The 57671-nt window shown below is 45.3% G+C and carries 54 protein-coding genes and 1 pseudogene (2 of these 55 only partly in view); 42 read left to right on the top strand and 13 right to left on the bottom strand.

Features of this window, described 5'->3' with window-relative positions:
• Both KCTCHS21_RS08375 and KCTCHS21_RS08380 read right to left on the bottom strand, forming a co-directional pair.
• On the bottom strand, positions 1–357 hold the start of the coding sequence (locus KCTCHS21_RS08375; RefSeq protein ID WP_130606720.1) for an SDR family NAD(P)-dependent oxidoreductase. Its footprint begins 402 nt before the window's first position; only the first 357 of its 759 coding nucleotides appear in the window; the start codon lies at positions 355–357; the stop codon falls past the left edge of the window.
• A gap of 19 nt (positions 358–376) precedes the next feature.
• Positions 377–1750, bottom strand: a complete 1374-nt coding sequence (locus KCTCHS21_RS08380; protein ID WP_232058120.1) for an APC family permease — start codon at positions 1748–1750, stop codon at positions 377–379.
• 239 nt (positions 1751–1989) lie between these two features.
• On the opposite strand from KCTCHS21_RS08380, the gene KCTCHS21_RS08385 reads away from it, so the two are divergent.
• Both KCTCHS21_RS08385 and KCTCHS21_RS08390 read left to right on the top strand, forming a co-directional pair.
• Entirely contained in the window at positions 1990–5049 is a 3060-nt protein-coding gene (locus tag KCTCHS21_RS08385) for an efflux RND transporter permease subunit (protein WP_130606724.1), read from the top strand.
• Positions 5050–5273: 224 nt separating this feature from the next.
• Positions 5274–6284, top strand: a complete 1011-nt coding sequence (locus tag KCTCHS21_RS08390; RefSeq protein ID WP_130606726.1) for an acyltransferase family protein — start codon at positions 5274–5276, stop codon at positions 6282–6284.
• 57 nt (positions 6285–6341) lie between these two features.
• Here the strand turns inward: KCTCHS21_RS08390 and yyaC are convergent, their stop codons facing one another.
• Entirely contained in the window at positions 6342–6926 is a 585-nt protein-coding gene (gene yyaC / locus KCTCHS21_RS08395; protein WP_130606728.1) for a spore protease YyaC, read from the bottom strand.
• Between the two features lie 282 nt (positions 6927–7208).
• Here yyaC and KCTCHS21_RS08400 point away from each other — a divergent pair, with 282 nt between their 5' ends.
• The 4 genes from KCTCHS21_RS08400 (at position 7209) to KCTCHS21_RS08415 (ending at position 11422) form a co-directional block, all read left to right on the top strand.
• Positions 7209–8090, top strand: a complete 882-nt coding sequence (locus KCTCHS21_RS08400) for a TolB family protein (protein ID WP_232058121.1) — start codon at positions 7209–7211, stop codon at positions 8088–8090.
• Positions 8091–8521: 431 nt separating this feature from the next.
• Positions 8522–8992: a hypothetical protein gene (locus KCTCHS21_RS08405; protein WP_130606732.1), complete on the top strand. Its 471-nt coding sequence runs from the start codon at positions 8522–8524 to the stop codon at positions 8990–8992.
• A 230-nt stretch (positions 8993–9222) separates the two neighbouring features.
• Positions 9223–10428: an MFS transporter gene (locus KCTCHS21_RS08410; protein WP_130606734.1), complete on the top strand. Its 1206-nt coding sequence runs from the start codon at positions 9223–9225 to the stop codon at positions 10426–10428.
• Between the two features lie 52 nt (positions 10429–10480).
• Positions 10481–11422 (top strand): aldose epimerase family protein, encoded by a 942-nt coding sequence (locus KCTCHS21_RS08415; RefSeq protein WP_130606736.1) that lies wholly within the window; start codon positions 10481–10483, stop codon positions 11420–11422.
• Positions 11423–11475: 53 nt separating this feature from the next.
• Here KCTCHS21_RS08415 and yhbH read toward each other — a convergent pair whose 3' ends face one another.
• A complete protein-coding gene (gene yhbH / locus KCTCHS21_RS08420; protein ID WP_130606738.1) occupies positions 11476–12621 on the bottom strand; it encodes a sporulation protein YhbH in 1146 nt (381 codons plus the stop codon).
• Between the two features lie 236 nt (positions 12622–12857).
• Between yhbH and KCTCHS21_RS08425 the strand changes: the two genes are divergently transcribed.
• The 5 genes from KCTCHS21_RS08425 (at position 12858) to cysK (ending at position 19223) form a co-directional block, all read left to right on the top strand.
• Entirely contained in the window at positions 12858–13157 is a 300-nt protein-coding gene (locus KCTCHS21_RS08425) for a hypothetical protein (RefSeq protein WP_197726514.1), read from the top strand.
• Positions 13158–13164: 7 nt separating this feature from the next.
• Entirely contained in the window at positions 13165–14331 is a 1167-nt protein-coding gene (locus KCTCHS21_RS08430; protein WP_130606740.1) for an exonuclease SbcCD subunit D, read from the top strand.
• Positions 14328–17420 carry an AAA family ATPase gene (locus tag KCTCHS21_RS08435; protein WP_130606742.1) on the top strand — a complete coding sequence of 1031 codons (3093 nt, stop codon included), beginning with the start codon at positions 14328–14330 and terminating at the stop codon, positions 17418–17420. Before KCTCHS21_RS08430 ends, KCTCHS21_RS08435 begins: the two co-directional genes overlap by 4 nt.
• Before the next feature lie 226 nt (positions 17421–17646).
• Positions 17647–18159: a hypothetical protein gene (locus KCTCHS21_RS08440; RefSeq protein ID WP_331871959.1), complete on the top strand. Its 513-nt coding sequence runs from the start codon at positions 17647–17649 to the stop codon at positions 18157–18159.
• A gap of 125 nt (positions 18160–18284) precedes the next feature.
• Positions 18285–19223, top strand: coding sequence for a cysteine synthase A (gene cysK / locus KCTCHS21_RS08445; RefSeq protein ID WP_130606746.1), 939 nt, complete (start codon positions 18285–18287; stop codon positions 19221–19223).
• 186 nt (positions 19224–19409) lie between these two features.
• On the opposite strand, the gene KCTCHS21_RS30705 is transcribed toward cysK, so the two are convergent.
• The 3 genes from KCTCHS21_RS30705 to KCTCHS21_RS08460 form a co-directional block, all read right to left on the bottom strand.
• Positions 19410–20243 carry a hypothetical protein gene (locus KCTCHS21_RS30705; protein ID WP_145988929.1) on the bottom strand — a complete coding sequence of 278 codons (834 nt, stop codon included), beginning with the start codon at positions 20241–20243 and terminating at the stop codon, positions 19410–19412.
• Complete coding sequence (locus KCTCHS21_RS08455; RefSeq protein WP_130606750.1) at positions 20200–21747, bottom strand: HD domain-containing phosphohydrolase; 1548 nt, start codon at positions 21745–21747, stop codon at positions 20200–20202. Before KCTCHS21_RS08455 ends, KCTCHS21_RS30705 begins: the two co-directional genes overlap by 44 nt.
• A gap of 162 nt (positions 21748–21909) precedes the next feature.
• On the bottom strand, positions 21910–22368 hold the full coding sequence (locus tag KCTCHS21_RS08460; RefSeq protein WP_130606752.1) for a hypothetical protein: 459 nt from the start codon (positions 22366–22368) through the stop codon (positions 21910–21912).
• Between the two features lie 71 nt (positions 22369–22439).
• On the opposite strand from KCTCHS21_RS08460, the gene KCTCHS21_RS08465 reads away from it, so the two are divergent.
• From KCTCHS21_RS08465 to KCTCHS21_RS08490, 6 genes are all read left to right on the top strand, one after another.
• Complete coding sequence (locus tag KCTCHS21_RS08465) at positions 22440–22817, top strand: DUF423 domain-containing protein (protein WP_130606753.1); 378 nt, start codon at positions 22440–22442, stop codon at positions 22815–22817.
• Positions 22818–22945: 128 nt separating this feature from the next.
• The gene (locus KCTCHS21_RS08470; protein WP_170211421.1) at positions 22946–24793 is read left to right on the top strand and encodes a putative bifunctional diguanylate cyclase/phosphodiesterase; all 1848 of its coding nucleotides are present in this window, start codon (positions 22946–22948) and stop codon (positions 24791–24793) included.
• Positions 24794–24981: 188 nt separating this feature from the next.
• A complete protein-coding gene (gene nrdI / locus KCTCHS21_RS08475) occupies positions 24982–25341 on the top strand; it encodes a class Ib ribonucleoside-diphosphate reductase assembly flavoprotein NrdI (RefSeq protein WP_130606755.1) in 360 nt (119 codons plus the stop codon).
• The gene (gene nrdE, locus KCTCHS21_RS08480; RefSeq protein WP_130606757.1) at positions 25328–27412 is read left to right on the top strand and encodes a class 1b ribonucleoside-diphosphate reductase subunit alpha; all 2085 of its coding nucleotides are present in this window, start codon (positions 25328–25330) and stop codon (positions 27410–27412) included. Before nrdI ends, nrdE begins: the two co-directional genes overlap by 14 nt.
• Positions 27413–27434: 22 nt before the next feature.
• On the top strand, positions 27435–28406 hold the full coding sequence (gene nrdF / locus KCTCHS21_RS08485) for a class 1b ribonucleoside-diphosphate reductase subunit beta (protein WP_130606759.1): 972 nt from the start codon (positions 27435–27437) through the stop codon (positions 28404–28406).
• A gap of 476 nt (positions 28407–28882) precedes the next feature.
• Positions 28883–35008, top strand: coding sequence for an S-layer homology domain-containing protein (locus tag KCTCHS21_RS08490; protein WP_130606761.1), 6126 nt, complete (start codon positions 28883–28885; stop codon positions 35006–35008).
• 208 nt (positions 35009–35216) lie between these two features.
• On the opposite strand, the gene KCTCHS21_RS08495 is transcribed toward KCTCHS21_RS08490, so the two are convergent.
• Entirely contained in the window at positions 35217–35657 is a 441-nt protein-coding gene (locus KCTCHS21_RS08495) for a hypothetical protein (protein ID WP_130606763.1), read from the bottom strand.
• Between the two features lie 186 nt (positions 35658–35843).
• Here KCTCHS21_RS08495 and KCTCHS21_RS08500 point away from each other — a divergent pair, with 186 nt between their 5' ends.
• Positions 35844–36158 (top strand): YunC family protein, encoded by a 315-nt coding sequence (locus tag KCTCHS21_RS08500; protein ID WP_130606765.1) that lies wholly within the window; start codon positions 35844–35846, stop codon positions 36156–36158.
• A gap of 26 nt (positions 36159–36184) precedes the next feature.
• Here the strand turns inward: KCTCHS21_RS08500 and mtnA are convergent.
• A pseudogene (mtnA, locus tag KCTCHS21_RS08505) lies at positions 36185–36361 on the bottom strand (S-methyl-5-thioribose-1-phosphate isomerase); the annotation flags it as partial.
• 215 nt (positions 36362–36576) lie between these two features.
• Here mtnA and KCTCHS21_RS08510 point away from each other — a divergent pair.
• The 8 genes from KCTCHS21_RS08510 to sufB all read left to right on the top strand — a co-directional run bounded on the left by KCTCHS21_RS08510 (position 36577) and on the right by sufB (position 44452).
• Positions 36577–37116, top strand: coding sequence for a sigma-70 family RNA polymerase sigma factor (locus KCTCHS21_RS08510; protein WP_232058122.1), 540 nt, complete (start codon positions 36577–36579; stop codon positions 37114–37116).
• Positions 37103–38467: a DUF4179 domain-containing protein gene (locus KCTCHS21_RS08515; RefSeq protein WP_130606767.1), complete on the top strand. Its 1365-nt coding sequence runs from the start codon at positions 37103–37105 to the stop codon at positions 38465–38467. The genes KCTCHS21_RS08510 and KCTCHS21_RS08515 overlap by 14 nt, the downstream gene beginning before the upstream one ends.
• A 52-nt stretch (positions 38468–38519) precedes the next feature.
• Positions 38520–39104: a DUF1802 family protein gene (locus KCTCHS21_RS08520; RefSeq protein WP_130606769.1), complete on the top strand. Its 585-nt coding sequence runs from the start codon at positions 38520–38522 to the stop codon at positions 39102–39104.
• 162 nt (positions 39105–39266) lie between these two features.
• On the top strand, positions 39267–40046 hold the full coding sequence (sufC, locus tag KCTCHS21_RS08525; protein WP_130606771.1) for a Fe-S cluster assembly ATPase SufC: 780 nt from the start codon (positions 39267–39269) through the stop codon (positions 40044–40046).
• 18 nt (positions 40047–40064) lie between these two features.
• On the top strand, positions 40065–41369 hold the full coding sequence (sufD, locus tag KCTCHS21_RS08530; protein ID WP_130606773.1) for a Fe-S cluster assembly protein SufD: 1305 nt from the start codon (positions 40065–40067) through the stop codon (positions 41367–41369).
• Positions 41370–41371: 2 nt separating this feature from the next.
• Positions 41372–42601 (top strand): cysteine desulfurase, encoded by a 1230-nt coding sequence (locus tag KCTCHS21_RS08535; RefSeq protein ID WP_130606775.1) that lies wholly within the window; start codon positions 41372–41374, stop codon positions 42599–42601.
• The gene (gene sufU, locus KCTCHS21_RS08540) at positions 42585–43034 is read left to right on the top strand and encodes a Fe-S cluster assembly sulfur transfer protein SufU (RefSeq protein WP_130606777.1); all 450 of its coding nucleotides are present in this window, start codon (positions 42585–42587) and stop codon (positions 43032–43034) included. The genes KCTCHS21_RS08535 and sufU overlap by 17 nt, the downstream gene beginning before the upstream one ends.
• Before the next feature lie 20 nt (positions 43035–43054).
• Complete coding sequence (gene sufB, locus KCTCHS21_RS08545) at positions 43055–44452, top strand: Fe-S cluster assembly protein SufB (RefSeq protein ID WP_130606779.1); 1398 nt, start codon at positions 43055–43057, stop codon at positions 44450–44452.
• An 81-nt stretch (positions 44453–44533) separates the two neighbouring features.
• On the opposite strand, the gene KCTCHS21_RS08550 is transcribed toward sufB, so the two are convergent.
• The 3 genes from KCTCHS21_RS08550 to KCTCHS21_RS08560 all read right to left on the bottom strand — a co-directional run bounded on the left by KCTCHS21_RS08550 (position 44534) and on the right by KCTCHS21_RS08560 (position 46628).
• Positions 44534–45532: a tyrosine-type recombinase/integrase gene (locus tag KCTCHS21_RS08550; protein WP_232058123.1), complete on the bottom strand. Its 999-nt coding sequence runs from the start codon at positions 45530–45532 to the stop codon at positions 44534–44536.
• 247 nt (positions 45533–45779) lie between these two features.
• A complete protein-coding gene (locus tag KCTCHS21_RS08555; protein ID WP_130606783.1) occupies positions 45780–46214 on the bottom strand; it encodes an ImmA/IrrE family metallo-endopeptidase in 435 nt (144 codons plus the stop codon).
• 12 nt (positions 46215–46226) lie between these two features.
• Positions 46227–46628, bottom strand: coding sequence for a helix-turn-helix domain-containing protein (locus tag KCTCHS21_RS08560; RefSeq protein ID WP_232058124.1), 402 nt, complete (start codon positions 46626–46628; stop codon positions 46227–46229).
• A gap of 195 nt (positions 46629–46823) precedes the next feature.
• Here KCTCHS21_RS08560 and KCTCHS21_RS08565 point away from each other — a divergent pair, with 195 nt between their 5' ends.
• The 15 genes from KCTCHS21_RS08565 (at position 46824) to KCTCHS21_RS08630 (ending at position 55900) form a co-directional block, all read left to right on the top strand.
• Positions 46824–47039 carry an XRE family transcriptional regulator gene (locus tag KCTCHS21_RS08565; RefSeq protein WP_130606785.1) on the top strand — a complete coding sequence of 72 codons (216 nt, stop codon included), beginning with the start codon at positions 46824–46826 and terminating at the stop codon, positions 47037–47039.
• Between the two features lie 30 nt (positions 47040–47069).
• The gene (locus KCTCHS21_RS08570) at positions 47070–47336 is read left to right on the top strand and encodes a group-specific protein (protein WP_130606787.1); all 267 of its coding nucleotides are present in this window, start codon (positions 47070–47072) and stop codon (positions 47334–47336) included.
• Positions 47337–47352: 16 nt separating this feature from the next.
• Entirely contained in the window at positions 47353–47622 is a 270-nt protein-coding gene (locus tag KCTCHS21_RS08575; RefSeq protein WP_130606789.1) for a hypothetical protein, read from the top strand.
• 144 nt (positions 47623–47766) lie between these two features.
• Positions 47767–48513: a phosphoadenosine phosphosulfate reductase domain-containing protein gene (locus KCTCHS21_RS08580; RefSeq protein WP_197726515.1), complete on the top strand. Its 747-nt coding sequence runs from the start codon at positions 47767–47769 to the stop codon at positions 48511–48513.
• A 32-nt stretch (positions 48514–48545) separates the two neighbouring features.
• A complete protein-coding gene (locus tag KCTCHS21_RS30855) occupies positions 48546–48692 on the top strand; it encodes a hypothetical protein (protein ID WP_157993989.1) in 147 nt (48 codons plus the stop codon).
• Positions 48693–48796: 104 nt separating this feature from the next.
• Positions 48797–49054 carry an AbrB/MazE/SpoVT family DNA-binding domain-containing protein gene (locus KCTCHS21_RS08585; RefSeq protein ID WP_130606793.1) on the top strand — a complete coding sequence of 86 codons (258 nt, stop codon included), beginning with the start codon at positions 48797–48799 and terminating at the stop codon, positions 49052–49054.
• The gene (locus tag KCTCHS21_RS08590; RefSeq protein WP_130606795.1) at positions 49051–49251 is read left to right on the top strand and encodes a hypothetical protein; all 201 of its coding nucleotides are present in this window, start codon (positions 49051–49053) and stop codon (positions 49249–49251) included. Before KCTCHS21_RS08585 ends, KCTCHS21_RS08590 begins: the two co-directional genes overlap by 4 nt.
• Complete coding sequence (locus tag KCTCHS21_RS08595) at positions 49235–49549, top strand: hypothetical protein (protein ID WP_130606797.1); 315 nt, start codon at positions 49235–49237, stop codon at positions 49547–49549. Before KCTCHS21_RS08590 ends, KCTCHS21_RS08595 begins: the two co-directional genes overlap by 17 nt.
• Before the next feature lie 199 nt (positions 49550–49748).
• On the top strand, positions 49749–50465 hold the full coding sequence (locus KCTCHS21_RS08600) for a hypothetical protein (protein ID WP_130606799.1): 717 nt from the start codon (positions 49749–49751) through the stop codon (positions 50463–50465).
• The gene (locus KCTCHS21_RS08605; protein ID WP_130606801.1) at positions 50462–50980 is read left to right on the top strand and encodes a hypothetical protein; all 519 of its coding nucleotides are present in this window, start codon (positions 50462–50464) and stop codon (positions 50978–50980) included. The genes KCTCHS21_RS08600 and KCTCHS21_RS08605 overlap by 4 nt, the downstream gene beginning before the upstream one ends.
• Positions 50981–51003: 23 nt before the next feature.
• The gene (locus KCTCHS21_RS08610) at positions 51004–52314 is read left to right on the top strand and encodes an AAA family ATPase (protein ID WP_130606803.1); all 1311 of its coding nucleotides are present in this window, start codon (positions 51004–51006) and stop codon (positions 52312–52314) included.
• Complete coding sequence (locus KCTCHS21_RS08615) at positions 52314–53390, top strand: ATP-binding protein (RefSeq protein ID WP_130606805.1); 1077 nt, start codon at positions 52314–52316, stop codon at positions 53388–53390. Before KCTCHS21_RS08610 ends, KCTCHS21_RS08615 begins: the two co-directional genes overlap by 1 nt.
• Positions 53391–53411: 21 nt before the next feature.
• Positions 53412–54002, top strand: coding sequence for a hypothetical protein (locus tag KCTCHS21_RS08620; RefSeq protein WP_130606807.1), 591 nt, complete (start codon positions 53412–53414; stop codon positions 54000–54002).
• A gap of 9 nt (positions 54003–54011) precedes the next feature.
• The gene (locus KCTCHS21_RS08625) at positions 54012–55592 is read left to right on the top strand and encodes a DEAD/DEAH box helicase (RefSeq protein WP_130606809.1); all 1581 of its coding nucleotides are present in this window, start codon (positions 54012–54014) and stop codon (positions 55590–55592) included.
• Between the two features lie 38 nt (positions 55593–55630).
• Complete coding sequence (locus tag KCTCHS21_RS08630) at positions 55631–55900, top strand: hypothetical protein (RefSeq protein ID WP_130606811.1); 270 nt, start codon at positions 55631–55633, stop codon at positions 55898–55900.
• Between the two features lie 279 nt (positions 55901–56179).
• On the opposite strand, the gene KCTCHS21_RS08635 is transcribed toward KCTCHS21_RS08630, so the two are convergent.
• Positions 56180–56404, bottom strand: coding sequence for a hypothetical protein (locus KCTCHS21_RS08635; protein ID WP_130606813.1), 225 nt, complete (start codon positions 56402–56404; stop codon positions 56180–56182).
• Between the two features lie 81 nt (positions 56405–56485).
• Between KCTCHS21_RS08635 and KCTCHS21_RS08640 the strand changes: the two genes are divergently transcribed.
• On the top strand, positions 56486–57671 hold the 5' portion of the coding sequence (locus tag KCTCHS21_RS08640; protein ID WP_130606815.1) for an AAA family ATPase. It continues 1076 nt past the right edge of the window; the window shows 1186 of its 2262 coding nt (coding positions 1–1186); its start codon is at positions 56486–56488; the stop codon falls past the right edge of the window.

The raw sequence follows: 57671 nt of genomic DNA on the forward strand, positions 1-57671 counted from the left end.
CAGCAGGAATTGCGATTTGACATTAACGGCAAAGGTCTTATCCCATATTTCTTCAGACACTTCCAGAATGGAGCCCGGGATGTTAATTGCCGCATTGTTCACTAGCAGGTCGATACGTCCATATTGTGTTACGGTAAAGGCAACCAGCGCCTCTACCGATTCGTTGCTTGCGACATCTGTGCGGAAAAAAGCCACATCATATCCAGTATTGTTGAGTATTTCGGCGGACTCAGTCCCAGCTTCAAGAATATCGGCAAGCACGACCTTGGCTCCCTCTTCAGCAAACCGTCTTGCAATTTCAAAACCAATTCCACGCGCCGAGCCTGTCACGATAGCCACTTTATTGTTTAATCTCATCTGAGATGTCCTCCTTTAATTAGATACCTTTAAGTGCGGGAGGTACTTCCTTGAAGCCCTTTGATTTAAATAAAATAATGATAAAGCCGATAAACAGCCAGCTGAACCCGATACCATATGTCAATGCATCAAAGCCTGTCCAGATGAACCCGATTACGGAAAAACCGATAAGCGGGAATACAAGATAGCCGAAAATATGCTTCACACTGCTGCGGTTCTTCTTTCTAAAGAAGAAATAGGTAACGACCGAAAGATTAAGCAGCATATAAGTGGACATTGCGCCAAAGTTGACGAGTCGGGTCAATGTATCAAGCGAGATGAAAAGACCGACAAAGACCGATAATACCCCTACGAAAAGTGAAGCGTTAGCAGGGGTTTTATACTTGGGATGTATTTTGCCTAAGAAGCTTGAAAATGGAATGACCTTGTCACGGCCCATGGAGAACAGAACGCGGGAAATCGCCGATTGTACCGTCAGCGCATTGGCAACTCCAACAAAGATAACACCGGCTATAATAAAGGTATAGTAAAGAACGTCACCGCCTACCTCACGAATAATGTCAAAGTACCCCATATCAGCATCCAGATTCGTATAATCCGGATGAGCAAGTGAAGCCATATAGCCTTGTCCCATAAAGAGCAGTCCGATCAAAACAAGACTTGCTACTACGGATTTGCCTACGGTTCGGGTCGGGTCCTTCGTCTCCTCGGACAAGGTGCTAATCGCATCAAAGCCGATAAAACCGAGCATGGCAATGGAAGCGGCGTTCGCAATGAACTTGAAATCGATTATGTCCGACTGCCAGAACGGAGTCAAAGAGAAGCCTCCGGCACCATGACCATCGATAAACACAAATTTAATGGCACAAATCAAGAAAATCAGAATCAAGGTTAATTGGCCGAATAAGAAAAATTGATTTACCCGTTTGCCAATCTCAATGCCTCTCACATTGACAAAGGTCATCACGGCAACGAACAGCACAATGAGAAGCCATGAAGGAAAGTCTGGAACGACAACAGACAACCATAAGGTAGAGAAGGAAACGAGCAGACCAGGCACGATAACGTAGTCCATTACGATTAACCAGCCTGTCAGAAAGCCGATGTGTGGATTCATCCCCCGCTGAACAAAAGAGTAGGCAGACCCTGCGATGGGGAACGCCTGGCTCATTTTACTATAGCTTAAAGCAGTGAAGAACATGGCGATCATACCGATCAAGTAAACTAGCGGGGCCATACCGAAGCTCTCAATCGAAGCGCTTGCATAAACCTGGGTCGGCGCGATTGGCAGCATAGTAATTAATCCGAAGATAACCAGGTCTTTCGTAGTCAGGGTTCTGTTTAATTCCTGGGAGTACCCTGTCGATGGTGAGGCGGTGCCGTTCTGTTGCAAACAATGTTCCTCTCTTCCTTCTATGAATTTTTTGGGATGCACAGGACCGCTTATGTAATTGGTTTTATATCCCATATTAATACATAGTAGCACTTACTGTGAATTCATCAAGCGAATTCGATAAAAAAAGACAAAATATGATATTTGAAAACGATCAGCTCGATTGTAATGTTCAGTTCATATAGAGTACATATTCACTATCTATAATAAACGGAGATAGAGAGAGGAGAGAAATAGATATGAGTTGGTTAAGTAAAATTAGTTTGAAGAATGGGGCAGCCGTCATTATTTTATGCGCGGTTGTAATGGGGTACGGTTTGTTCTCTGCGACCCAGATTAAGCAGCAGACATTCCCTGACCTTGAATTTCCGGCTGTATTTATACAAGCTGTTTATCCTGGTGCATCCACTGAAGAGGTGGAAGGCGAGGTAACAACACCTGTAGAGAGCAGCTTGATGGGAATGAAGGGATACGATTCGCTCACGAGTACTTCATTCGAGAATGGGGCTAGCATCTTTCTTCAGTATCCTTTCGGATCGAACATGGATGAAATTAATACGAATGTGCAAGCAGCGATTGCAAAGCTAAAGCTACCAAGTCGAGCGGAAGTATCGGTGCAGAGGCTTTCCATTAATTCGCAGCCGATCTACGTTGCAGCCATTTCCTCCAACAAGGACAATGCGAAGGCGATGCAGTCTAAGCTAGAAAATGATGTCGCTCCTAAGCTTCGCAAGCTAGAGGGAGTTAACTCCGTCATGCTAGGCGGCACGGATTTAGAAGAAATACAGATTCACGTGGATAAAGAAAAAGCGAGCCAGCATGGTATTTCCTTAAATGCCATTCAAACTGCTATTCAATCACTTGATTACGCGTTACCGTTAGGTGCCGTAACACAGGATGAAACAGCAATTCCAATTCGTTTAGTCGGAAGCATTAATTCCTTGCAGAAAATTGAAGAGTTGAAGCTAAGCTCTGGTATTCCTGCGGATCCTGCTGTATCCAATCAAGTAAAGCTGTCCGATATAGCTGAAATTTCAACAATGGCCTCGCAGAAAGAAATAACACGTTTCAATGGAAAACAAAGCTTCACGATATCTGTCATGAAGGATCAAGACGCCAATACAGCAGACGTAGCCAACTTGGTTAAAGATACGCTTTCCAAATACGTGGAAGCTGGAGAAATAGACATTCGCGTTATTGCGGATCATGGTGCGGAGATTGAGCACTCGGTATCTTCCTTAGTGAAGGAAGGATTATTCGGTACTTTATTCTGTGTCATTATTATTTTCCTATTCCTTCGTAACATAAGAGCAACAGTAATCTCCATTCTTTCATTACCGATTTCAATATTTGTAACTATCGCATTATTAAATCAAATGGGCTATACGCTCAACATTATGACTTTAGGTGGAATTGCAGTATCTATCGGTAGAATCGTCGATGATAGTATTGTGGTCATAGAGAACATATATAGATGGAGACAAGAAAAGGGCAAGGAGATGAAGGGCAAAGAGCTTGCCTACAAAGCAACGAAAGAGGTCATTGGAGCCATTGCCTCATCTACAATTGCGACAGTCGTTGTTTTCTTGCCACTTGCTTTCGTGTCAGGAATTATAGGGGAATTCTTCCGCCCATTCTCGTACGCGGTCGTGATTTCTATTATTACCTCGCTACTTGTTTCCGTCATGCTGATACCTGTATTAGGAGCTAAATTTTTCAAAAAAGCAAAGCACCACGAGGAAGAAACTTCTCTTCAGCGTCGCTTTGAGAAGCTGCTAAGAGGGGCATTAAAAAGAAAAACGCTATCCATTAGTATCGCTTTTATATTATTGTTTGGTTCGCTGGCGACAATTCCGATTATTGGCGTTACCTTCTTACCCTCTTCAAGTACACCATCAGCAGTAATCAATCTTGAGCTGCCTTCAAAGAGTGGGCTGGATCAAACCTCCGAGCTTAGTCAAATCGTTGAGGGCTATGTGAAAGATCTGCCAGGTGTTGTTGACTACCAGGTTTCAATTGGGGGAAGAGGCGACAATCCTTTCGAGAAATCGTCTGCCCTTAATAAAGCGAAGTTTAATGTCACTTTTACAGATAAGACTAAGATTGATGAGCTCTTGAACCAAATAGAGAAAGAGCTTCCGACAATAGTGAATACTGCTGTGCCTGAAACACAGATTGAGATCAAAGAAGGGGCAGAGGCAGCGGGCCCTCCGTCAGGTAATGGCGTTGATGTTAATCTCTATTCTAATCAGCCTAATGAACTCGCTACAGCCGCTAAACAAATAGAACAGTTAATGAGACAGAACGGCGATCTAAAGGAAGTTACTAACAATCTTACTGACGTAACGCCTAAGTGGGTTCTTTCTCTTAACCAAACAGGTATCGATGCTAATATCTCATCCTTCCTCGTTATGCAGGTTGTGAATGAGCAGTTAAGACCCGTTAATGTAGGCACATATACCCTTGATGGGAAAGAGCTGGCCATTAACCTGTCTTACAAGCAAACCATTGGTTCCAAAGAGCAGCTAGAGAACATCGCCATCCCAACTGCTATGGGAATCAAGAAGCTTGGGGACATTGCTGACGTGACGGAATCTACCGCACCTAATAGCATTAACCATGAGGATGGTAAAAATTACGCCAAAGTAAGTGCACTGGTGAAGGGCTCTGATACTGCTAAAGTAACCGGAGAAGTCCAGAAAGCCATTGATGGCTTATCACTTCCGAGCGGAGTCGAAGTGAAGTTCGGTGGCGGACTTCAGATGATTAATGAAGGATTCGCTAGTATTGGAATAGCCATTGGCTCTGCAATTTGTTTAGTCTTCCTCGTGATGAGCATGACTTTCGGAGGAATACGTACACCGCTAGTTATTATGTCCTCACTGCTATTCGTTCCTGTAGGTGCACTAGGAGGATTGCTTATTACCGGACAAGCCCTGTCTATGAGCGTAATGATTGGTGTATTGATGCTCGTCGGCATCGTAGTAACCAATGCTGTTGTGCTACTTGATCGGGTAGAGAAAAATCGCAAGACAGGAATGGAAGTAACAGAGGCCATCATCGAAGCTGCCAAAATACGTCTAAGGCCGATTCTGATGACAGCTTGCGCAACGATACTCGCGCTAGTGCCTCTCGCATTTTCTTCATCCTCTTCCTCAAGCTTGATCTCAAGCGGCTTGGCTATAACGGTAATTGGTGGACTCTTCACATCCACGCTTCTTACATTAATCGTGCTGCCAGTCATTTATCAGATTACAAGCAAACGCCGTAAGGTGAAGGAAGAAGAAGTATTTGAATAACTCATCGTATTAACGATAGGGGTAACGCCTAGAAAATAGGTGTTGCCCCTTTTTCTTTATTTGAAATAATTGGGTTAATTGCTGTTGTCTATGCAAAACCAGCCTATTTCGAATCTCATTCATAAGACCCAACGCATTTGAACGTATTCGCCTATTTTCGAGGAACACCTATTTGATTATGTTAAAGAGGGAACAGAAAATGAGAGCTGGGATGGAGGGAATTCGTGAAGGGTCGTAAGAAGTGGATCGATGTCGCTAGAGGGTTGAGCATCATTCTTGTTGTCATGGGGCATTCCGGCAACGATGTGATCGATCGCTATTTGGGCTGGTTTCGCATGCCTTTGTTTTTCCTAGTTAGCGGGCTTCTGTTCAAGGCAGTAGCGCCGGAAGACTATCTAAAGTGGGCTGTGAAGAGAATTAAGTTTTTTATGGTACCGTATGCTGTCTATGGGGTTTGTATCGCATTTTTGGTCGCTTTTTACTTAAAGGACCCGATGTCTATCCCTCATGATTTTCTGCTATTAGCCTATGGGGGAACGGTTTTGGGTGGATGGTACGGGGTCTTTTGGTTTATTACGTGCTTATTGCTCGTTCATTTACTAATGGGCTTTTTATCTAGATACTCGTTTCGGAAGCAATTACTGGTGGTTATCGTGTGCTATGGGGTGGCCCATATCGTTAGCATGACCCAGATGGCGAAGTGGGATATTCCATGGAATGCTGATGTGGCGCTTATGGCGATAGTTTACTTTTTTGTAGGGTACACTTACAAATCTCATCTGCATGAATGGCTTGAAAGAAAGGTTGCATTCATTCCGGCTTTGCTGGTATGGGCTACTGTTATCATGTTGAATGTGACTGGAATATGGGATTTTCGGATTGATATGAAAATGAAGGGATATACGCAGCCAGTATTAGATCTACTTATTCCGCTTGCTTGTGTGCTTGTTGTGCTGCAATTGTGCTATTGGTCATCTCAATGGAGGGCAACTAATGCCCTAGCTTTCCTAGGATCAATCACCATTACGATTATGTATTTGCACGTTCCCGTTAATATATTGTTCAAATACGGAATTGGTTTAGAATACGGTACGCTGGTGTATACCGTGGTTGGCGTTCTTGTTCCACTTGCCCTCGCTTGGATCATGTCTAAATCTACAATACTTACGGTGCTGTTTCTCGGTCAGCAGGGCTTTGGCCGAAAGACTAAACCAGCTCCGATTCAAATGCAATAAAATGGAATCCCGCTCATTTAGTAGCTCCCATATTTGAGCGGGATGTGTTAAGAACATTTATTGCATTTCTAGTTGTTCATGGTCACTTTTGGTTGATAGTAATATCCCGACGAATAGACTTCTGGCAATCAGATTGGCCATGTTCATAACGAGGTGCAGGCGGGTGTTCTGGAGGACATGGTATCCTAGAATGCCTCCTACATTTACAATTGCAGAAATATGAATGTCCCCAACAGGAGTTAAAGCCTTATTCACCCCAGCACCAGGAAGCAAAGGACCTTCACCGATATGGATCATTCCGATACTGGAGGAATTGCCGAGACAAGCGTCTATCCCAATGACAAACGGATCATGGTTGTCCCTGTAAAGCTGTTCGAGTGTTGCATCCAAGTTCAGCGCATGAACGGGCTTTTCCAACGTGCCATACAGCTCGAATGAGGATGAACGGTATTTGCTAAGAAGGGTGCCGGTAAGAGGCCCTAAAGAATCGCCGGTAGATCTGTCTGTTCCTAAGCAAACAACAACAATTCGTTTATTAGGCGGCAGCTGCTTGAAATGTCCGCTCAGACGATTGGTGAGTCTCATGGAAGCAGCAGGATCTGTAATGGCGACTTTTGTAGGCGTACCAAACGTGGACGTCATTGACTCACCTCAATAGGTAAAATGGAGATCATAGTAAATACGACACACCATTAATGATACATTATGTATCATTAATGGTGTGTCGTATTTTAGCGAGTTTATATGAGCAAGGAGTCCGTTTTTTTCGACAGATGGGCGTATTAATGAGGCTTTGTCTTAGTTTCCGCGCCTATTGTAGGGGGGAAGGATATCTTTTCCTTCTTCCATCGTTATAATAGAGTTCATGTTGATCCTTTTTGAAATCATGCTTAGATCATAACTTAGATATAGGGAGGAATAGCCGTGAAGACAGAAAAGATCCCCCAGAAGGTTGAAGGACGAAATGTGATTAGTACTCTTGAGACGGTGGACGTGCAGACTGGTGAGCGTAAAGTGCTGGCCCAATTTGATTATCTCATCGAGGCTCCGAACTGGACTAGTGACGGCAAGAGGCTTATCTATAATAGCTTAGGACGTATTTATTCTTTCGATCTGGATACGCTTAAGAGCACGGTAATCGACTCTGGGTACGCGACGCATTGCAATAATGACCATGTTTTATCGCCTGATAATAAACGGATTGCGGTCAGCCATCATACTCAGGAGGACGGTCAGTCTCGCATATATGTTCTTCCTCTTGAGGGTGGTCGTCCTGAGCTACTCACGCCTATCGCACCGAGCTATTTGCATGGCTGGTCGCCAGACGGGGGCACGCTAGCGTATTGCGCCGATCGGAACGGACAATATGATATCTACACAATCCCAGCAGCTGGTGGGGTTGAATCGCAATTAACAGATGTTCCCGGACTTGATGACGGTCCCGAATATTCACCAGATGGCAAATACATTTGGTTTAACTCGACAAGATCAGGCCTTATGCAAATATGGCGCATGAAAATCGATGGCAGCGAGCAGACTCAAATGACCTTTGAGGAAAGCAACAACTGGTTCCCGCATGTGTCAGTTGATGGACAAACGGTAGCCTTTATTACCTATCGTAAAGGCGACGTCGATCCGGGCGATCATCCCGCCAACAAAAATGTGGAAATCCGACTGATGTCCAGCAGCGGTGGCGAATCACGTACGCTAGTGAAGCTGTTCGGAGGTCAGGGAACAATTAACGTTAACTCCTGGTCGCCTGATAGTACGCAGCTAGCTTTTGTAAGTTATGAGCTAGTCGAGTAATACATTTGATCTTTTCAGAGGAATTATCCATAAGCGTTATATGAGAAAAAGTGGTCTAGGAATATTGGCTTGCCGATTCCATATATCGATTGATTGAAGCAGTTTGTATTGTCGGACGGAACATATATATTGGCAACAACATTGACCGAACATGAGAGTATCGCTAACTGTACCTTGTCTAAAAATCGACCTAGTGAACATTTTCCCTGCGGTTGATGAAAAATAAAATATAATGCGTTTTGCAAAGAAGACTCCAAGAACCCGAAGCTGGAGTCTTCTTTTGACACCTGAAAGAAAACTTCTGTTGCATATGAATCTATGAATCGCATTATTACATCAAGTTTGTTTAATTAAAGCTATGCGTATGATAAGAGAGGCAAGGGGCAAATGTTGACCCTTATAGAAGGTCAGGTTAGTAAGGAGGAGTTTAATTGTCACAAACACTTTCAGAACTATTTATTGAAAAGAAGGGCGAATCGCTAGATATTAACGGGAAGAAGATTGTTATGTCGCATCGGATTGAAGTTTCCAAGGAGCAAGTGCTCACAATTGAGTTCATGGATAGTGAAGCGACATGCAGACAAGGTATTGAATTGTCGGTTGATAAGCGTAAAGGTCAGGTCGAAATTAACGGAGAACTTTTAACTGCTCCTGTTCTTTGGGGGGATACTGCTCCTAAAACCGTGGCGGTAAAATGTTTTCCAAAGAAGGCAACTGGTCAAATTAATATTTGGAATGTATGGTACTATACAGGACAAGATAGAATAGATGCTTGGATTGGGAATGCAGGAATGCACGTTGAGCAAATTAACGATAAGACACATATCCTCCATTGCAGCAATGGGATTGGTGACTTTGATCTCAATGATTTATCTGTAAAAGTAACCCTATCTATAGACTAAGTATTTTTTTAATATATCATCGTACTGAAACAGGCCAGACAAGACGGCCTGTTTTCTTGTTGGCGGGGAAACGTTCGTGACTCCAGGAACGACTAAACTACCTCTTTACATAACTGCATAATATGCTATATCATTAAGCGCTTATCTAATAGACACTTGCTTTTAGCGAGTGTCTATTATCTAATGGCATATAGGCATATTTGTCAGTCAGAAGGAAGGTAGAAATTGAAATGAATCAACAGCTTACACATGAGAATGTCGCACAGTCGGGAAAAGGTAGCTTCCCGTTGGCACTATTCTCTTTAACAGCAGGCGCATTTGCGATCGGAATGACCGAATTCGTTATAATGGGCATTTTACCGAATGTAGCAAATGACCTAAGCGTTAGTATCCCAAAGGCGGGGCAGTTAATTACTAGCTATGCTCTTGGTGTGGCAATTGGTGCTCCAATATTAGCGATTGCTACTAATCGGCTTCCCCAGAAGAAACTGCTTTGCTTGTTAATGGTTCTCTTTATTATTGGTAATGTCATTGCAGCCGTTGCACCCAGCTATACTATTCTAATGGTGGCTAGACTAATTAGTGCCTTAGCCCATGGGACATTTTTCGGTGTGGGATCGGTCATTGCGGCTAATTTGGTTCGTCCTAATAGACAGGCGGCAGCAGTCTCGATGATGATGGCGGGTTTGACGGTAGCCAATATTGTTGGTGTTCCTCTAGGTACCTTCATTGGTCAGAATCTAGGCTGGCGATCCTCCTTTGGTGCAGTTGTCATTATGGGTGTCATATCATTAATAGGAATCATGGCTCTTATCCCCGACGTTCGTCAGGACAAATCGTCAAGCGCAATTCGGCAAATTCGTGCGCTAATGCAGCCTAAGTTATTGTTGATATTGCTTACTGGGGCTATTGGATGTTCTAGCTTGTTTACCGTATTTACGTATATTGCTCCGCTGCTTCAAGACGTGACGGGTTTTGCAGAGCATAGTGTGACTTGGATTCTAATCCTCTTCGGATTTGGAGTCACGATCGGTAATATTCTCGGAGGTAAGCTTGCAGATTGGAAGCTCATGCCTACTTTAGTAGGAGGATTTGGAGCACTTTCCCTTATTCTCGCTTTGTTTGCTATGATAGATGAAATTCCGGTGGCTGCGGTCATCACTATTTTCATCTGGGGAGTAGCTGCTTTCACTGTCCTTCCAGGCTTGCAGGTTCGAATCATGTCACTAGCTAAGGATGCACCTGCTCTAGCGTCTACTTCCAACCACTCTGCTCTGAATTTCGGGAACGCAGGCGGGGCATTTCTTGGAGGACTGGTTATCACGCATTTAGGCTTACCTGCATTACCATGGGTTGGAGCTCTACTCTCGTTAATTGGAATGCTACTTGCCTACATTGTATATCGCTGGGATAAAGCAACAAGATTGTCCGTATGAGCTTAAAAGCTTACTATTGGAAAATTAGAGGTGACCTAAGAGGATGGACAGTGTGAATATTAGCATTCGTGAGAGCAAGCATAAAGGCTACGAGTCTTATATTATGGAAAGCGATGATATTAAGCTGGAGTTAGTGCCCGAGCTCGGCGCAAAGATTGTCTCAATAGTCTATAAGCAATCCGGTAAAGAATGGCTGCTTGATCCAGGGAAGCGTTCCTTGGAAAAGCCTGACCCGGCCTCAAGATTCGTCGATTGTGACATGAGCGGCTGGGATGAATGCTTCCCGACAATAGATTACTGTGTTATAGATCAAGAGCAGCCTATTGCATTACCTGATCATGGGGAGGTTTGGTCACTCGCTTGGCATTGTGAAGCGGATAACGAATCGATCACTTGCACGGTGGATGGCGTATGTCTTCCTTATAAATTGAGCAGAAGAATAACCTTCCTCTCTGCTAATCAAATACGTATGAGTTATCACGTAGAGAATAAAGGGACTGCAAGTCTGCCCTTCCTATGGGTGCCACATCCTCAATTCCAAGTCTCAGAGAAGACAAGAATACTTTTGCCGGATTCCATTAAGGACATGTTATGTATATATGGAGGCAAAAAGCTGTCGGCCGGGGTTAAGTACGATTGGACAGAGCATGATCTTGTATTACCTGAACCGGTTGGTGATGGAAGAAAGTTCTATGCAGAAGGTAATGTTTCCGAGGGCTGGTGCGGCTTGCAAGGAGAGGAGACGGGTGATTTCCTCCTTATGTCCGTCTGTCCAGATGCTGTTCCTTACTTAGGGATTTGGATTGATGAGGGATTAGTTAATGACAGATCTGCCATTGCGCTGGAGCCTAGTATTGGCTATTACGATTCTTTATCGCGGGCTTTAGGCAACGGAACGGCTCATATCTTGAAGCCAGCTGAAGCATTCGAGTGGAGCTTGGATTTGTTTGTTGGATCAGGTGATGGAAGAGCTTCTATAAATAAACTGTTATAAAAACCTAAAAACCCGCTGAATGCACGTAATGTACATCCAGCGGGTTTTTTGTGTCACGCCGTACCTTCTCTTTTTCGAAAGAAAGTTTTCAACGCCTGATAGATCTCAGCTTTCTCTTTAATGACATAGTACAGAAACTGCTGATGCTCTATATGCTTATACGCCGACATAAGTGTACTGCTCCTGTTGTACTGATTTACTTCCCCGTAGCCGAAAATGTTAGAGCGCTCAAGCAGCTCTTTAATGAGTCGCACACAACGCTCATTGTCACTCGTCAGGTTGTCCCCGTCTGAGAAATGAAATGGATAGATGTTGTACAGTGAAGGAGGATATCGTGAGTCAATGATCTCCAACGCTTTGACATAAGCTGAGGAGCAGATGGTGCCACCGCTTTCGCCGCGAGTGAAGAATTCCTCCTCAGTCACTTCCTTCGCTTCCGTATGATGAGCGATAAATACAATATCAACCTTCTCATACTGCCGTCTCAAAAACCGATTCATCCAGAAGAAGAAGCTCCTAGCACAATATTTTTCGAAGCTGCCCATCGAGCCGGATGTATCCATCATGGCTAGAATGACGGCGTTATTTTGCGGTTTAACAATTTCCTCCCAAGTTTTAAAACGCAGATCATCGGGGCTAATGCCACCAATCTCGGATTTCCCGTCTCTTGCATTGCGCCGCAGGTTTTCGAGTATTGTTCGTTTCTTATCGATGTTGGACATGATGCCCTTGCGCCTAACGTCGGTAAACCGAACATCAGTCACTTCGATTTGCTCTTTTTCCTTCTTCTTTAAGTAAGGAAGCTCAAGCTCTTCAAATAACATCGTCTCAAGCTCAGCGATAGAGATCTCAGCTTCAACCACGTCATCCCCGGGATCCGAGCCAGCGCCTTCACCCTTACCACCTGCTGGAGTGGGATCAACTCCGATTACATCACCGACCTGGCTTTCCCCATCACCTTGCCCGACATGCTTCTTCTTGTTCGTGTTATATACAAAATGATACTCATCCAGGCTGCGGATGGGGATTTTAATAATTTGGCGCCCATCTGACATAACAATATTTTCTTCGGAAATTAAATCGGGCAAATTTTGCTTAATAGCGTCACGGACTTTCTGTTGATGACGAGCTTGATCCTGATAGCCTTTGCGGTGCAAAGACCAATCTTCCCGGGAGAGAATAAACGAGGGATGATTCATGGGCAACCCCCTGTCGCTTTATTTTTTAAAGGATGTTTATTAATCAATATATTCAGGTACAGCCAAACGATGTGTATAAATAGGAAGCAACTGGCTCTGTGTGACCATTTTTCCTATAATAATTGTGGGTAAAGTGGACTTAATCGTTCCTATTATGTGATAAAATTCAAAGACCTGCTCATCCATCAAAACTTATAAAGACTAATGACAATAAATTGGAAAAGGTGTTGAATAGTATGGCAAATAAAGAAAAGAAAGCTGAACAGTGGAAAGAAGCGAAGCAATTGTGCCGCCTGAATGATGAGGATATTCGTATAGCTAAGGAAATGGGACTCAATCCGCTAAGCCTAATCAAAAATATTCCCGCCAAAAACCAGCTCTGGAAAGCCCCCGTTAAGCAGTGGCTTCATGAAATTTATGAAAAGCGCAAAGAGAAGAGCTCAGAGAAGGCTGCGGTGAAGAGTACTAAGAAGCTGACAATAGGCATCAAGTCATCCCCGGTAGAGCCTGCTAATCAAGATAACTTAGGAGGATGATGACCTCATGAAATTTATACATACGGCTGATTGGCACTTAGGAAAGCTTGTGCAGGGCGTTTATATGACGGAGGATCAGCGTTACGTGCTACAGCAATTGCTGGAAGTGGTTGAGCAAGAGCGCCCGGATGCCGTTGTCATTGCTGGGGATCTCTATGATCGCGCAATTCCTCCTACAGATGCGGTCGATTTGTTGGACGAGCTGTTCCAGAAAATTGTAATTGAACTGAACACGCCGCTGCTTGCTATTTCTGGCAATCATGATAGTCCGGATCGACTTAACTTCGGGACGGCTATCATGGAGGCCAGAGGGCTACATTTAGTAGGTCAGCTGAAGCCAACGATCAAGCCAGTTGTATTGCAGGACGAGCATGGAGAGGTTCATTTCCACCTTGTGCCCTATGCGGATCCAGCACAGGTTCGTTACACGTTCGAAGACGAAGAAATCCGTACTCATGACGAGGCTATGAATGCAATTGTGACGCGGATTAAGGCTTCGATGAATCCAGCCGCTAGACACGTGTTCGTTGGACATGCTTTCGTAACGCCTGGTGCGAGACCTGAGGAAAATACAAGCCAATCCGAACGACCTTTATCCATTGGTGGGGCGGAGTATGTGCATTCTGAGTACTTCAAGTGTTTTCAATATACGGCGCTCGGTCATTTGCATCAAGCCCATCACGTATCGGATGAGACAATTCGGTATTCGGGCTCCCCACTGAAATATTCGATATCTGAGGAAATCCATCGCAAGGGCTTCTTAATTGTAGAAATAGATGCTGCAGGTGCCGTTACTGTGGATAAAAGAGAGCTTAAGCCACGTCGGGACATGCGTCGTGTCATTGCTCCCATCGAGGAAATTGAGCGGCATGCGATATGCGAGGATTATGTGTTTGTTACGCTGCTGAATGATAACCCGGTTCTTTTTCCAATGGAGAAGGTTCGTGCGGTGTACCCTAATGCGCTTCATGTTGAACGTAAAGTAACCGTAGTTACTGGGGGTGGAACCGACGAGGCTGATAGCGAGATTAAGGCAAGGCGAGAGGCGGATCCAGTGGCGCTATTCGCTGCTTTTTATCAGGAGGTTAAGGGTGTTCCGTTGTCAGACGACAAGCACAAGCTATTCGCAGAAACCTATGCCAACGTGCTTCGTGAGGAAGGGGGAGCGGGATGAAGCCGATACGATTAAGCATGACCGCTTTCGGTCCTTATCGCGATACGGAGACGATTGATTTCAGCTTACTTGAGGATCGACGCTTGTTCGTTATTTCCGGTAACACGGGGGCAGGCAAAACAACGATTTTCGATGCTATCTGCTTTGCTTTATATGGAACGGCTAGCGGTGAGGATCGAGCAGAAACAAGGATGCTACGTAGTCATTTTGCGGCAGAGGATGTTTATACGGCGGTTGATTATCATTTTTCGGTAGGTAAGCGTACATACCGTATTTTTCGCCAGATGGCGCATCGTCGGGGCTCGAACAAGAGTGAAACAGGTGGCAAAGCGGAGCTCTATGAGACGACGTCGGGAACGGAAGTTCCTTGTATCGATAGGTTTACTGTATCAGATGTCAATACGAAAATGGAATCTGTCATTGGGCTGACAAGGGAGCAATTTAGCCAGATTGTTATGCTGCCACAGGGTGAATTTCGCAAATTACTGACCTCGGATACGGAAAATAAAGAGGAGATTTTGCGACGTATTTTCCGGACGGGATTGTATCAGAAGCTAGAGGATCGGTTCCAGCAGCAGCATCGCGAGCTTCAAGATGCGCTTAAGCAGGCTAAGGCGATGCAGGAAGTTTATGTGAAGCAGGCTCAGGAAACATTGCCACAACGGGAAGAAAGCTCACTGACGGCTACTTTGCAGCAGGAATTTAGCAGCATGGTACAGGTGACAGAAGGCTTGGTTCAGGAAAGCAGTTATTACGAGGCTAAGGCATCTGAAGCTGAGCTTGGGAAAATAACAATTACCAAGCGATTGAATGAGCAGGAAGCTGCTCTTCATGTGGCGCTCGCTCTGGAAAATCGCTTTGCGCAGCTCGCAGAGAAGCGAACTCAGCTGGAGCAATTGGACGCTAGGAAATCTGAGGTGAGCGAGAGTGAAAGACTTGTTCACCTGGCAGAGCAGGCTGCTAGATTAGAGCCCTACGAGGAACAGGCGATCATTGCTAAGCGTCAGCTGGAGCTGAAACGAGCGCAACACGAACGAAAGCTTCAGGAAGTGTCGGATGCGGAGCGTGGATATACTTCGGCGGAAGAGAAGCATCGGGTTGAAGCAGCGCTTGAACCGGAACGTAAGGAAGCGGAGCTTGAGCTTGGGCGATTAGTGGAGCTTAAGCCAGTGGTCCTTACGCTAGAGGAACGCAGGTTTGAGGTGGCAAGGCTTCAAGCAGATGAGAAGCTGATTTCCTCTAAGAAGGACACAGTGGAGCAGCAGCTTGTAGCATTGCGTGAAGAAAAGCGAAGCAAGGCCGAGCAGCTCAAGCTTGCGGAGACGGAAGCCGCGAATCTACCGGATAAGCTAGAGCAATATGAGCGGATGAAAAACAAATACAAGCTATTGAAGGAATTGTCAGACCTAGACAAGCGCATTGCCGAGTTCGCCAAGCATGAGGCTGAACAGGAGCAGGTAGCGCAGCGATTCAGAACGGCTCATGACATGCTAGAGTCTCAGTGGCTTGAAGGCCAAGCAGGCCTTCTGTCTACTCATCTGCATGACGGTAAGCCCTGTCCTGTGTGCGGTAGCGAGGAGCACCCTCAGAAGGCGATATCCATTTCAACTATTCCTTCAAGGGAAGAGCTTCAAGCGGCTAAGGAAAAGCTGCGTAAAGCTGAGCAGGAGCTAAGTGAAGCGAAGGCTCAGGCAGCTGCAGCGGGTACTGGCAGGAATGAACGGGTTTCTTATATTGACGAATATGGGATAACTGGGGAGCCTTTTGCAGAACAATTGTTAGGGGCAGAGGCAGCGGGCAAGCAGCTTCGTGCGGAAACGGATCATCTGAAGCAGCAGGCGGAAAGATTGCAGCTGCTAAGACAGGAAGGAGAGAAGCTGGATGTTCAGCTTGATAAGCTCCAAGCTGAGCGGGAGCAGCTTCTTGCTCGTCAGCATGAGCTTTCTGTCGATAGAAGTGCGAAGGAATCTGTGCTTAACAATGAGTTAGACCGAATTCCAGAGTCGTTAAGATTACCTCAGCAGCTTATGGCACGGATTGAAGAGCAGGCAGCTTTGTCTAAGAAGCTCAATGAAGCGTGGAGCCATGCTCAGAAGCTGCTACAGCAGGCGCAAACACGGCTTGTCGAGGAGAAGGCGAATGCTGGACAGATGGCTATTCAGCTAGAAGAATCGATCGAGCAAAGCAAGCAAAGTAATGTGCGGTTTGATGAGGAGCTTGCCCGATCTGGGTTTGAGACTTCAGAATCTTATATTGCTTCAAAGCTGCCTGAGTCGGATAGGAATAAGCTAAGTAGACTCATTGAGGAATTCAAATCCTTACTTGCTTCCCTGCTCCATCAGATTGCTGAGCTTGAGAGGGAATTAGCTGGCCAAGCTCGCCCTGTATTGGCGCTGTTTCAAGAAGCGATTGTCGGGTTGAAGGGGCAGCTAGAGCAAATTACCTCTGAGCTTCTCACTGCTCAGAGATATAGGCAAGAGGCGCAGCGACTTCTGACTGCGATTACGAAGGCTTTAGAGCAGTTCCAAGAGCTGGAGCTGAAGCAGCAGCAGGTAACGGACATCTATCAGATGCTGAAGGGCGATAATCCGCTAAAAATATCGTTCGAGCGCTACATATTGATCGAGTTTCTAGAGCAAATTCTTCATGCAGCGAACGCTAGGCTGCTAGATTTGTCCAACGGTCAATTTACGCTGCAGCGTAGCGAACGCTTGGAAATTCGGGGGAAGCAGAGCGGTCTTGGTCTAGACGTCTATGACTCGTATACCGGACAGAACCGGGATGTGAAGTCCATGTCCGGGGGAGAGAAATTTAACGCTTCGCTTTGTTTGGCTCTTGGGATGACGGATGTTATCCAAGCTTATCAGGGCGGTGTATCCATCGAGATGATGTTCATTGACGAGGGTTTTGGCTCATTGGACGAGGATTCCTTGAACAAAGCGATCACGACGCTGATCGACCTTCAGCGATCCGGTCGCATGATCGGGGTCATCTCCCATGTTCAGGAGCTGAAGCAGGCGTTCCCTGCGATACTAGAAGTGAGCAAAACCAAAGAAGGCCACAGCCGCACGGAAATAATCGTGAAGTAGAGCGTGGGAGCCATTGTACAGGAGTAGTCGACCTGTGCAATGGCTTTTTTATTTTAATGTGGCAGCTTGATAAATAAGTGCAGGATATCCAGCTATTGCAGTACCAGCTGGTTTCCAAGATAATGGAAGAGAAATGGATATTTTGTGCTGGAGCACGTTTGGTGCAGCTTTCGTTCCTCTTTAATAATTGATAGGTTACTCTCTGCATCGCATTTTTCCAGAGGAGGTGGGTAAATTGAATCTATATTTTCGGGACAATTTTTTTAATGCGGGTGTTACGGACATTTTGAATACAGAGGAAGAAAAGGTTGGTCATTTAGATTTGAAGAGCACTTTTGGCTCTGCGATAGATGTTTATGGTCAGGATGGTCAGTTAAAGTGTGGCGGAAGGTTTTCAAACTTCTCTGAAAAATGGAAGGTTGCAGGTGCCGATGGGGGGCAGCTGGGCGTGTTGCGAAGCAGGTTTGCGTTTTTCACCCAGAAATACACGTATGAAACAGAAGGACGAGGCAGTTATGATATCCTATCACCGGCATTTTCAAGGGAATATAGCATATCCGATGAATCTGGTGTGCTTGTTGCTAGTTTCCAAAAAGTAAAAGGCTGGTTTTCTTCAGGAGCATTTGTTCTGGACAATCAAAGCGAAGATTTAGATGTTTATGAGCTTGTAGCAGTGATCATGGGAATGCACGCCATTCAAAAAAGGCATAATAATTCGTCAGATAGCGTGCACCATTGAGTGCACGATTGATTGGTGTTTCAATGTAGTGGGTCTAATTTTTTGTATTTATTTACCATTAATGATATATTAAAAACATAAAACCAACTAATGTAGTTGGAATTAACATTGATGGAGGGATAACTTTGTCTAGAATTGCAAAGAACCTTACAGATCTCATGGGGAATACCCCATTATTAGAGCTAACTAACTTTTCGCTGAAGCATCAGCTGGAGTCGAAGATTATCGCTAAATTGGAGTATTTTAATCCGGCTGGGAGTGTTAAAGACCGAATTGGGTTGGCTATGATTAGAGACGCAGAGGAAAAAGGATATATAAATAAAGACTCCATAATAATAGAACCAACCAGTGGAAATACAGGCGTAGGTCTTGCATTTGCTGCGGCAGCCTTAGGATATAGATTAATTATTACCCTTCCTGAAAGTTTCAGCGTCGAGCGTAGAAAGATTTTAATTGCATTAGGTGCAGAATTAGTTCTAACCCCAGCGCCAGAAGGCATGTCCGGTGCCATTAAGAAAGCCGAAGAGATTGCTGCTTCAATTCCTAATTCATATGTACCACAGCAATTTAAAAATCCAGCTAACCCAGACATACATAAGAAAACAACTGCTGAAGAAATTTGGAGAGATACAGATGGCGAAGTTGATATTTTTGTCGGTGGTGTTGGTACAGGAGGAACAATTTCAGGAGTAGGTGAAGTTCTCAAGGCCAAAAAACCTACAGTAAAGATCATCGCAGTTGAACCCTTTGATTCGCCCGTTCTTTCTGGAGGGACCAAGGGGCTGCACAAGATTCAAGGAATCGGAGCGGGGTTTGTACCCGATAATTTCAATAGAGCTGTAGTGGATGAGATCATTCAAGTAAAAAATGAAGATGCATTCGAAACTACAAGACAGCTTGCGAGGAACGAAGGTCTACTAGTAGGGATTTCCTCGGGTGCTGCCGTATTTGCTGCATTACAACTGGCTAGAAGACCAGAAAATAAAGATAAAAAGATTGTTGTACTTCTTCCAGATACAGGCGAGCGATATCTCTCGACAACAGCGCTCTTCCCGGAAGCATAAGCATAGAGTGATTAGAGCAGCTACTGTTATGTGTAGCTGCTTTAATTTTGTGTGTATTCATGAATTCGTGAGCAACTATTACATTTTGTTAGGAGCTTAACAATGTATTTTGATATTTTTCAATGATTCTTTTTAGTTTGCTCTTCTCCATTTATTTTTACATTTTCTGTTATATATTTTATGAAATTATTTATTAATAGTAATCGCAACGCAATAACGGAATGATACTGAACCCGCAACAGTGACAGTAGTGGAACGTGGGTACGCAAAGAGGAGGAAACCCGCGGCTAAAGTAGCAATAGAGAACGGAGAGTGCACTAAGAGGAGTAAATCCGCGAATACAGTAGCAATAGTGAACGGAGAGTGCGCAAAGGGGAGTAAATCCGCGGCTAAAGTAGCAATAGAGAACGGAGAGTGCACTAAGAGGAGTAAATCCGCGAATAAAGTAGCAATAGTGAACGGAGAGTGCGCAAAGAGGAGGGAATCCGCGGCTACAGTAGGAATAGTGAACGGAGAGTGCGCAAAGGGGAGTAAATCTGCGAATACAGGAGCAATAGTGAACGGAGGGTGCGCTAAGAGTAATAAAACCGCGGCTACGGTAGCAATAGAGAACGGAGGGTGCACTAAGAGGAGTAAATCTGCGAATACAGGAGCAATAGTGAACGGAGAGTGCGCAAAGAGGAAGAAACCCGCGGCTACAGTAGCAATAGTGAACGGAGAGTGCGCAAAGAGGAGTAAATGCGTGAATAAAGTAGCAATAGTGAACGGAGAGTGCACTAAGAGGAGTAAATCCGCGAATACAGTAGCAATAGTGAACGGAGAGTGCGCAAAGAGGAGTAAACCCGCGGCTACAGTAGCAATAGTGAACGGAGAGTGCGCAAACAGGAGTAAATCCGCGAATACAGTAACAATAGAGAACGGAGGGTGCGCTAGCCGGATTAAATCCCTGACTAACCCGCACCCCACCGCTCTGCCGCTAGGCCAGCTCCTTTTTGCCGAGGTCGAGCTCGTCTTGCCCACGGTCCAGCTCCATAATCAAATTCGTCTTCACCCATTCGACGAATAAACCTGTCAGAAGGGGGTCCCATTGTTCCCCTTTTCCTGACTCGAGGATGCTGATCGCCTTCTCCATTGACATGCCTTTTCGGTAGGGGCGGTCCGATGTCATGGCGTCGAATGCGTCCGCAATGGCAATGACTCGGCCCATGTAGGGGATATTTTCTCCGGACAAGCCGTCGGGATAGCCCCTGCCGTTATATTGCTCATGGTGGGAGCGCACGCCAGGCAACAAATCAGCCATTGCTTCTGCTGGCTCGATTTGTAGTAATATTTTCTCCCCGAGGACGGGATGCAGCTTAATGACATCAAACTCTTCGTCCGTGAGCTTCCCTTCCTTTAACAATACCGCATCTCTAACCCCGATTTTTCCGATATCATGCAACAGCGCTGTCTTCTGCAAAATATCCAAATCCACTCGATTCATTCCAGCAAGCATCCCGATCTGAACGGAATACCTGGCAACTCTTTCAGAATGACCAGCTGTATAAGTGTCTCTCGCATCAAGTGCAGCAGCCAGCGTCGTAAAATAGCTTTGTAAAAGCTGCCCATTCAGCTTTTCCCGTGTTTTGAGCCCTTCCAGCATATGATTAAAGCCCGATACCAGCTTGGAAAATTCATCAGAATATAAATCAGGTGCACGCTTCGTAAAATTCCCTTCCTGCACTCCGCCCATTAATTCATATAGGGTGCGAATAGGCGTCTGAATGTCTCGTGATAGCAGCCAAGCGCCTAAAGAAGAGAAAGCGATTCCTGTAACAAGAATGATGGCTGCCCACTTCCAATATTCCATACTATTTTCCCCGGACAGGTTATTTAAGCGAATTTGACCAGCGAGCGCGAATAGGAACATAGGGAATGTACCAATTAGAAAAGCACTGAGCTGAAATTTTTTCTGAATAGACACTAATACACGGCCATCCAAGGAAATAGCCACGTCAAACTTATCCTCGGCCATTCTGTGGATGTAGCTGAGCATCGGTCTAATCGCTTGTACATTAAGGAAAAATTCAATCATCGCATGTAGGGAAGCGACCAGCAAAGCGCCAACAGCTGCTAGTCCCATATAGTAGTAGGGAATACTGATCCATTCTAGACGGATGAAAATATATGCCAAACTCATTGCAGGAACAGATAAACCGAGCAGATGCGGTCCGAAAATTCTTTTGACAGCTAACAAGGGGAAGCGATGGACTTGGAGGTAGCTGGCTTGCAGCTCTTCAAGGGTGTGATGCTCTTTCTGGAATAGCGCACGAATTGGAGTCAAGTGACGATAGAGTATAAGCAGCTCACAAGTAACCATAATTAACAGAGATGAGAACAGAATGCCAGCTAATCTCCAAATTTCCACAGATGGAATCTGCAGAGAGGAGAAAATAAACAAGCTACCTACTCCTAGAACAGCTATTGTTGAGCCAAGTATGTAGTTAAGGAAGAGATCACGAATAAATTTCGAATATACGCTCATCACAAAGCCTTCTTTCGAGGATGTGTATACAAGTTGCTTGTTTATTCAATAAAAAAATCCTAATCAGGTGAGGAGCACTGTTGCCTTGCCTCTTACAAGCTGATCAGGATTCTATTGCCGTAGGTGTTCTAATTTCTAATTGCCGTATTCGCTCTCTCATTTTCAGACAAGATTATTTTGGGCAAAGGCTATAACCATGAGGACGAGTATTGCCATAAGGGCTAAACCATTAAAAACCGTACCTAGAATGGGAAATGTTTTTTTATACCCTGTACGTACAAGTCCGGTAATACCGAGAATAATTCCAATAACGTTAATGATGAGAATGAGTGGATACAGGAATAAATAGCCGAGTAGCGGTTTGAATTTATCTTGAAGCTCTTCTTCGGTTATTGCTAATTCTCCATTTGAATCAAACATTGTTGAAAAATTAATGTCTTTAGACATCAGAATAACGACACCGATAGAGACGCCGATAAAAGCGACGACACTTACGAGAAATAAAATAAAGGATACGATTCCAAGCTTGCTATGCTTTAATGGAATACTCCCTTGATCATGAATAGGCGTGAAGGCGTTCTTGTTCTGAAATTGTTCATGATTATCGATGTGCTCACTCATGACTTTCCACCTCATTAACGTTATTATAGTTAAAGTGTTACAACAAATTAAGACAAGGAGATTAACCCTATATGAATAAGTATATAAGAATCGGGGCTCTTACCGCTATGCTTTCAGTTGTTTTAGGTGCCTTTGGCGCACATATGCTGGAGGATCGATTATCAGCGGATGCTATGGATGTGTTCGATACTGCTGTCCAGTATCATATGTTTCACGCTGTTGGTATTTTGCTGATTGCCTTGTTAATGGATCGTGTGCCCTCGCAAAAGCTTGCTATATGGGCAGCAAGATTGCTGTTAATAGGTATTATCATTTTTTCTGGCAGTCTCTATGCTTTGGCGTTCAGTGGTTTAAAAATACTTGGTGCAATAACTCCTATTGGAGGAGTTGCGTTTATTGCAGGCTGGATTTGTATGGCGATTTCTGCACGTCCTAACGCAAAGAAATAGATTCCTTAAAGAATACACACAAGCAATATAGTTTTCCCTCTTAAAGGGTATGATTTCAATTGGAATTTGGAAAATACTATACATCCCGGGAGATTGTTCTATAATATAAGAAATACGACTATTGAACAATGTCCCATAATGGGGGAAGGAAGTCGCCTGTGAACGGATGGTCCAATAATGGCCTTTGGTTGGCAGGTATTGTTGCCAGCGTAGTTTTGACCGCAAGCGTCGTATCATTGGGTTGGTTGTCCGCACGAAGGCGCACGATGATTGCGTCCTCCGCTCCTTCCTATCAGCTTGAATTGTTGGATTCTTTATATAATGATAGTCCGATTGTATTTGCGGTTATAGACCGACATGGCAGATTTCTTGATATTAACCGCGATCCTTCTGAGATGGTTGGTTACACCAAAGAGGATATGACCGGTCAACAGTTCGCTACTATGGTGGACGCAGACTCACTTGAGATAACAGGGCAAATTTTCCAACAGACACTAAGAGGGGGGAAATGCTCGCAGGAAATTAAGATCATTCATAAGCAAGGACATTCTATCGATTTAAATATACATACCTCACCGCTGGTCAGAAGGAAGAAGACCATTGGGATTTTGGTGTTTATTCAGGATATAAGCGACCGTAAACGCTCCTTGGAGCGGATTCGATATATGGCGTATTACGATGATATGACGGGGTTGCCGAACCGTCGATTTTTTACGAACAGGTTAGAGGAAAAATTAAAGGCTGCAGGCAAAAATGGAACACGGCTTGCGGTATGCTATATGGACGTAGATCGGTTTAAACTAGTTAATGCTTCATTTGGGAGAGATTTTGGAGATATGCTGCTACTGCAAATTGCGGAGCGGCTGACAAGATGCTTGCCAGAGCCTGGTGACCTCGCTCGTATGGAAGGCGATGAATTCGCCGCATGCCTAGATCATCTCGAGGATAGTGAAGATGTGAATAGACGTCTGGATGCGATGATGTCTGTTCTGGAGGAGCCGTTTGAATTGAGCGGCATTCCGGTTCATATCACGGTAAGCTTTGGGGTTGCTGTGAGCGAGGGTGCCTCGGCGGATGCAGGAACCTTATTGAAGAGAGCGGATACGGCATTACATCGGGTTAAAGAAAATGGTAAGAACAACTATATGCTGCATTCAGATGATATGGATAATATTGCACTGCACAAGCTGACGATTCAACATGAGATGAGACGTGCCCTTGCGAACAATGAATTCATACTCTATTATCAGCCTCAATATGATTTGGCTTCTGGTCAGATCGTAGGGTTGGAGGCGTTAATTCGTTGGATGCATCCAGAGCGCGGTCTCGTTCCACCTGGAGAGTTCATCCCCGCTGCAGAAGAGAGTGGCATTATTGTTCCGCTCGGCAACTGGGTCATCGAGGAAGCGTGCAGGCAGAATAAGGCTTGGCAGGATGCGGGTATGCCTTGTATACCGGTGTCTGTTAATTTGTCCTTCCGGCAATTTACCGAGCTCAATTTAACAGGTAAAGTAGCCAGTATTTTAGAGAAGACAGGCTTGAAGGCCCGTTATTTGGAAATTGAAATTACTGAGAGCATGACGATGGACGTCGAACGCGCATCTAAATGTTTAAAGGAATTGACGGAGCTTGGAGTAAACATTAGCATTGATGATTTTGGAACGGGATATAGCTCCTTTCATTACCTGAAGAGCTTACCGATCGCACGTCTCAAGATAGATCGTTCCTTTGTTAGACATATTCAGCAGGATACTAATGATGCAGCTATTGTGGCGGCCATTATTGCAATGGCACATAATCTACAATTACAGGTTATCGCCGAGGGAGTAGAAACACAGGATCAGTTACATTTCTTGCGTTCTCATCGTTGCGACGAGATGCAGGGTTATTATGGAAGCCCGCCGCTTTCAAGCGCGAATGTGCTGGAATTGCTCCAAGAGAAATTAAACCGTCCGGCTCTTCCTACGTATCATTGAATTTAATCTAAAAGGTAAATCTATCAGAGAAGACTGCTACAGCAGTCTTCTTTTTAGTTGCCAAAAAGTCAATAGATAAAGTTTTTATTTTTAATGCTCTTTATCATTGACACACACAATATATTGATATAAATTGAATCTTAAAACTATACATATTGTGTTAAAGCATTGAGAGGAGAAATGCATGTATGCTAATTGCATATGATTCCAAGACAGGAAATGTACGGAGGTTCATAGACAAATTAAAGCTTCCGTCGATCCAAATCGAGGAAACCCTCAATGTTGATCAGTCATTCATTCTAGTTACATATACAACTGGTTTCGGACAAGTCCCGGACAAGGTAGTGTCCTTCTTGAAACGGAATCATGAGAAAATGCGGGGAGTATCCGCGAGCGGGAATCGTAACTGGGGAGATGGATTCGCTCTTAGCGCTGATCGTATAGCAGAAATGTACGGTGTACCCGTGATTAGTAAATTCGAGTTGTCCGGTACTACACGGGACGTAGAAAGATTTGTACAGGAGGTGCGCGCAGTTGCGTCACATTGAACTTAATAACTTATTAATGCAAAAAGATCCAGAAGGCTTCTTCCAACTAGATAAGGATATTGAAGCGGTTAAAGAATTTATGGAAGACGTCTACAGCAAGAGCATCCCATTCGCAACATCCAACGAGAAGGTCCATTACATGGTGGATAACAATTTTTACGAGGATGTATTTAAACTATATAGCGAGCAAGAAGTCGATGAGATATATGACATCACCTATAGTTATAACTTCGAATTTAAGTCATATATGGCAGCTTCCAAGTTTTATACGGATTATGCTGTAAAGACTGACGATAAATCGCAATACCTGGAGCATTTTGCAGATAGAGTGGCTATTGTGTCACTTCATCTAGCAAGGGGAGACCGTGCAATTGCTCGTTCGCTAGCTTCATCAATGATGGAACAGCGGTTACAGCCCGCAACTCCAACCTTCCTTAATGCAGGTAAGAGCAGACGTGGTGAGATGGTGTCTTGCTTCCTGTTAGAGGTTGATGATTCCTTGAATTCCATCAACTATGGAGTTGGAACGTGCATGCAGCTGTCTAAGATCGGCGGAGGCGTGGCTGTGAACCTGTCTAAGCTTCGCGGACGTGGAGAGTCGATCAAAGGAGTGGAGGGCGCAGCGAAGGGTATTATGCCCGTCCTGAAGCTCATGGAGGATGCCTTCTCGTATGCCGATCAGATGGGACAACGTAAAGGCTCTGGCGCAGGCTACTACAACATCTTCGGTTGGGATGTTATGGAGTTTCTGGACAGCAAGAAAATTAATGCCGATGAGAAAACACGCCTAAAAACTTTGTCGATCGGACTCATCGTTCCTGATAAGTTCTATGAGCTAGCTGAGAAGAACGAGCCGTTATATGTGTTCGCACCTTACACTGTGTACAAGGCTTACGGAGAGCACTTGGACGATTTGAACATAGATGAAATGTATGATCAGCTGCTTGCTGACGATCGTGTGAAGAAGAAAGTCATTATGAGTGCGCGTGACATGCTTGGCAAGATTGCTACGACCCAATTGGAGTCCGGCTATCCTTACATCATGAACAAGTCCAATGCCAACAGAGCTCATGCTTTGAAGGACATCGGAAGCGTCAAAATGTCGAATCTTTGCACAGAAATTTTCCAACTACAAGAAACGTCGGATATTGGCGATTATAACGAGCCAGACACGATCCGTAGAGATATTAGCTGTAATCTTGCTTCCTTGAACATCGCGAATGTTATGGGACTACGCAAGATTAAAGAATCGGTACATGAAGGCATTGTTGCATTAACAGCAGTTAGCGATATGACTACAGTTGCTAACGCTCCTGGCGTAGCTAAAGCGAACGCAGAGCTGCATTCGGTAGGCCTTGGCGCGATGAACCTGCATGGTTATCTGGCTAAGAACAAGATTGCTTATGAAAGCCCAGAGGCACGTGATTTCGTTCGTACCTTCTTCATGATGATGAATTTCCATTCGTTGGAGAAAAGCTCAGACATCTCTCGCGTTACTGGCGTTACCTTCCAAGGCTTTGAACGCTCTGAGTATGCCAAGGGAACTTACTTCGACCGTTATCTCAATACTGACTATCGTCCAGTTACAGAGAAGGTTAAGCAGCTGTTTGAAGGGATTGCAGTGCCATCTCCTGAGGATTGGCTGAAGCTGAAGGCGGATGTTGCTCAGAATGGCTTATATCATGCCTACAGACTGGCAATTGCACCGACCCAAAGCATTTCCTATATTCAGAATGCGACATCGAGCGTAATGCCTATCGTAGAGCCGATTGAGACGCGTACTTATGCGAATTCGACTACTTATTATCCGATGCCATTCCTAAGCCGCGATAATTTCTTCTTCTATAAATCGGCTTACCAAATGGATCAATTCAAGGTTATTGATCTTATCGCTGAAATTCAGCCCCATATCGATCAGGGGATTTCGACTGTGCTTCACGTCAATAGTGATGTAACGACAAGACAGCTATCGCGATTGTATGTATATGCGGCCAAGAAGGGCCTTAAATCGCTTTATTATACGCGTACGAACAGATTGTCCGTAGAAGAATGCATTACTTGCTCGGTATAAGTAAATTGGAGGTATGCAATAAATGTGTGCTTTGAAAGCTGTTAACTGGAACCGTCCAGACGATGATTTTACGATTACGTTCTGGAATCAGAATATAATGCAGTTCTGGACAGATGAGGAAATTCCTTTGTCTGACGATAAGATGTCCTGGATGATGCTGAGTGAGCAAGAGCGTGAGCTGTATATGAAGGTTCTGGGAGGTTTGACACTTCTAGATACTGTACAGGGCGGAGTTGGAATGCCGAGGATCCTAGAGCATGTAGAGGGGCTTCAGCGCAAAGCTGTGCTTGGGTTCATGGGGATGATGGAGCAGATCCATGCGAAATCCTATAGCAGTATTTTCACTACTCTTGCAACAACAGAGGAAATCGACAGTGTGTTCCGTTGGGTGGAGAACAATCCACGACTGCAGAAAAAAGCAGACACGATTGTGCAATATTACAATAATATAGACTCGTCTAAGAGCCTGTTTTTGGCGATGGCAGCATCGGTTCTACTAGAAAGCTATTTGTTCTATAGCGGGTTTTTCTATCCTCTTTACTTAGCTGGACAGGGCAAGATGACAAGCAGCGGCGAGGTTATCGATCTTATTTTGCGGGACGAGAGCATTCACGGTTTATATGTTGGCGTTCTTGCACAAGAGGTTTACGCTAAGCTTGATGAGGACGAGCAGAAGGATGCTTACGAGGTTCTACACGGGCTTCTAATGTTTCTGCATCAGAATGAAGAGCAGTATACGGATGAGCTGTACTCATCTATCGGCTTGGCTGAAGAAGTCAAAACCTTCATTCGTTACAATGCGAACAAAGCATTCATGAATATGGGCTTTGATCCTGTATTCCCGGAGGAGGACGTTAATCCTATCGTATTTAACGGGATTAGCACTCGTACGAAGCAGCATGACTTTTTCTCTAAAAAAGGAAACGGGTATGTGCGGACTATCCATGTAGAACCAATGACTGACGATGATTTTACTTTTGATATTAAATCATAAATGTAAGAAAAAGAGGCTGTCCCAGAAGGTATTTCTTTCTGAGACAGCCTCGTGTTTTATGAACGGAATTAAGGAATTATCCGCTGCCACAGTCTAACTCTGCCTATAACGCTCTCATTGCGGGGAATTATTCGCTACCTCCACTCTATTCGGTAACCAGTAGCTTTATACTCATCTGATAGCACGATACAGGCTTTTACAGCCACCCGAAAAACAGTGAAGCCGGTTTACTTGTTGTTCGTTTAGTATAGATCATTCGGGATCGTCATGAGTGATAAAGATGAAGTCAGATTATGTTAAATGACAATCAAGAATTAACAAGCCATTTACAAGCCGTTAACAATATGATTTCCTCATGAGAAAATGGCATCCAAAAGATAAACAGGTCGTCACATCCTGCAATGTCCGGTCTTTGAGCCCCCACCTATAATTGAAACTAGGACAAAATAGTTTACTAATGGGAGGAAAAGATCGATATGAACGTAGGAACGAGCATGAACCGTACATGGAAAAGAAGTCTAGCATTTCTTCTCATGTTGAGTATGATGTTGTCGTCCGTACAAACTTTATTTGCCAGTACGTCAGTTAAGGAGTCACACTGGGCGGCCGAGGAGCTTAATTCCTGGGTGAAGATGCAACTGCTTCAAGGGTCTGTAGATGGTTCACTTCGACCCGATGATAATATTACAAGAGCAGAATTTGTCACCTTGTTGAACAAGGTATTCCGCTTGACCAACAAATCGAGCCGGACATTCCCGGATGTAAAGGCCGACAAATGGTATGCCGATGCGATCCAGAAGGCGGTTGATGCCGGTTTGCTGCAAGGAGACAGCAAGGGCAATATGCGCCCGGAAGCCTCAATCACTAGGCAGGAAGTTGCTGTAGTGGTCGCCAAAGCTTTTAAGCTTGAAGGTGACGCAAGCTCGACGCATGGTTTTGCCGATGCAGCGGCAATTGCAGACTGGGCAAAGGATGCGATTGGAGCCTTACGGAAAAACGGTTATATCGCAGGTCGAAGTGGCAACAAGTTTGCGCCTTCTGCTCCAATCACAAGGGCTGAAGCTGTAAAAATTATCGACAGTGTCATGGGCGAATTGCTGTTCTCTGCGGGAACTTATAGCGGCAGTAAAAAGGGCAATGTTGTAATAAACGCTAAAGATATCATCCTGTCCGATCTGACAGTGAACGGAAATCTATACTTGACGCAGGGAATCGGCGATGGAGCCGTTACGTTGCGTCATGTGAAGGTAACTGGAACCATCTTTGTCGAAGGCAGCGGCACTGTCAACGTCGACAATGCCGATGCAAGCCAGAAGCTAACATTTAGTGGGAACGTAAACCACCTTAGGATCAATAGCAGAGCGAACGTTGTTCTAAATGCCGGCACGACGGTATCGGAATTGCTTATGACGGAACGTTCTGAGGGCTCCTCGATTACAATTAGTGGGGGTTCAAGCGTCGCAAGTCTGATACTTAATGCTGCTGTAAATGTAGGCGGGAGCGGTACAATAGAACAAGCAATTATTAATGTTTCAGGCTCTACATTGGCGCAAACACCGGCGCATATTACATTTAATAGTGGTGCTACCGCTATGATCGCAGGTCGTGAAGTGAGTAAAGGAACTGAGCCAGGGCAATCGAAGCCACCGACAACCGGAGGTGGCAATGGTGGAGGCAATGGAGGCGGAGGCGGCAACACAGAGAAGACACCGCTACTTACATTCCCTGTTATGAGCGATATTCATATTGGCATTGATGATGTTTCCGTCGATTCCGAGGCTAAATTCGCTCAGGCGCTTGAGGCATACAAGAAGCTTGGGAAATACGATGCCATCGTCCTTAATGGCGATTTCGTCGACAAGGGAACATTAAAGCAATATGATTCGGCGATGCGCATCTTAAATGAGCACAAGCTTGACACCGCCAAGTCCATCATTGTTCCTGGTAACCATGAATACTATGCAAGCAAAGAGCTTGGTAGCGACTATAAAGCGGCTGAACGATTCTATGAGCAAACAGGCATGAACAAGGATGGCTACCATGTGGAGCCCGTTGATTCAATTAAAGAAAACGCGGGAATCTATTTCGACACATGGGAAAAGGGTTATCATTTTATCACGATGGATCACGATAGAAAATCGATGTCCGACGACAAGTACAAGTGGCTTGAGAAGAAAATAAGCCAGGATGAACAAGGAAAAGATGCAGACCCATCGAAACCGGTATTCATTCTTGCGCATTATCCGTATCAGAACACGACGTACGGCAGCGAAGGCGCAGGTTGGAAAAATCAGACCGAGTACGACAAATTTTCAAAAGTCATGCAAAAACATCCTAATGCAATTCTGATTACAGGACACACGCATTACACGCTAGAACATCCTAATACGATCAACGCGGACAATGGATATATCCGCATCAACGACGGGGCTGTCGCATTCGTTCAAGCGCACGGTTACAGCAACGACGATGACATCTATTTGGATAAGAACATTTCGCAAGGGTTGCTGTTCAACGTTTATGACGACAAGCTAGTGATTGAAAGAAGAGCACTAAATCATAACGGAGCGCTTATCGGCACCCCTTATACGATTGACTTAAAAAAGCCTGTTGAATCGGTCAAAGCCTTTTCGGTAAATATGAAAAACCCTGAGTTTAATAAGGATATGAAAGTGACCGTATCTTCCGTATCCATGGTATCCGCCACCTTCACGTGGCCGAAGGCGATCGCCGATTCCAAAATGGACTTTTATGAAATCATTGTGAACGGCAAGCTTATTGGCGCACCGTCGGTTATATCGCCTTATATCGAAGCTGCAAGCCATACCTTTATTGCAAACGGATTGAAGCCAAATACGGATTATACCGTTACGATCAAGGCGCATGACGCTTATGGAAAAGTATCGGCACCTATAACGGCAACTTTCAAAACGTCGGCCGCACCGGCAGGGTATGACTCGCAAGCCGCAGATGTACTGGATATCGATTTTACGACAGTGAATGGACGAGCTGTAACGGACATCACCTTAAACCATAATGATGCCGTTTTGGAACACAATGCCAACGTAATCTACGATAATAAATTCGAGAAACCTGCGCTTATATTGGATGGTAAAGGATCAAGAGGGACACCAAGCTCGATTGCTCGGATCAAGTATAACAGCAGTTTGTTCAAACAGGATGCAATGACAATCGAGACAGCCGTATATATTTCACCGGATAGTGACTTGACGAAGGAAGAGTATCATATTCTCGGCAACTATGAAAACGGCGGTTATTCCTTGTACTACTCTGCCAAAGACAAGAAGTTCGTGTTCGATACTCGTCATTCGGACGATCCGGCTGAATCAAAAGTGATGGGCGATGTAAAAGGGAAAATCGTGTATCTCACTGCCGTCTATGATGGAGATGCGGATCATGGATATAAGAAGGGTACAATCAAGCTGTATGTGAATGGAGTTTTGGAAGGAAACAATACAACTGATGGTCCGCTCCCGATCAATGAAACGAATGACCTGACTATTGGCGGCGATGTGGAAGGCTTCGGCGATGTGGTTAATTTGTTCGAAGGCGGAATTGATCATGTTAGGATTTACTCACGAGCGCTCAGCCCCGAGGAAGTAGCCACGAACTTTAAGGAGCGGTTTAACGATGCGGTCAAGATTGTAGGCGGACATGACATCGTTCTGTTCGAAGGTGAAATCGCTTGGCTCGATGTAAAGCTGCCGATTAATGTTACTGATGAGGCAGATTGGAGCATACCGAAAAATGGAGTCATTAAGGAAGATGACGACAATGGAAACAAGCGCGCAATCAAAGCAGTGGCCCCCGGTGTCGAAACGGTTAGTGTAACTGTGGGAGACGATAGCGATACGGTTAATGTCATTGTTGCAAACTATAACGCCAAGCTTACAATGAACAAAAATATTCAAAACAGTGCGAATCTGGCCCCATTTATGGCGCCGGGCAAGGTAGCCACGAATTGGGGTTCTCTTTCACCGGACGTGGCAACTGTTGACGCCAATGGCAAAGTAACCGCCAAGACGATCGGCAATACGGTTGTATTTGCTACGGTGGACGGCAAAACGGTCAGAACAAGGGTAATCGTTGACCCAGATCCGAATGCAATCGAGGAGCTCCCGCCGATCGATATTTCCAAGAGACCGAGAGCGGCCCAAACGGTTAAACTGAACAATACAACGCCTGCCTTTGCAGGTGAAGTATTCCAGAAGATCGTAACTAAGTATACGAAGACGGATGCTGCGCTTCCGCTTGAAGTAGTAAATTATATTAATGGTGTCACTTCTGCGCCCACGGATCTTTCGATTCCGGTATTAGCCGGGAAACTACCTGGCGAAATTCTTCCCGTCGACACCGGGGATGTCAAATTTACAATAGTAGGAACGGACAATACGACATGGCTGGCTACGAATAAAGGCGTCGTACGTGTTAACCCGGATGAAACGTACTATCGCGATGTTGTGCAGTTGTTCGCAACGCATAGGTATTTGCCAGACGACGATGTTCAGTATATTGCACTTGATGGCGATAACGGAGTATGGGTTGTCACAAGTACTGGCGTATCCCATATCCAGATGGTTTTAATGAAGTATGTTGAGAAAGCCCAGATCATGAGCGACAATCTGGAAGCAAATAATATACGCCGCGGGCCTGACGGTCAAATCGCCTTGCCTTTCCTAAACACTGGCTCCGGTACGCCGGGGAACCGTAAAGGAACGGAAAAAGATAACGATGGACTGTGGACGGCGGATGCCATCGCTGGTGAATTGTTCCGTACTGCCGTAGAGGAAGCCAAGTATCCAGGAAACGCGGAGGCCAAGGAGGCACGTGCGAGGGCGACAAGATCCGTTGAAGTCGATTTGTTGCTCATGTACGTCACGGGACGCGCAGGTCAGATTGATGCCAAAGTCAAGATGATGCCATACAGCACGATGGATGTCACTATGATGAGCTATTCCTATCTGAAAGCAGGAGGAAACAAAAATAAACCGGAGGATTATGTATACTCAGGCCCGGCTGCCACCGAGAAGCGGACGATTCAGGGCTTCATTAGCCGGACGTTGGGAATAGATAAAGAAGGCTTCGATAAGCATTACGGTTGGGATGGCATCTACTATAAGAAAGGGAAAGAGGTAGATGGCAATAGCTATTCCTACAACACGACTGAGTTAAATGAAATAAACAACGATCCGGAAAACAAAAGTAATAGTGATGTAAAGAAGAAAGGTTGGGGAGAATTCGCGGGCTCCGTCGTCAATTCGGCGAACAAGATTCCGGACAGACTCGCCAAACTGTACACCGACCTCGGCGCTACCGAGAAGGACCTTTATTATAAAGGCGATACAAGCGCAGACGAAATTCTTGGCCATATGTATATGTACAAAATTGCCTATGATACACTGTGCACCGGTCCTAACGCGGATGAAGAGCTGGGAGCACTGATCGCCAACGCGTCGGGAGAGTTCGCGCGTCATGTTATCAATAATGGCTACACGATTGTCGATATAACCGGGCAGCCAACCACGCACGGTAAGTATAATGGCGATACATTCGGACGGACTGAAGACGCTGGTGAAGATACGGCGTTGCGGGCAGCGGAGCTGATGACCATCTTTAAGACGGCCGCTTACTTGACAGGTGACTCCAAGTTCCTAGACGAGTATCGCAAAGTGGCAAGGGACTATATATATCCGTCTGTATTCGCAGATGAGGATGCCTACAAAGACGTAGTTGACGGCATCGTAGGAATGGGTCCGCTTGCCGGAGCCAAGGAGCTTGCAGGCGTTAAGATGCCTTCACAGGACGGGTATGCCAAAGGATATATGAACCGGTTGGATCAGCGCTGGGCGAGTTATTATTATGCTAGTAGAAGAGACGGTGACCCGCATCCGTTCACTTGGTACAATTATTCGGACGAACGGCAGGCTATGTTCACCTTCTACAACCTGATTACGATTCCGGATGAACAGGGTGATGAAGACATTGCCGTCATGATTCGAGCGGGACTAGATAACTGGTACAAGTCCAACATGCAATATGAAGACGAACCGCTGTGGGATTATATTTACCAGCTTGCCTATCCCGACAAAAAGGTCATCGACCTTGAAAAGGCAGCATGGGTGCTGAAACGGACACCGATCGACAGAACCAATTACTACGTCAATCTTACTGGACGCAAAGATATATCTTGGTTCGTGACGAGAGCGATCGTCGATGCGGATGACGGTTACAATAGTAAGGTTTCGGATGGAGGCCTCATTACCAGTACCGGCGTTCCTGCGGCTAACGGGATCGTATACAATCCTGATACAAAGCAATACATCAAGAAGGCTGTCAAGGAAGGCGATCTGTTCGTTGCAAGATCGAGAAGGCAGGAAGGAAGACATGTACAGACCGCGATGAGTGACGATCCAACGAGGAAAGTTGCGGTTTCGCCAGACGAGCGGTCCCTTACGAGACCTGGTGATAGCTTGTTTGCGATCGACGAGGGCGGCGACGAAAATTCATGGGACTACGGGAATGCGTTCAACGCTGCGTATTGGATGGCACGATACTATGGCATGATTAGCGACGATAGATAATTGAACGCATTGCAAAAATCGTAATAAAACGGTAAGTATATACGTGTTAACTAAGAGAGCCACCTGGGATCAGGTGGCTCTTAGGCGCGTCCCCCTTCTATAGGCAGATAAACAATGATTTCGTAAAAAAAAGAAACCCAAAGTCTCGAAAAGACGGGGTTTCTCGACAATCCCTTTGTTCGTTTAATTCAAAACCGTTCAACTTCAACTATCCGTTCACGAAATCATCAATTTCATTTAATCCAAGGCTATATACTTGCTTCTCATCTACATGATAAACGGTGAGTAGCTGGTTGACTGGATCGAAATTAATAACTCGACAGGGGATACTCATCTTTACACCGCGGCCTTTATTTATACTTAAACGAATGAGCTGATTGCTCTCAATGAAATGGCGAATGCGGAGCTCGAGTGAATCGGCTTGAACAGGCGCTTTACTAGCTGCTTTCTTAGCTGAAGGGCTTGCTACTGGAGCAGCTGAGGCTGCCTTACCCGTCTCTATGTCTGAGCCAATGCGATAATCCGTGATTTCAGCGTTGTCTAACACTGAAATTAATTGCTTTAGTGCTGCACCCTTGCTTGAGGCAGAAATATTTATTTCAACTTGAAATAAGTGGGAGCCATCGGATGTTTTGTTTGTACGGTTCATGCAGAGGCCTCCATTGTATTGCGTAGTTCGTTAAAACTAAGTCTTATAAGTCTTATATCCCAATATAACATTTTTTTAGTGCCCAATATACACCTGGTGGGCGAATAACCCTGAAAAATGAGTCTTACGGCGCATATTGTATATGGCATGAACCTATGCTGCAAGGAAGGAAGGGAGGTGATAGGCATGGTAAGAGTAATACCACTCCAGATTGAAGCTTGGTCAGCAGTTGGTGTTGAGGTAATATTGCCAAAAACAACGTTACTGGCAATTACAGCGGGAGACGGTTACATCATGTGCGGGGCACTTGATGTGCAGCTGCTTAATGAAAAGCTTAAAGATCGTCACATCATTGCAGGTCGTGCGGTTGGTGTACGGACATTACAGCAATTGCTAGATGCTCCATTGGAGTCTGTTACAGATGCCGCAGAAGCAATCGGTATTAAGGTTGGGATGAGCGGTCAGGAAGCCATCTGTATTCTAGCTAAGGCCGCCTCATGACCGCCACTGCGCTCGCAATAATTTACTGAATATACTGCGACTCCTTCAGGAGCGGTACGCTTGTCGAAACCCGTGGTCACTTCATCAGGATGGCGTTCCTCGATCGGGATGTCGGCGCCAGCAGGCGTCGACAAATCGATAGTTGACAACGGACATGCTACGTAGAAAAGAATATCATGAGCCTTTGCAAGCACTGCAACGCTTAGGTTTTCCGATAGGATCGGTTGTATTAGTAAGTTGATTGACCTAGATGTAAGTATAAATCACTTTTCTCGAGGTTTAAAGACAGATGCCTAACGACATAAGAAATTCGAGTTTATATACAAAATGAACCAAATGAACGGCTGCTGCATCTAACTCTATAGAAATATGAAATAAAGTAACCACATGATGTCGCAAGAAGATTGGAGGAAGCCTTTTGACTGACTTAGCATGGAAAACAGATCTACAGCTGGCATGCGCTGGTGATCGTGATGCTTTTGCTAGACTCATCCGCGAAATGCAAAACGAGATGTACGGAATGGCTAAGACATTATTACATAAGGATGAAGATTGCGCAGATGCAATTCAAGAAGCGATATTAAAAGCTTATCGAAGCATTAAGCGATTAAGGGAGCCTGCTTATTTTCGCACGTGGATGTTTCGAATTCTCATCCATGAGTGCCAGCAGCTTTATCGCAAGCAGAAAAGAACCTCCCCATCAGACAAGCTGCCGGAACGCCATGCATATGAAGCAGCAGTAGACTTGGATTTGCAGGATGCCGTTAATCGATTAGACGAGTCGCTAAGAACCTTGGTGAAGCTGCACTATTATGCAGATTTGCCGCTCTCGCAAATTGCTGAGATGTTAGGCGTGTCTGAAGGTACATTGAAATCGAGACTGCACCGGGCAAGAAAACAATTGGCCTCGTGGTTAAGCCTATCTGAGAAAGGTGGAATCGGTTATGAGCTTCAATGAGCTTGATACTCTTCTAAAAGACCAACGAATGGCAACGCCAAGCAGCGTTCCTCCGAGCGTAGCTAAAGCCATTGATGAAGCGTTATTTTACTTGCCGGACCGTCATTCGCTTATTCAGTCGACAAGGAGAAAACGCGCAACCATGTATTGGGCAGCATCGTTTGCCGTACTAGGCTGTGTGATTATTGCGTCTGCATTATATGAATCTAGGACAACTGCACCGGGCTCTACCATTCAGGAACCCATCGAATTAACGCAAGCGACCTCGATACGAGCTTTACTAGATTTAGAAAGCACTGGTTCCCCATTTCGTAATTTCTTAAAAAATGATAAAAGTAATGCGGCAATAGCAAGTGTAGTGGATCAAGGAGTCACTTTAACAGTTCGAGACGTTATCTATGATGGATATGAGTTATCTGTGCGATATTCCGTAAGCTCGGAGAAAGACATTGAAGGATATACTCTGGATGGTGATTTAAGTATGGATGGTCGTAGTATTGGTAAAATCGGCTATATCCAGTCTGAGGAGTCTGGTCAATTGGAGCATTATTACGAGAAGCTAGATTCCGAGCATTACGAAGGATTAGTGAGAACATGGAAGCTCAGCCATAGCCAATACCGCCCTGAATCGTTTCATTTAAAGCTCGAGGTTTCAAAAGTTGGCAGCTTAACAGGGAAGTGGTCCTTGGACATCCCGGCAAAGAAAACATCAGACATTATCGTGATCAACCCGGATCTGAGCAAATCTTCTGAGCTCGGGACATTGAGCTTGCGCAAAGTAGAGCTTTCCCCAGTATCTACGCAATTAAATTATGCATTTAAGCCAGGGAAGGTGGACAGGAAGGCTAGCATAGGGATTGAGCTTACGGATGACTTAGGCTATCCGTATGGAAGTGTAATCAATAGGGACTACAAGGCATTCACCAGGTTAGAATTTGGACCTGTCGTTGCTGGGGCAAAGACTTTAATTGTTCGTTCGTTTTATTATGATGATAGAAATTGGCAGAAGGCAGAGCCAAGTGACTATATCCGAACTCCGATGCTTAAGCAGCCGACGCAAGAAGAGCCGCTAGTGTTATCTCTTGGTGAAGCGGGGGAAATGTATATTACAGGCATTGAATATTTGTCTGACAGAACGATCGTGCATTCACGGTTCGACAGCACAGTAAATGGTGCATTCCAAATCGAAGATGAGAATGGGAATAGTCTACCCTTGCTATTATGGGGATTAGGCGGGGATGTAGAATTCAAGCCAATTCCAAGAGATGCCCAATTGACATTCCTCACTCGTCCCACTTTTCCGCACATCTATATTCCGGAATTAGAGCTTAGAGTAGACCTCCCGCAGTAACAAGTATGGTATAATTAAAGGGACTGCAAGGGAAAGAGGTGCGAATAGACAAGTGGACACCCCAATCGCATTAAGGGAATGGGCGGTAGCCGTCAAGGCTTTGGAGCAAGGCCGTCAGGTTATCGTGCTGCGTAAAGGTGGCATAGCCGAAGAAACTAAGGAGTTCAAGCTGGAAAGTCCGAAATTTTTTCTCTTTCCATCCTATGAGCACCAACGACCAAGCTTAGTTAAACCAGAAGCGAGTGATATGGTCAGCCTAACGCAATCTGAGGCGGAGAAATTGTCCGATCAAATAGGCATAACCTCTTATGCTGAAGTGATAGAGGATATAGAGATAAACGATGTCGAGACTCTACAGAGGCTTGATAAGCTTCACATCTGGACAGAGGATTATGCAGAAGAACGGTTGAAGTGGAAAAAAACAAAGCCGCTGCACGTATTAATTTTGCGAGTATATAAGCTGGAGACACCTCAGATCATTCCGATGAGAGATAGCTATGGTGGCTGTAAATCATGGCTTCATCTTGAAAATTTTGAGAATATATCCTCACTACCGATGAAAGCTGTCTTGAGTGAGCAACAATTTGAGCAACAAACTAATACAGTGAGGAATCAGCTGAAAAGTAGAGTAAAATGACCATTCCGGACCTTTTTTCCCATGCGGGAAAAGGCCCGGTTTGCTTTTTTGACGTAACTTTCATAAAATTGTTATTGAGAATCAGTGAGAATCAAATTAAAATGATTATAAAGAAGGATTTATTTTAATAGATAAATCCCATAGAAACTTGGAGGTAAATAAATGTCGACTCAATTTGAAATACAAGGACTGAAATCGTCCATAGAAGGTAAAGAAATACTGAAGGGTATCGATCTTAAGATTAATGGCGGAGAAGTCCACGCGATCATGGGTCCTAACGGTACGGGTAAGAGTACGCTCGCATCCGCACTTATGGGACATCCTAAATATGAAGTAACTGAGGGAACTGTTACGCTTAACGGCGAAGATGTACTAGATATGGGAGTGGACGAGCGTGCACGCGCTGGACTCTTCTTGGCAATGCAATATCCAAGTGAAATTACGGGCGTAACAAACGCCGACTTCTTACGTAGTGCTATCAACGCACGTCGTGAGGAAGGAAATGAGATTTCACTTATTAAATTCGTACGTCAAATGGAGAAAAAGATGAAGGAGCTTGAAATGAACCCTGAGTTCATGCATCGCTACCTGAATGAAGGCTTCTCCGGCGGAGAGAAAAAGCGTAACGAAATTCTTCAAATGATGCTGCTTGAGCCTAAGCTCGTTATTTTGGATGAGATCGACTCCGGTCTTGATATTGATGCTCTACGCATCGTCGCAGAAGGCGTAAACGCCATGCGTGCAGAAGATCGTGGTTTCTTGATTATTACTCACTATCAGCGTTTGCTTGATTATATTACACCTGATTTCGTTCATGTTATGATGCAAGGCCGCATCGTGAAGTCCGGCGGTCCTGAGCTTGCACAACGTCTAGAAGCTGAAGGTTATGATTGGGTTAAAGAAGAACTGGGCATCGTCGACGAGACCGTCGGCCAAGCTTAAGGAGGGGGCAAAGCATTCATGAGTACACCTACCACCTCTATCGGCAGAGACGCGGCAGCCGCGATTGCCCGCAGTAAGAACGAACCGGAGTGGTTAATCACTTGGCGTGAAGAAGCTGGACAGCTTGCAACTGAGCTTGATTTACCTAAGCCGGAGAAGCTCCCACTTACACGTTGGACGCTTGATCATTACGGTAACGATCGTCCTGGTCAAATTGTTTCATCAACTGCTGACCTACCTGCAGCTATTATTGCCTTGCTTCCTGAAGAAGAGAGCAGCGCATTAATCGTTCAGCATAACTCTTCTGTTATTTATTTGCAGCTATCGGAAGAGTTGAAAGCTCAAGGCGTCATCTTAACGAGTATTGAAGATGCGGCTCGTAATCACGAAGAGCTCCTTCGTCAGCATTTCATGACTGCTTATACTAAAGACGAGCATAAGCTTGCTGCTGTTCATGCAGCACTGTGGAACGGCGGAGTGTTCTTGTATGTTCCGCGTAATGTTACGATTGATGCTCCGATTCAAGCTTTGTTGTTTGCTGACGATGCTGAAGCAACATTTATGCCGCATGTACTTGTTATTGCGGATAGCAACAGTCGTGTATCCTTCGTTGAGCAAGTAGCTTCTTCCTTAGGGGACGCCACTGCTACGCTTCTTCATAACAGCGCAGTAGAAGTATTCGCTAAGTCAGGTGCAGTTGTTCGTTATGCTGCTGTTCATCAGATGGATGCAAGTGCAATTGATATTTCATATCGTCGTGCCATTCTGGACGCTGATTCTCGCATAGAGTGGATTATCGGAGATCTGCATAACGGTAATTCAATTACGGATACCAAATCCGTACTGAAAGGGAACGGATCCACTTCTGACTCCAAAATTATTTCTGTCGGAACTGGCAAGCAGCGTATGAGCTTAACAACTCAAGCTGTTCACTTCGGTCGGTCAACTGAAAGCGACATGATTACTCGTGCCGTCATGAAGGAAGAAGCGACTGCGATTATTAACGGCGTGACGAAGATTGAGAAGGGCGCTACCAAAGCAAACGGCCAGCAAACAGAGAAGGTTCTTATGCTAAGCCCGAAAGCTCGTGGAGACGCAAATCCGATTCTTCTTATCGACGAAGACGATGTCAAAGCAGGTCACGCAGCTAGTGTTGGCCAAGTCAATGCCGATCAGGTTTACTATTTGATGTCACGCGGAATTACTCGTAAAGAAGCGGAACGCCTTATCATACACGGGTTTCTAGATCCGGTTGTTTCTGAAATCCCGCTGAAAGGGTTGCGCGAGCAATTGCACCGCATCCTTGAAAGAAAGCTGGGCTGATTATGGACCCCTTAGCGCTAAAATCGGAGTTTCCGATTCTTAATCAGGATATTAACGGTCACCCACTCGTATACCTAGATAATGCTGCAACGACTCAGAAGCCACGTTCTGTCATTGAAGCGATCAAGCGTTACTACGAGTGGGACAATGCCAATGTGCACCGTGGTGTTCATACGCTTGGGTCACGGGCAACGGATGCTTATGAAGGGGCTCGGGAGAAAGTTGCCCGGTTCCTCAATGCACCGGCTTCTCGTCAAATTATTTTCACGAGGGGTACGACAACAGCATTAAATATCGTAGCATCCGGTTATGCTCGTCAGACGCTTCGTGAGGGTGACGAGATCGTCCTCACTCCAATGGAGCATCACAGTAACCTGATCCCATGGCAGCAAGCCGCTAAGGCGACGGGAGCGACGCTCAAGTACATTCCACTGCAGCCAGACGGAACAATTACTCTGGCGGATGTAGAAGCGACAGTGACGGAGCGGACGAAAATTGTTGCCATCACTTATGTTTCCAATGTTCTTGGGACAATTAACCCGATTGCAAAGATTGCTGAGATTGCTCATCGTAACGGCGCAATCATCGTCGTAGACGGTGCTCAGAGCACGCCGCATCTCAAAGTGGATGTTCAAGCCCTTGATGTCGATTTCTACGCCCTCTCAGGTCACAAGATGTGCGGTCCAACTGGAATTGGGGCACTATACGGGAAAGCACAGCTGCTTGAACGCATGGAGCCCGTCGAGTTCGGCGGCGAGATGATTGATTTCGTTGAGCTCTATGATTCGACTTGGAAGGAGCTGCCTTGGAAGTTTGAAGGCGGTACGCCAATGATTGCAGGAGCTGTTGGACTGGGAGCGGCAATAGATTTTCTAGAGCAAATCGGACTTCACAATATCGACCAGCATGAGAAAAAGCTAACCCGGTATGCTATAGAGAGACTATCTAATATTGATGGGCTGAAGATTTTCGGTCCCCGCGAGGAGCGGGCTGGACTCATCACCTTTAATCTTGGAGACGTTCATCCGCATGACGTTGCAACTGTGCTCGATACGGAAGGCATTGCTGTTCGGGCAGGTCATCATTGCTGCCAGCCATTAATGAGATGGTTGAATGTTAGTGCGACAGCAAGAGCTAGCTTCTATTTATACAATACCGAGCACGATGTCGACCGGCTGGCTGAATCACTGGTAAAGACAAAGGAGTTTTTCGGTTATGAGTCAATTAGATGATTTGTACCGCCGCGTCATTATGGATCATTACAAAACGCCGAGAAATCGCGGTGAGCTAGAACAGGATTCTGTTACCGTTAACCTGAATAACCCGACCTGTGGCGACCGTATATCCCTTCAGCTTCAGCTAGAGGATGGTATCGTCCGCAATGTTAAGTTCACCGGCGAGGGCTGCTCTATCAGTATGTCGTCAGCTTCAATGATGACGGAAGCGATTATGGGTAAACCCGCCGAGGAGGCGCTGGAGATGGCGGACAAATTTTCTGCGATGATGAAGGGCGAAGCTGTCGAATTCGAAGATTATGAAGACGTTGAGGCGTTATCAGGTGTGAATAAATTTCCGGCACGGATTAAATGCGCGACATTAGCATGGAATGCGCTTCGCAAAGGCGTAGAGCAAGGTGCAGGCAAGCACGAAGGCATTGAAGAGTAAACAAGGAGGTTGATGAAATCATGGCTAAGCAAATGCCCGAAATGGAAGAGTACAAGTACGGGTTTCGCGATGAGCATAAGGCTATATTCCAATCCGGTAAAGGTCTGACCGAGGAAATCGTTCGTACGATTTCTGAGATGAAGGGCGAGCCAGAATGGATGCTTAAATTCCGCTTGAAGTCCTTAGAGCAATTCCGGAAGATGGAAATGCCTAAATGGGGCGGAAATATGGATGATCTAGATTTCGAGGAAATCCAGTACTATGTTAAGCCTTCTGAGAAGCAAGGTAAAACATGGGAAGAGGTTCCTGAAGAAATCAAAGCGACATTTGATAAGCTTGGTATTCCAGAAGCGGAACAGAAATTCCTCGCTGGTGTATCAGCTCAGTACGAATCCGAGGTTGTATACCACAGCATGCAAGAGGAATTAACGAAGCAAGGCGTTATTTTCTCCGATACGGATTCGGCTATTCGCGAGTATCCTGAAATCTTTAAGGAATATTTCGGAACAGTTATCCCGCCTACGGATAACAAATTCGCAGCATTGAACAGCGCAGTATGGTCTGGAGGAAGCTTCATCTATGTTCCTAAAGGCGTGCAATGTACGGTTCCGCTTCAAGCGTATTTCCGCATCAACTCGGAAAACATGGGACAATTCGAGCGTACGCTTATCATCGCTGATGAAGGTAGCTCCGTTCACTATGTAGAGGGCTGTACAGCGCCTGTATATAGCACGAACTCTCTACACAGCGCAGTTGTTGAGATCATCGTGAAAAAGGACGCTCGCGTTCGTTACACGACGATTCAGAACTGGGCTCCGAACATCTACAATCTCGTTACTAAGCGTGCTGTTGCAGAAGAGAATGCAACAATGGAATGGGTAGATGGTAACATCGGCTCTAAGCTGACGATGAAGTACCCAGCTGTTATCCTTAAAGGACGCGGAGCTAAAGGTATGGTTCTTTCCATCGCTGTAGCGGGTAAAGGACAGCATCAGGATGCTGGCGCGAAAATGGTTCACTTGGCTCCGGATACGAGCTCGACTATTATTTCCAAGTCGATCTCCAAGCATGGCGGCAAGGTTACGTATCGTGGTCTGGCTTCCTTTGGTCGCAATGCTGAGGGTGCTAAGGCTAACATCAAGTGTGATACGCTCATCCTAGATGATCAGTCCACAAGTGACACGATTCCTTACAATGAAATTATGAACGACAATATTACGCTTGAGCATGAAGCAACTGTTTCTAAGGTATCAGAAGACCAATTGTTCTATCTGATGAGCCGTGGACTAACTGATGCTGAAGCTACACAAATGATTGTTATGGGCTTCATCGAGCCATTCACTAAAGAATTACCGATGGAGTATGCAGTCGAAATGAACCGTCTCATTAAATTTGAGATGGAAGGTAGTATTGGTTAAACCGCCGAAAGCGTTGCTGTAACAACGTTTGTAGGCTGTTTATATAATGGTCAAAATCGTTTGTGCCGATTTTGTGCCGATTCAAAATTGTGTTTGGGTGTAGGAGGCGAACTTTTTAAGTTCGTCTTCTTCAATTTTTTCGGTGATTGATAGGTAGGTATCCGCTGTGGTCTTTATCGTCTTGTGTCCTAGTCGCTTCGAAACGAAGACCAGACTTGCTCCTGACTCCAGTAAAAGCACGGCGTGGGTATGTCGGAATCCATGTGTCCCCTTGTACTCAACACCAGCATTAATACAGTAATCATTAATTGACTCTCTAACTGTTGAGGGTGTTAGATAGTTGCCCAGGTAGTTTTGAAAAATGATATGATCCGTGTTCTGTTGAAACGATACACTACCAAGAATCAGTTCGTTTTGTTTTACTTTGAATCGTTTGAGTTCCCTCAACAGATCCTCATTCATTCCGATCGTACGGTAAGAGGATGTATTCTTGAGCGTTGTTAGGATTAATTTATTGTTGTTGTCTCTGCTCGTTTGCCGCTCGACGTTTAGTTGATTTCCATTTATGTCTGACCACCTAAGTGCCAAAGTCTCGCTTATCCGTAAACCTGTCTGACTCATAAAATACATAAGCATGTAGTAAATTTGGTATCCTTCAAATCTCTGATGCTTGTATCCCTTCATGTAGCTTAAAAGTTGATTTAACTCCCCTAGTGAGAAGAATTTTACATCTTCCTTTTTCTCGGTCTTGTCTTTTACTGGAACTTTTAGACGATCAGCAGGGCTTTTCTCAAGTACCTCTAATTCGTAGACAGCAAAGTGGAAGATACTCTTCATGATAGATAAATACTTTAGGCATGATCCATATGAATATTCTGGTTTCCCCTTCTTATCCAACTTATCAACATACCCTTGTATCCACTTCTTAATGTCAATCCTCTTTGTTTTCATTATTAGTTTGTTCTCGAAGTCAGGCCTGATATGCAATCGGACGTTACTCTCGGTTTGCCTGTAGGTTGAGTCCTTCAGTTCACGTTTTTTATGTGCCAACCATTCGTCTACTACTTCCCCAAACAACATATTGCGGTCGTTTAGCGTTTGACCATAATAGATTCGTTCTTCAACTTTCCCGGCTTGAATCTCCGCTTCCTTTTTTGTGCGGAACGTACCGATGCTAAACTCTTCTCCATCTCTGGATACCCTAGCTTGCCATTTTCCGCTTTTTAGTTTCCTGTAAGTTGCGATTTCGCTTCCTCCAATCGAACATATGTTCTATTTTTATATATAATAAACCGCCACATGACGGGAATTTGTGGGTGTGTGTTGATTATTTTAAACGCTTACTTGGTGGCTGTTTAAGGTATGCCACCTCTGCTGGAACGCCACACATAGATGCAGCATCGTAGATTGACGCCCCTTCAATTAATAGCTTGTCCGGGATTAATAATTCGACTGCTAGCTGATTGGCTTCACGTTCAATCTTTTCGATGCTTAACAACGTATGCCGGCGTAGGAACGGTGTATTTATATTTCGATGCAAGATCGCGTGACCGAGCTCGTGTGCGCATGTATAGAGCTGTTCAGTATAATCAAGATCACTGTTGATGTGTATCATTGGTATTCGTTTATAAGTATTAAAGTAACCCATCATACCGCCAAGGGGTTCGAATAAGACAAGGATGTTTTTCTTAGCTGCAATCGTGAAAGGATTGTTCGTTCCGTGCTTGCGGGTTAGCTGACTGACTAAGAGTTTAATCCCCATCCGGCGAGCTCCTTATTTGTTTTTATTTGGGTTGAATTTCTGCTTAGCCATTCCCTTTGCCAGTCGCAGAGAATTCTCGAGCGATATCCTCATGAGCTCTTTTGTTTCGTCATCCATCGGTTCCCCATGGAAAGCTAATGCCTCGTTTGAGTCCAGTTCTCCGATCATACGTTCCAAATCTGTTGCGATGTCGCGCTCTTCTTTGTGGGATAACGCTTTTTCGTTCAGAGATTCTGCCGTTATGCCAAGAGTAGCACATATTTTCAAAACGTTATCTATAGAAGCATTGGCTAAATCCCTTTCAATCATTGACCTAATAGTCGTATAGGCTACACCAGATGCTTTGGATAAACTCATAACATTGAACCCTTTTTCCTCGATGATCTTCGAAAGATACTCGCCTCTACTTACCACGATAGGTTCCTCCTAATATTAGTTACGTTTTTTCGTAACATTAAACTCATAATATTATACATTTTCACCTTTGTAAATAAAGAATATACGTTATGTCGTAATATTTAGTCTAAAATTAGTTGACTAGTTACTTATCATCGTATATATTAAGTCCAAGAGTTACGACAGTTCGTAACTTCAGGAGGTGAATATAACATGTACCCTAATTTGACAGCTGAGCTGGCGCGTAGAGGGTTAAAGCAAAAAGACATCATTCCTGTACTGAAGACAAACCGGCCGGCAACCGTTTCTGAAAAATTAAATGGTAAAGCACCATTGCTACTCGACGAAGCGTTTCTGATTCAGGCAGCATTCTTTCCGGATCTGTCTCTGGGCTATTTGTTTGATAAGGATGTTAAAAACGTCCACTGAAAACGGAATGTCTGAAAGGAGGGATTCAAAGTGCTTGCTGTTCAGATTAATGAAGTAGAAGTTAAGCAGCTGTGCCGTGATCGGATCACGGAGTTAGTAAAGGAAGTAGATGCCGAATACGTATTTTGGGATTCTAAGGAGCTAATGAAACGCACCTGTATGAGTTGGAACTTCATTCAGGAACAATTCTTCTTTAACCCTAGATTTCCAAAACGGAAGGTCAATAGCAAGTGGTATTTCCCAGCTAAGGCGACCCGTAAGTTCTTGGAACAGTGGCTGGACGAACAAACCCAATAAAGCGAGGTGAAAACGGATGATATTAACGGGCGTGGGTAAGGTAGTCCGCGAGGATGCCGAAACAATCGTAATCGATGAGGGAGACGGCATCGCAACATACAGCAAGCGGTTTTACCGGCTGCCGATTGATCGTAGTGTTGCGGTAGATTGCTGTGAGGTACCTTGGATCATGGATGCATGTAATGGCGATGTAAGCGAGTCGGATCGGTGGTTGTTGCCACATTTTACTTTGGAAGATGCGGTCACATCGTATGCAGCGTATCAGATGGCTCCGGTGCGGTCATGAGCTGGCTTGGTTGGGTAGTGGTGGCAGTCGGTATTGGCATTATGGTATTTACAGCAGTGATGTTTATAGCGTTGGCAAAGACCTTTAAGCAGTCGGACAAGCGTGCTGAGTTGTTTAGAGACAAGCAGTAAGGAGTTGCTTCTATTGCAAGCACAGGTTATGCCGTCAATTAACGATCTGATTAAGCAAGGCGCGATATTCTTTGTCTCTCATTCAGGTGGCAGGGACAGCCAGGCGATGTACGCGAAGGTTCGAGAGATCGTCCCTTATGAGCAAATAGTTGTCGTACACGCAGATCTAGGAGAGGTTGAGTGGTCAGGAGTCCAGGATCACATCTGGGCTAATGTGACTCACGGTGTAAATGTGGTACGAGCTGGCAAGACGCTTCTAGGGATGGTTGAGCAACGCGGCATGTGGCCATCCAGTAGTTGCCGACAGTGCACCAGTGACCTAAAGCGTGGCCCGATTATGAAATTCATCAGGCAGTATCTCAGGGATCGCGGACTACGAATCGCTGTTAACTGCATGGGTCTTCGTGCTGCAGAGTCCACAGCGAGAGCAAAGAAGATTCCGTTTCGCTTCAACACATCCGAGAGCTGCGGTCACCGCGACGTATGGGATTGGTTGCCGATATTTGATCTTTCTACAGCTGAAGTGTTCCAGGTAATAGCTGACGCTGGACAAAAGCCTTTCTGGACCTACGAACGTAACGAGCGCTTATCCTGTGTGTTTTGCATCATGGGGTCGCTAAACGACCTTCGTCATGGAGCAGAGAAGAATCCAGAACTGTACAAGCGATATGTTGAGCTTGAAAAGCAGATTGGTCACACGATGTTTATGAAGGGTAAGCAGCCTGTTTATCTTGAGGACCATATCGGCATCAAGGCTTGATCGGTTGATTCTATAAGGGAGGTGAGAAGAGTATGGGAGAAGCTAGACGCCGAAAGCTGGCAGGTAACACGGAGCCGAACAAGCAATGGCACCAACGAAAAGCTATTGATCGTTACGCGCATAAAGTCGCGGTGCAGGAGCGTGCTGAGGCACGGGCTAAAAATGCAATGCGGAAATAAAAAACAGCCTGATCGGGTTGCACCCCGAATCAGACCTGAAGCAAGACAAAAAACTTATGCCGACAGTATATCATACTCGGCTCGAAATCGGGAGGATTTTATTTATGAAAGCAACTGGAATTGTTCGTCGTATTGACGACCTTGGACGTGTAGTAATCCCGAAAGAAATGCGCCGTACGCTTGGTGTAGCAAATGGGGATCCGATAGAGTTTTTCGTCGAAGGTGATCGCATCATTCTTCGCAAGTACAATCCAGGCTGCGTAATGTGTGGCAGCGTGACTGACGTTAAGGAATTGCGTGGCAAATCAATTTGTGCCAGCTGTGTTTCAGAGATTGTGGAGAGTGTTGGTGCCCGAGTATGATTTCTGTCGCTCGTAAGCCTCGTAAGCTGGAACAACAGCTTCGCGCAAAGATCATCTTGATCTTGCCTGATTGCAAGGTTTGCGGTAAACGGATGGATGGTAAGTTCCTACGTCCGTTTCCCGGTGCGCCAGACATCAAAGCATGCCCGATTTGCATTACGGAAGGTACGGTGGATGTAAATGTCTATAGCCACTAATCCTGATACGCGTGACCTTGACGCTGATCTAGCTGTCTGTGAGGCGGCTACTCCGGGGCCGTATCGACTCACTCCTTGCTCCTGTGGTAAGTGTGATCTCGTTTTCATTAGTCTATCACGCAGTGGTGGTCTACTTTTACCGGGAGATGCTAGATTCATAGCCGAAGCACGCACAGGATGGCCACATGCCATTAACCGAGCCCAAGAAGCTGAGCGTGAGAATGTCCGTCTTCGCAATGAGCTAGATGCACTGCAGCTTGAGGTTAACCAGCAACACCGTAGCGCTTGCTACGACTGAGAGGGTGATCGAATTGGCGCGAAGATCGTGTATCATCGCTGAATGTTCTAATTGTACTCATAGTATTCAATTACCAGTTAGACCAGATTCACTTCTTAGATGTCCGAAGTGCCAAAGCGTGATGCGGGTGTATTCTTCGGATTTGCCATTAGCAAAGATTATCGAAAACAGATCGATTATTCCGAAGGAGGAAAAGGAAATGTCGACTATACCAGAAGGACAGACAGTCGAACGCTTCGTCCCTGATAAAAAGGAATTTTTGTTGCAAATCGCTGCAGGCAAGTCTGTTAGCAAGATTGAGCGCATGTGGAATATGAATCCCGGATCACTCCATTACTGGGTTGGGAAGTGGGAGTGGAAAGGGATCAAGCCTGATCGTGCACAGCAATTGCTTGATGAGATGGCGATCGATGGTGAAGCTCCTGTATCCAAGCCGGGATTGCTTGCTTTGAACGAGCTGAACAAACAGGAAGCTGAAATCACTGAGCTGAACAGTAGGCTCCAACTGGCATTAGAACGGATAGAGACACTGACGGAAACTACTAATAATGCCCTTGATAGAAATACGGCTCTGATACAAGAACGTGATGATTACAAGCAGGCTGCCATGGATTTAGAGAGCAAGATTGATACGCAGTCAGATCAACAGGCAGAGATTGAACGGCTTCGTACTGAGCTCGAAGAGCTCGAGAGTGATCGGCAGATCCTTCTAGCGACTATTGATCTGGCATCGGCGGCATCGATCCTGGAAGAGAATGTTCCAGTACCTAAGCTTGCAGGTCGATCGATTCACACAGAGATTGATGCGCCTACTGAACAGATTGTGGACGAGCTGGCTGCTTTGATCAGCTATATTCGTTCCGGTAACGGTGAGAGGTTCTTACTTGACCTGCAGCTCAATGAGGTGACGGCATGAATATCAATATCAAGGAACTGTGCAGGCAGATTAAGAAAAGCCATAACTTCATATGGACATTAAAGGAAGGCGTTCATTACTTAACAAATAGGCATTGGGCAATACGGTACGAGGAATTGCCACGTGAAGTGTTAGTCCAATTGTTCGCGATCTATGCGGAAATTCCTGAACAGGGCAAAGCGCTTGTTTATCAAAGCGGTACCGGAGTATCTCATATGGATGAAGTTGACGTCAAGAAAATCTTTGATAATGCTTCAAAGGACCAATTCATCGGCGAGGTAACGTCATTCATAAAAGTTTCTGGAGACTTGAGAATGCGGGTTATCAAGATAAACGGTCAGTTTATTTACTTGAACGAGGAATACTTAAAAATTCTATCTGATATTGAGTCATCCCAACCATATGGGAAAGGTCAACTCAGACCTTTAACCTTCTTTGATAACATGTTTCTCGTTCTTCCTTATCGAACAACAACTGTTGATGTAGAGATTTTGCAAAAATTGATAGCCATCTAACCTAAGAGGGGAAGCGCATAAGTATGATCAAAATTAATAAATTAGAAATCGAAAACGTGAAGCGCGTTAAGGCAGTCAAGATTGAGCCGACTGCTTCCGGATTGACGATAGTCGGTGGTCGTAATAACCAGGGCAAAACCAGTGTGTTGGATTCCATCGCATGGGGCTTGGGTGGCAACAAATATCGCCCTTCCCAACCCGATCGGGAAGGATCGGTTGTACCACCATTTCTGAGCATAACCCTTTCCAATGGGCTAGTGGTCGAGCGTAAGGGGAAGAACAGCGATCTGAAGGTCATTGATCCGAATGGGGTCAAAGGGGGTCAGCAGCTCCTTGATAGCTTCGTGGAAGAGTTGGCCATCGATCTGCCGAAGTTCATGAGCGCGAAGAGCGGAGAGAAAGCTAATATCCTTCTTCGGATTATCGGCGTTGGTCAGCAGCTACACGAACTTGAAGTCAAGGAACAGGAGATTTACAACAGGCGTCATACCATTGGGCAGATCGCAGACCAGAAAGCGAAGTTTGCCAAGGAGCAGACTTACTTCCCGGATGCACCGAAGGAGCCTGTTTCCGCTTCTGAGCTGATTCAGCAGCAACAAGGGATACTTGCTCGTAATGGTGAGAATCATCGTAAGCGTCAGCAACTTTTGCAGATTAAAACGCTTTACGGGAGTTTGTCTGAAGAGATTGTACATTTAAAAGAGAAGTTGCAGGCTGCTGAAGCTAGATTTGAGCAGACCGCTTATGACTTGGAGATTGCCAAAAAGGATTCCCTCGAATTGCAGGACGAGTCAACTGCTGAGTTGGAATCTAACATTCGTCAGATTGATGAGATTAACCGTAAGGTCAGGGCTAACCTGGACAAGGACAAGGCTGAGACCGACGCTAGCGATTACCGGGTCCAGTATGACCAGTTGACTGCTGCCATCAATGATATTCGCACGCAGAAGACGGACCTCTTAACTAACGCGAATTTGCCACTTGAAGGTTTATCTGTTGCAGAGGGTGAGCTGATTTACCACGGCAAAAAGTGGGATAACATGAGTGGTTCTGATCAGCTTAAAGTGTCTACTGCTATCGTGCGCAAGCTTAAACCCAACTGCGGATTCATCCTGCTGGACAAGCTCGAGCAAATGGATTTGGAGACGTTGAAAGAGTTTGGCCAGTGGTTGGAACAGGAAGGTTTGCAAGCTATCGCAACCCGCGTAAGCACGGGCGAAGAATGCTCCATTATCATCGAGGATGGTTATGTAGCTGGACAGGAAGACATTCAATTGCAAAAGCCACCCGGGGAAATTGATCCGGGTCCATCATGGAAAGTAGGTGAATTCTGATGCAAGTCATCAGCGGTAAGGTTCAGAAGGCAAAGAAGGTTGTTATATACGGTCCAGAAGGCATAGGGAAATCTTCGTTAGCAGCTCAGTTCCCGCGTCCAATCTTTATCGACACTGAGGGTTCGACCACGGAAATGAGCGTCGATCGTCTTCCTAAGCCGTCGAGCTGGGAAATGCTCAAGCAACAGGTGAATTGGGTTAAGCAGCAAGGTAATAGGTTTGGCTCTCTTGTCATCGACACGATAGACTGGGCGGAAATGTTATGCATTGAAAATGTGTGTGCATCGCATGGGAAAAATGGTGTTGAAGATTTTGGTTTCGGCAAGGGTTACGTTTACGTGGCGGAGGAGTTAGGACGATTTCTTAACTTACTTAGCGACGTCGTTGAATCAGGTATTCATGTCGTATTGACTGCTCATGCGCAGATCATTAAGTTCGAGCAGCCTGACGAGATGGGAGCCTATGATCGCTACCAGCTCAAGCTCGGGCAAAAGACCGGTTCAAGGACAGCGCCGCTCGTCAAGGAATGGGCTGATATGGTCCTGTTCGTCAATTACAAGACCTTTTCGGTTGCTGTTGACAAGGATGGTAAAAAGAACAAGGCGCAAGGCGGCATTCGTACCGTTTACGCAACGCACCATCCAGCCTGGGACGCGAAAAACCGCCATGGGCTTCCGGATGAGTTTCCGTTGGATTATACACAGATTGCTCATATCTTCAATGGAAGTGTTTCGTCTGTTACACAGCAGCCTGCGTCTACTCCGGTAACGCAGTATACGCCGCCGCCAGCAGTAGATACTTCATCACAATCGGTATCACAGTCGGCATCACCTCCACCGGCTACTGCTACAGGTGATCCGTTTCTGGCGAATATCCCACGTCCATTACTAGATTTGATGACCGCACATCAAGTTACAGATATAGAGATTCAGACTGTGGTGAGCAAAAAAGGCTATTATCCTTTCGATACGCCTATCGGTAATTATGATCCGACCTTCATCACTGGCGTACTGGTTGGTGCATGGCAAAAGGTGTTCGAGATGATTCAGGAAGCACGTAAGGATTTGCCATTTTAATTACAACAGGAGGAATTATACATGAGTAATGAACGCGAATTAGGTTGGGACGATGAGATACAAAAGGACGGTGGGGGAGGTTTTACCCTCCTTCCTGCAGGAGACTATAACTTCACAGTGGCGAAATTTGAACGCAGCCGCTTTTCTGGTAGCGAAAAAATGCCGGCCTGCAATCAGGCAAAGATTGAACTAACGGTTCATTCTCCACAGGGGGATGTGATGGTCATGCACAATCTGTTCCTGCATACGAAGACGGAAGGGTTACTGTCCAATTTTTTCTCAGCAATCGGGCAAAAACGCAAGGGTGAGCCTTTACGCATGAATTGGAATGCCGTTGTCGGGTCAAAAGGCCGTTTAAAGCTTGAGGTTCGAAACTACACGCATAAAGGCGAAGAACGTTCGAACAATCAGGTAAAGAGCTTTTATGCCTACGAAGATGCATTCCCAAATGGTCAGCCGCCGCAACAAACCTATCAGCAGCCGCCACAACAACAAAATAACCAACAACCTCAACATCAGCAATCCTATCAACAACCACAATATCAGCAGCCGAATAACCAAGCACCGTTTCCAGGTGCGCAAAACAGCGGGTTTACTCCCGGGCAGTTCTAGGGGGCGCCTATGGAACTCAGACCATATCAACAGGAGTCAAGGGTAAGTATCCAGGAAGAGTGGAAAAAAGGCGTTAAACGTACTTTGCTGGTGTTGCCTACTGGTTGTGGTAAGACGATAGTGTTTAGCAAGGTTATCGAAGATCGGGTGAGAGGGGGCGAGCGCGTGCTCGTCCTTGCCCATCGCGCTGAACTACTCGACCAGGCGTCAGACAAACTAAAGAAATCTACGGGCCTGCAATGCGCTACCGAGAAGGCTGAGCAGACATCGATCGGCAGCTGGTATCGCGTAGTGGTAGGCAGTATTCAAACGCTAATGAGAGATAAGCGGCTACAGCAATTTGCTGTAGATCACTTTGACACTATCATCATTGACGAAGCACATCATTGCTTATCTGATAGTTATCAGCGGGTACTGCAATATTTCGAACAGGCTAATGTACTAGGTGTAACAGCTACCCCTGATAGAGGAGATATGCGTAACCTGGGCTCGTATTTTGAAAGCTTAGCTTACGAGTACACGCTTCCGAAGGCGATCAAAGCCGGATATCTTAGCCCGATTAAGGCTATGACAATCCCGTTGCAGATTAACTTGTCAGCTGTTGGCCAGCAAGCCGGTGATTTCAAATCGGGGGACTTGGGCACAGCATTGGATCCATATCTGGATTCGATTGCTGCGGAGATGTGGAAAGTGGCCAAGGATAGGAAAATCGTTGTCTTTCTTCCGTTGGTTAAGACTAGCCAGAAATTCACGAATATTCTGAATTCAATTGGATTCAGAGCTGCAGAGGTTAATGGAGAGTCGCAGAATCGAACTGAGATTTTGGAAGATTTTGATGAAGGTAAGTATAACGTTCTATGCAATTCCATGCTGCTTACTGAGGGATGGGATTGCCCAAGTGTTGATTGCGTTGTTGTCTTGCGCCCTACTAAGGTACGCAGCTTGTATAGCCAGATGGTTGGGCGAGGTACCCGACTATTTCCGGGAAAAACTGAATTGTTGTTACTAGATTTCTTGTGGCATACGGAACGGCATGAACTTTGTCACCCTGCCCACTTGATTGCGGAGAATGAAGAAGTTGCCCAGGCTATGACCAAGCAGATCGAGGCTGCAGGTGTGCCGCTCGACTTGGAATCTGTCGAGAAGCAAGCTGCTGAAGATGTGATTGCCCAACGTGAGGAAGCATTGGCAAAGCAGCTGGCCGAAATGAAACGTCGTAAACGGGCATTAGTTGATCCGTTGCAATTTGAGATGAGCATTCAAGCAGAGGACTTGGCCAGTTATGTGCCATCGTTTGGATGGGAGATGTCGCCGCCAAGTGAGAAACAGCTCCAAACTCTCGAGAAGCTGGGTATTCTACCTGATCAAGTTGATAATGCAGGCAAAGCAACAAAGCTGCTAGAGCGACTGGATAAACGGCGCGAAGAAGGGCTTACTACGCCGAAGCAGATCCGTTTCCTTGAAGGTAAAGGATTTGAACACGTGGGTACCTGGTCATTCGAAACGGGAAAGAATTTGATCGATCGTATTGCCGGCAACGGATGGCGCGTTCCGGAAGGTATTAATCCGGCTGAATATCGTGGGGAGTAGTAGACACATTATGTGAAATAGAGAGGGGGATAAACGACATGATCAAACTTACAGGAGAATACAACAAGCCAGTCTATATTGCGCCTGAACAAATAACTGCAGTAAATCAACATGAGAGCATAAAGACATTTGTGAGCACGGTAGACGGTGGATTCGTGGTCACGGATTCACCGGAAGTAATAGCCCGAACGATACTAGATTATAAGTTAACGATACTTAAGTATCAAGCTGCTGTTAATGTTGGGGATTTCAAACAGGCTTCAATAGTCCATGAGTCGTTGAAGATATTCGCTGGTCTGGAGGGATAGGCATGGGAGGGGTAAAGGTTGAGTACGGTTATTAGCGATAAATACCATACAGCTCATATATGGCATTGGTGCGTGAATTGCCGAAGAGCTATCTTGCCCAGTCAAAGATACCGAAGGATTTTCGGATCGGCATACAGTTCAGACAAGAAACGTGAAATGAAAATTTGTTCTGATTGCACGAGTGAAAAAGAAGATGGTCATACAGTCTTGATTTTGAACACCAACTGAATACGGAAGGACATAAGGGGTAGAGCAGAGCCCTCCCCTTATGGTTGAATACTATCCTTGAGTTTTAGTGGTAAATTTAAGTTTTGTCATTACATTATTAACTTTTTTTACCGCTTTATTCAGCTCGTAAGTTGCTTTGTTTGTAGCACAATTTAATGATTCAGACGCATAAATTTTTGCTGCTCTGCCATTTATGCTCGGGTGCTCTTCCAGATATTTTCGTGATTCGTCTGATATTAATATTTTTTCTAGTTCTTCATTAGAGATATTAGCCATTATCTTCACCTACCTTAAATTTTGTATTTTATTTTTCCGCATGTATTGATTTTTATTCCACCAAAGGAGATCAATGAGTAAATGGAACATAAATTAGATCTCATTGCGTTGTTGGGCTACGTCGATCCGTCGCGCTTGGATTACCAGGAATGGCTCAATGTCGGCATGGCACTTAAGCACGAGGGGTATACCGCAAGCGATTGGGAAATTTGGAGCAGGCGTGACGGCGGGCGCTATCATCCGGGCGAGTGCTTCAAGAAGTGGTCCGGATTTGAGGGTAGCGGAATAACTGGAGCTACCATAACGCAGATGGCCAAGGATAACGGGTGGATGCCACGATCTGCCTATGACCGTGAAGATCACCACGAACTGGGATGGGAAGACGAGATCACAGGTGGTGATTACGTAGTTGTTGATAAGAATTGGATCGAAGGCAAGGAGATCCACGAGCCAGCTACATGGAATCCTGTCCAGCAGTTGACCACATACCTTTCTACGCTGTTCGAAGCATCTGAAAATGTTGGTTATGTGACAGACACTTGGCAAAACGATGAAGGAAAGTATTTACCGACAAAAGGTGCATCTGACCGAACGGCGGGTGAGCTGATTCAACTGCTCAATCAATGTGATGGTGATATAGGTTCTGTAGTGGGAGATTACAAGTCAGAAGCCGGCGCTTGGATCCGATTCAATCCACTCGACGGTAAGGGTGTAAAAAACGATAACGTGACCGAACACCGTTATGCGCTCGTAGAGTCGGACACCATGGACATCGAAAAGCAAAATGCGATCATGCGGGAGTTGGAGCTGCCAATAGCCGTAATGGTATACAGCGGAGGGAAGAGCCTTCACGCCATCGTACGTGTGGATGCAGCCAACTATGATGAGTACCGTAAGCGTGTGGATTATCTTTACAACGTCTGTAAGAAAAACGGATTGAACATCGATAATCAAAACCGTAATCCGTCCAGGTTGTCGCGAATGCCAGGGATCGAGCGTAATGGGAAAAAGCAATTTATTGTTGATTCTAATATCGGTAAAGCGAACTGGGCTGAGTGGCATGAATGGATCGAGGGTGTAAACGACGATCTTCCGGATCCGGAGAGCTTGACGGATTACTGGGACAACATGCCGAAATTGGCACCGCCTTTAATCCATGGTTTACTTCGGCAGGGTCATAAGATGCTCATGGCCGGTCCGTCAAAGGCTGGTAAGTCGTTTACGCTCATTGAACTGAGCATCGCCATAGCTGAAGGTTTGGAGTGGT

It is taken from the genome of Cohnella abietis, from assembly GCF_004295585.1.
Lineage (GTDB): Bacteria > Bacillota > Bacilli > Paenibacillales > Paenibacillaceae > Cohnella > Cohnella abietis.

What these genes read in the sequence shown, in the direction of transcription:
- KCTCHS21_RS08385 (WP_130606724.1), top strand. Translation starts at nt 1,990, where the DNA reads ATGAGTTGGTTAAGTAAAATTAGTTTGAAGAATGGGGCAGCCGTCATT.
- yyaC (WP_130606728.1), bottom strand. Translation starts at nt 6,926, where the DNA reads ATGACGTCCACGTTTGGTACGCCTACAAAAGTCGCCATTACAGATCCT.
- KCTCHS21_RS08410 (WP_130606734.1), top strand. Translation starts at nt 9,223, where the DNA reads ATGAATCAACAGCTTACACATGAGAATGTCGCACAGTCGGGAAAAGGT.
- yhbH (WP_130606738.1), bottom strand. Translation starts at nt 12,621, where the DNA reads ATGAATCATCCCTCGTTTATTCTCTCCCGGGAAGATTGGTCTTTGCAC.
- KCTCHS21_RS08425 (WP_197726514.1), top strand. Translation starts at nt 12,858, where the DNA reads ATGGCAAATAAAGAAAAGAAAGCTGAACAGTGGAAAGAAGCGAAGCAA.
- KCTCHS21_RS08430 (WP_130606740.1), top strand. Translation starts at nt 13,165, where the DNA reads ATGAAATTTATACATACGGCTGATTGGCACTTAGGAAAGCTTGTGCAG.
- KCTCHS21_RS08435 (WP_130606742.1), top strand. Translation starts at nt 14,328, where the DNA reads ATGAAGCCGATACGATTAAGCATGACCGCTTTCGGTCCTTATCGCGAT.
- KCTCHS21_RS08455 (WP_130606750.1), bottom strand. Translation starts at nt 21,747, where the DNA reads ATGAGCGTATATTCGAAATTTATTCGTGATCTCTTCCTTAACTACATA.
- KCTCHS21_RS08460 (WP_130606752.1), bottom strand. Translation starts at nt 22,368, where the DNA reads ATGAGTGAGCACATCGATAATCATGAACAATTTCAGAACAAGAACGCC.
- KCTCHS21_RS08465 (WP_130606753.1), top strand. Translation starts at nt 22,440, where the DNA reads ATGAATAAGTATATAAGAATCGGGGCTCTTACCGCTATGCTTTCAGTT.
- KCTCHS21_RS08470 (WP_170211421.1), top strand. Translation starts at nt 22,946, where the DNA reads ATGTCCCATAATGGGGGAAGGAAGTCGCCTGTGAACGGATGGTCCAAT.
- nrdI (WP_130606755.1), top strand. Translation starts at nt 24,982, where the DNA reads ATGCTAATTGCATATGATTCCAAGACAGGAAATGTACGGAGGTTCATA.
- nrdF (WP_130606759.1), top strand. Translation starts at nt 27,435, where the DNA reads ATGTGTGCTTTGAAAGCTGTTAACTGGAACCGTCCAGACGATGATTTT.
- KCTCHS21_RS08490 (WP_130606761.1), top strand. Translation starts at nt 28,883, where the DNA reads ATGAACGTAGGAACGAGCATGAACCGTACATGGAAAAGAAGTCTAGCA.
- KCTCHS21_RS08495 (WP_130606763.1), bottom strand. Translation starts at nt 35,657, where the DNA reads ATGAACCGTACAAACAAAACATCCGATGGCTCCCACTTATTTCAAGTT.
- KCTCHS21_RS08500 (WP_130606765.1), top strand. Translation starts at nt 35,844, where the DNA reads ATGGTAAGAGTAATACCACTCCAGATTGAAGCTTGGTCAGCAGTTGGT.
- KCTCHS21_RS08515 (WP_130606767.1), top strand. Translation starts at nt 37,103, where the DNA reads ATGAGCTTCAATGAGCTTGATACTCTTCTAAAAGACCAACGAATGGCA.
- sufC (WP_130606771.1), top strand. Translation starts at nt 39,267, where the DNA reads ATGTCGACTCAATTTGAAATACAAGGACTGAAATCGTCCATAGAAGGT.
- sufD (WP_130606773.1), top strand. Translation starts at nt 40,065, where the DNA reads ATGAGTACACCTACCACCTCTATCGGCAGAGACGCGGCAGCCGCGATT.
- KCTCHS21_RS08535 (WP_130606775.1), top strand. Translation starts at nt 41,372, where the DNA reads ATGGACCCCTTAGCGCTAAAATCGGAGTTTCCGATTCTTAATCAGGAT.
- sufU (WP_130606777.1), top strand. Translation starts at nt 42,585, where the DNA reads ATGAGTCAATTAGATGATTTGTACCGCCGCGTCATTATGGATCATTAC.
- sufB (WP_130606779.1), top strand. Translation starts at nt 43,055, where the DNA reads ATGGCTAAGCAAATGCCCGAAATGGAAGAGTACAAGTACGGGTTTCGC.
- KCTCHS21_RS08550 (WP_232058123.1), bottom strand. Translation starts at nt 45,532, where the DNA reads ATGTTGTTTGGGGAAGTAGTAGACGAATGGTTGGCACATAAAAAACGT.
- KCTCHS21_RS08555 (WP_130606783.1), bottom strand. Translation starts at nt 46,214, where the DNA reads ATGGGGATTAAACTCTTAGTCAGTCAGCTAACCCGCAAGCACGGAACG.
- KCTCHS21_RS08565 (WP_130606785.1), top strand. Translation starts at nt 46,824, where the DNA reads ATGTACCCTAATTTGACAGCTGAGCTGGCGCGTAGAGGGTTAAAGCAA.
- KCTCHS21_RS08575 (WP_130606789.1), top strand. Translation starts at nt 47,353, where the DNA reads ATGATATTAACGGGCGTGGGTAAGGTAGTCCGCGAGGATGCCGAAACA.
- KCTCHS21_RS30855 (WP_157993989.1), top strand. Translation starts at nt 48,546, where the DNA reads ATGGGAGAAGCTAGACGCCGAAAGCTGGCAGGTAACACGGAGCCGAAC.
- KCTCHS21_RS08585 (WP_130606793.1), top strand. Translation starts at nt 48,797, where the DNA reads ATGAAAGCAACTGGAATTGTTCGTCGTATTGACGACCTTGGACGTGTA.
- KCTCHS21_RS08590 (WP_130606795.1), top strand. Translation starts at nt 49,051, where the DNA reads ATGATTTCTGTCGCTCGTAAGCCTCGTAAGCTGGAACAACAGCTTCGC.
- KCTCHS21_RS08595 (WP_130606797.1), top strand. Translation starts at nt 49,235, where the DNA reads ATGTCTATAGCCACTAATCCTGATACGCGTGACCTTGACGCTGATCTA.
- KCTCHS21_RS08600 (WP_130606799.1), top strand. Translation starts at nt 49,749, where the DNA reads ATGTCGACTATACCAGAAGGACAGACAGTCGAACGCTTCGTCCCTGAT.
- KCTCHS21_RS08605 (WP_130606801.1), top strand. Translation starts at nt 50,462, where the DNA reads ATGAATATCAATATCAAGGAACTGTGCAGGCAGATTAAGAAAAGCCAT.
- KCTCHS21_RS08610 (WP_130606803.1), top strand. Translation starts at nt 51,004, where the DNA reads ATGATCAAAATTAATAAATTAGAAATCGAAAACGTGAAGCGCGTTAAG.
- KCTCHS21_RS08615 (WP_130606805.1), top strand. Translation starts at nt 52,314, where the DNA reads ATGCAAGTCATCAGCGGTAAGGTTCAGAAGGCAAAGAAGGTTGTTATA.
- KCTCHS21_RS08620 (WP_130606807.1), top strand. Translation starts at nt 53,412, where the DNA reads ATGAGTAATGAACGCGAATTAGGTTGGGACGATGAGATACAAAAGGAC.
- KCTCHS21_RS08625 (WP_130606809.1), top strand. Translation starts at nt 54,012, where the DNA reads ATGGAACTCAGACCATATCAACAGGAGTCAAGGGTAAGTATCCAGGAA.
- KCTCHS21_RS08630 (WP_130606811.1), top strand. Translation starts at nt 55,631, where the DNA reads ATGATCAAACTTACAGGAGAATACAACAAGCCAGTCTATATTGCGCCT.
- KCTCHS21_RS08635 (WP_130606813.1), bottom strand. Translation starts at nt 56,404, where the DNA reads ATGGCTAATATCTCTAATGAAGAACTAGAAAAAATATTAATATCAGAC.